Consider the following 55,714-nt stretch of genomic DNA (forward strand, 5'->3'; position numbering starts at 1 on the left):
GGCGATGCCATCACCCTGCGTGTGCAAGGCATGGGCAGCACGGGTTTGCGCTTCATTTAAAGGAGAATCACATGCCGATTGCGCAGCTGTACATCGTTGAAGGGCGAGATGCGGAAAAGAAGGAGCGATTGATCGTTGAGGTTACCGAAGCGATTCACCGGGCGATTGACGCACCAACCGAATCCATTCGCGTGATCATTACCGAAATGCCAAAACAGCACTTCGGCATCGCAGGTCAAAGTGCGCTCAAGTGGGGACGATGACGTAACTGGAATATTGGTGGGGCACCGTGGAAGCCCCGCATCGTCCGTGCCTCGGCAGCGGTCCTGCCAACTATGAACTGCCGAATATCGATGCAGCAATGAGGGTAGCGCCCTGACAAAGTTGATGTGAGACTCGATTTCATATCCGTGAAGAGTGTGAAACCAACCGATTTTGTCCCGGGTAACGGATTGCCGCTACCGGTACTTAATGCGCTCCTCGATGTTCTCGGGACGCATGGCGGGAGGTAGAACAGAAATGGGTTTGGTCTTCGATAAAGACAACGATCGAGTTGGTCGATGTTGCGATGAAGGCCCGCAACGTCAAGCATGAGCATGATCGCGGAAGGAAATATCCTGCAGTCAAAAAATAACATAAGGAGACGGAGATGAAATCGAAATTTTTCATAGCTGGAGGACTTGCATTATGCGCAAGCTCTTGTTTAGCGGAAAGCAGCATCACTCTATATGGTGTCCTGGACACCGGGGTCGAGTATATATCGCACGCAGGAATCGGAAATAACAGACTAGTCCGTATGGCTGGAATTACGGGAGAATTACCTTCCAGGTGGGGGATTCACGGATCCGAGGACCTGGGGGGATCCATGAAGGCTGTGTTTACGCTTGAAAATGGTTTTAACGTACGAGATGGTTCAGTTAATCAGGGTGGGCGCTTTTTTGGACGACAGGCGTTTGTAGGACTGGACACCCGGTATGGTGTATTGACCTTTGGTCGGCAGTACACCATGTCCTATTGGGCCCTCGTTGATTCGGTCGTAACAGCGGTAAATATTTATGGCGTGCCGTCATTTGATAACTATCTACCAAACGTCCGCAGCGATAACACAATTTCATATCGCGCGACCTTCAAGGGACTGATGGTTGGGGCAACATATTCTTTAGGGGGGCGCGATGCCGCGGGAACCGGTAACGCCCCCGGTTCTGGCACTTGCGCGGGGACCGGGGCCGGCAATGTAGCTTGTCGTCAATGGTCGGCAATCCTTAAGTATGATGCCCCGCTATTCGGTGTTTCGATCGCATATGATGAACAGCGAGGCGGTACAGGAGCAAGCGCGAGCTTTTTCAACGGGAGGGCGCCTATACCTCTCTCGGACAGCGGCGATAAAGATGCGCGCGCTTATGCGAACGGTTATATCAATGTCTTAGCCAATGCGAAAGTTTCGTTTGGGTGGATTGGGCGAAGGGTCGACACAGTCCTGGCGACGCTACCGAACGTACACTCCAACATTTTTTATGTGGGCGCTGCATACACATTCACGCCGGCATTTACATTAGACGGGCAATTTGTAAGAACGGTGGATCGTACCCAAGATACAAGAGGGTCGATGGGCGTAGTGCGAGGAACATATTTGCTATCAAAACGCACGGCTGTCTATGCGCAGGTCGCTTACCTCATGAATAGTACGAACGCACAATATACAGTGAGTGTGGGCGGACCGGGCGCGACACCAAATGCCGGAGTAAATCAATTTGGGGCAATGCTTGGAATTAGAACGACATTCTAAGGAAATTCTAAGGAAACACTGATCGATGAGTTCGCTGGCGGCGCTTCCGACGAGACTGCTTTCAATTGTCGGAATGGCGAACGAATTTTTTCGCGATCGGAGTGACTTTTGCTCGAAAACGAGGTTCACTCTGTGCGTTTTTCATACACATAACGGATTCCCCCATGTATCGAGCGCAGCCGATTCTTCGCGATCACCAGGTTTGCCAAGGCGAACAGGCTGAACAGTTGTGCCGTGTTCTTGGCGAGCCCCTTATAGCGGACCTTGCGATGGTGGAACAGGTTCTTGACGATATGAAACGGATGCTCGACCCGGGCGCGAATCTGCGCCTTGGTTCGCTCCACAGCGATCACCAGAACCTTGAGTTTTGAACGATGGGAGAACTGGCGCGTGGCTGGCGGTCGCAGAATGCGCCGTCAGCCACGCGGAGGGAGTTGCAATCATCGTCCGTGGAGTAGCCTTATCCGGGAAACCACCGAGTTTATAAATCTCGAGATTGTGTAAATATATTGAACATAGGCTGCGGAGTAAGCGATGTCGGTAATTGGATGCAGCGTGGAACTGTGTTTCTTCGTGGTGCCTTCGTCATCCATTGACGATAGGTCTGGACTCTTGGGCTGGAGATTTTTGTGACAAAAGTGAGTGATTCAGTCCGACTCATTAGCATTGCTAAACTTGAGGCAAACAGTGTGGTGCGCGTCGATGTTGATGGTCGACCCGCGGTGGCAGTGTTCAGGCTGGAAAACGATTTCTATGTGACAGACGATCTATGTACACATGGAAATGCTTCGCTCTCCGACGGAGAGATCGTCGATGGTGAAGTCGAATGCCCATTTCATGGCGGTAGCTTCGACATCCGAACCGGCGCGGCTTGCAAGTATCCGTGTACGTCGGCGCTTACCGTATATCCCGCCCAAGTCGAGGAAGGATGGGTATGCGCAGCACTGCACCACGGTTCGCGCATAACGGACTAGATCAAACAATCGAATGGCGGATAGGAGAAGTGCGATATGAACGATCGTCTTGAGGCGGACGCAGGCACGGGAGTTGGACGGGAAATCGGCGAGTTTATCCGTCACGAGGTCGGGGGCGTGCGCCGTGTAGATAGGCGGATTTTTACAGATCCTGAGTTGTTTGAGCTTGAGATGAAACAAATCTGGGAGAAGGTCTGGGTGTACGCGGGGCATGAAAGCCAGTTGCCAAAGCCCAAAGACTTTATGACGACCTGGATCGGGCGCACCCCAATTATTGTGAACCGCAACAAGTCTGGCGCGCTCAACGCGTTCGTGAACGTTTGCACGCATCGGGGTGCCACACTTTGCCGCACAACTAAAGGCAGCACGAGCAATTTTGTATGTCCGTTCCACGGATGGGCTTTCGATGGCGACGGAAACCTCCTTGCTCCGATGAATGAAGACGGCGCTGGCTATCCACCCGGGTTCGATAAGGCCAATCTCGGGCTTCGCCGGGTAAGACTGGAGAGCTATCGTGGCTTTCTCTTTGCGACGCTTAACGATTCCGCGGAGCCGATCAGGGAATATCTCGCTGAAAGCAAGGCATTTATCGACCTTATAGTTGATCAATCGCCGAAGGGTCTTGAGGTTCTCAAGGGGCGCTCGACCTACACCTACGACGGTAACTGGAAAATGCAGGCCGAAAATGGGGTTGATGGCTACCACGTGGCAGCCGTGCACGCCAATTATGTGCAAGTCATGCGGCATCGCGCGGAGTCGTTGACGCACGGTGAGAAGAACAAGGCGATGAATGTAGGCGATCTACCCAACGCACGAGGCGGGTATTACGACCTCGGCCACGGGCATACGGTTCTCTGGTCCGACTGGACGAACCCGCAGGACCGCCCTATTTACTCACGTCGCGAAGAGCTGACGGCGCGCCTCGGTCCGGAAAAGTCAGATTGGGCAGTTGGACGGTTGCGTAACCTGTTGATCTATCCGAACGTCTTGCTAATGGATCAGACCAGTACTCAAATTCGCGTATTTCGCCCTCTTTCGGTCAATAAAACTGAGGTGACGATTTTTTGTTTTGCACCCATTGGAGAAGCTCCGGCAGACCGTGCCAAGCGCATTCGCCAATACGAGGACTTTTTCAACGCGAGCGGGATGGCAACGCCTGACGACTTGACCGAGTTTGGTGAAAGCCAGAAAGGATGCACGGCAAACAGCGTGATCCGGTGGAGCGAGATGTCGCGTGGGGCAAGCCACGAGATTTCTGGTGCGGACGAAGGAGCGAGAGCACTTGGAATTGCTCCGCTTAGTAGCGGCGCTCGTATAGAAGATGAAGGAATTTTTGTGGCTCAGCATCAGCGGTGGTTGGATCTTATGAGTGCCAATTCAAAAGGGGAAGTGTGATGCGCGGCACGGAACAAGTGGAAAGCATCACGACGCTGTTGTTACTCGAAGCAAGATATGTTGATCTGCAAATGTGGGACGATTGGCTTTCTCTCTTCGATGAGAATGTTGAGTATTGGATTCCTGCATGGGAGTCCGAACACGAGTGCACTATCGATCCGCAGAATGAGCTGTCCCTCATGTACTACAACGGGCGTGCCGGACTGGAAGATCGCGTGTTCCGGATTCGAACGGGTCGCTCTGCCGCATCAATTCCACTACCCCGGACCTGTCACCTAGTGACAAACGTCATTGTGTCCCCGAATGCCGATGGCACGTGTAGCGCAAGCGCCAACTGGGTGACTCATCTGTTCCGCAACGGGGAGGCGACGCATTTTTTCGGTCGATACGAATATCTGCTGGTGCCCAATGAGGGTGGCTGGCGGATCCGGAAGAAGAAGATCATGGTACTTAACGACTTGATCCCCACCGTACTCGATATCTACAGCGTGTAAGAGTTTTTAGAAAGTGTTCGATCAGACGTGTGGAGATGCCGCAGAAACACTTCGCATCTCCTCGGCATGGTTTTTCTAATACCACATCTAGGCTTGCTCAATGAATACTCTTGCCCGAGAAGCTGTATGGTTGGTGTAGAAGAAAGCGCGTGTGACGATGAAGCAAAGCTAGTGGAATGCGGGACCGGTACATATATGTAGCGAAATTGGCGTTGCTTCCGTCGCGTCCGTTGACAAAGCGTTTGGTGTCGTTCGAAGCGTCTATGCTGTGTGGGTCCCATATCGTTTGACAGAACGCCGGCATGACCCGGGAAGCTGCTGCGCCGATCAAGCGCGGCTCGCTCTCCGGCCAGGCATAGGCGCAGCATGCATCTCCAGTAGCGCTCGCGCGTGAAGAGGCACAATGGGGCGCAGTCGCTTGACTTGCGTGTGTTGCGGCAGTGTTCGCCGGCTACCCCGAGGTAGCGGACTGCCGCCTGCGACAAAGTCGACCGCGATCTTGACTAGCCGTTTGGCCGCGTCAAAGTCGACACGGTGCACGTACCACGTGCCCAAGCGGCTTCGTCGAAGGGTTGATTCGTTATCGCTGCGCCCTGCGTGACTGGTATAGCATTCTACGCAGCAAGCCAGGCAAGATTGTAGATTCACCGCGCGTAAAGGGTTCGTTGCGCCGGGCTCGCGTCCGTCCTTGACCCACCAATCCACGCGGAATTCAAAAGAGGCTTTCAAAGATTATGATGACTGGTCAGGGTTCTCAGGTAGGTCAACCATCAAGGCGCGGCCGATCACGTTTTGCTGGAAAGACAGTCGTCGTAACAGGTGCGGCGCAGGGCATCGGCCGCGCGGTGGCTCTGGCAATGGCGGACGAGGGAGCTCAGGTTGCGCTCGTTGACCGCTCAAACATCGTTATGGAGGTTCGCGAGGTAATTGTCGGAAGAGGTCTCCAAGCGACAGCAATACAAGCGGACGTGGAGAAACATTCTGAATGCCAACGTATCATGAAGGACACAGCGCAAGCCTTGGGGCGCATTGATGTTCTGGTGAATAACGTTGGCGGGACAATTTGGGTGCAGCCGTATGAGCACTATAAAGAAGAACAGATCATTGCAGAAATAAACCGTTCCCTGTATCCGACACTTTGGTGCTGCCATGCCGCATTGCCATATATGTTGGCACAGGGCTCGGGCAGCATAGTGAATGTGTCGTCGACGGCGACGCGCGGTATCCACAGAGTACCGTACTCTGCGGCCAAGGGTGGGGTTAACGCGCTCACAGTGTGCTTGGCGTTCGAATATGCTGAAAAGGGAATTCGAGTTAACGCCGTCGCTCCCGGCGGCACCGATGTGGGTACCAGACGCATTCCACGAAACGACGTCCCGCCTTCTACCCACGAACAAGATTGGTACCAGGCGATCGTGGACCAGTCAGTTGCCTCGAGTTTTATGAGGCGGTATGGCACGCCCGAGGAGCAGGCAGCGGCTATTCTTTTCCTTGCTTCGGACGAAGCTTCTTATATTACGGGGACGGTTTTACCCGTTGCCGGCGGCGATCTTGGTTAGCGCTGGTCGGTGTTATTGACCCAGCCAGGACCTTGACCATTTTTATTTATTATCTGCGCTGAAGTTTCGCGATCGATATTGGCCGCCATTTTACTGAGACTTCCATAATTTACGTCATCACCAGAGCGTAGCCTGCATCCAGCACGCCGCGATGATCGAGGGTCGCTTTTGAGCGCTCTTGAGTTTGTTGCGTGCGGTGGCGTGCAATTCGCTCAGACCGTTGGGACAGTAGTTGGCCAGTGCTTGTCGCTTGAGCCACGCCCTCAGATATTCGACGGGATTGAGGTCGGGGCATACGGGGAAGAAAAGCCAATCTGAACAGAAGATGAGTTCTTTATCACTCACGACACATGCACTTACGCTAATGCGTCATTTGCTGACGGCAGATTCATGGAGAAATTGAATGACCATTCAAGGGGCGGTAGCGTCTGACATCCGAACTGGCGAGGCTCGCAAGTACCATGCACTACGACGGTGAGATGTACCCGGTTATAGTTCGGTTCATGTCGATACGGCTGGGACATGCCGCGCTTAACGAAGGTTTCAGACCCCGATGCATTCGAGTTCACGCCCTCGGGTCGTAAATTGCTCTTGACCCGGCAACCTACGAAACGACCCAACGTCGACAGGCACCGGGGCAGGCCTTTTATTCTTCGGAGAGGGATATGGAACCTGTCGAGTCGGAAGACATCAAGGCCTTCATCGACGCCCGAAAGGTGTCGGCGTATCAATGGCTCGTGCTGGTCCTGTGCTTCTGGATCGTTATGATGGATGGCCTCGATACAGCTGTGATGGGCTTCGTCGCACCCGTGATCATGCACGACTGGAGCGTGGGCCGCGCGGCGTTCGGCACGGTGATGAGCGCGGCGATGGTCGGCCTCGCGATCGGCGCGCTCGCGGCCGGGCCGGCAGCGGACCGTTTCGGCCGCAAGTTGGTGGTAATCGGTTCGGTGTTCTGTTTCGGCGTATTCACCGTATTCGGCTCGCTCGCCGATACTCCGACGCAGCTCGTCGTGCTACGTTTTCTGACGGGGCTTGGCCTCGGCGCGGCGATGCCGAATTCGACGACGCTGCTGTCCGAGTACGTTCCGTCGCGAAGCCGATCGCTGCTGCTCACGATAGCGGTCACCGGCTTCAATTTCGGCTCGGGAGCAGGCGGCTTCGTCGCGGCGTCGCTAATTCCGCGTTTCGGCTGGCACTCGGTTTTCCTGTTCTGCGGCATCCTACCCATCGCCAGCGTGCCTCTGCTCCTATGGCTGTTGCCGGAATCGGCGCAGCACATGCTCGTGCGTAAGACGCCGAGCGAGCGGATCGCGATCACCCTCGGGCGAGTGTGCCGCCACACGTTCGATGCGGGCGCGCAATTCACGTCGCCCGAGCCTGCGGTGACGGCCCGCGTCTCCGTGCGGATGCTCTTCGTTGACGGCTACGCGTTCAGCACAGTCATGCTGTGGGTCACATACTTCATGGGCCTTCTCATTGTCTATCTTCTGACGGGCTGGCTGCCGACGCTCATCAAGGACGCGGGCATGCCGGTCGAACGCGCAGCGGCGATCACGGGGATGTTCCAGCTCGGCGGGACGATGGGCGCGGTCGTCGTCGGCTTCGCGATGGATCGGTTGGACCGGAACGCGGTGATTGGCGCGGCGTATCTGCTCGGCGGAGTGTTCATCTTCGCGCTCGGCACGATCACGCTCGAGGCGTCGCTGCTGCCAATTTTCGTCGCTAGCGCGGGATTCTGCATTAGTGGCGCGCAAACGGGTCTTAACGCGCTCGCGCCGAGCTGTTATCCGACGCGAGCACGGGCGACCGGGGTGAGTTGGATGCTGGGCATCGGGCGGCTCGGTGGCATCCTGGGCTCGCTGTTCGGCGGTGCGCTGCTCTCGCTCGGCTTCTCGGTCGCCACGGTATTCTCGGTGCTCGCCGTGCCGGCCGTGATCGCTGCTCTCGCGATAGTCACGAACCGCATAGCGGTGCGCTACATCACCGCGTCCGTTACTGGCAACACCTGATCGACTGCGATGCAATGCTGATCCGCCGGCCGCGTTAGCCGGCTCCGTTGCCAGCGCGGTCGAGCTGGCCACTTCACAGAGGCCATGTGCAGATGGGCAATAATATTTCGCAATGCGTGGGATTACGAAGCGACGTTCGTCGCACTGTTGCGCTCGATCGTCGTGTGGATCGTGGTGCACGTAGGGATCGTTGCGGTCTCACCGGCGCCGCCGCATTACGACGGGACGACCGCGATCGGCGGGTTCACATTTGCACTTTTTGGTCACGCTGCCGCTCATTCACCGTGAGGCGGTTGACGGCGCGATTCAGACCTATCAGAAGGCCGCAGTAAAAGTGGCATTAATGGCTTATCTCTAAGTTAAAGACCGCTAGAAGGAGACCCGAAGCATGGAGAAGCGCAATAAGTTCCGACATACCTTCCCTTGCGCCACTGCGGCCGGCGCGACGCCGGCATTCGCCCAAAGCAGCGTCACGCTCTACGGGGACCGTCGACAACGGGATCGGCTACCAGAGCAGCCGAACCTCGCTCGGCTCAACGACGGGCGGCAAGTCCGCAGTGAAGATGAAGGCCAGCGTCTGGGCGGGCAGCCGCTTCGGGCTGAGGGGCAACGAAGATCTCGGTGGCAGCACGAAGGCGATTTTCCAGCTCGAGTCGGGCCTCAACTCGGCTACGGGTGCTGCCCATTACAGCGGCGCGCTGTTCGGTCGCAGGCGTGGGCTGGCGTGACGAATCCGGCGTACGGCACGTTGACGACCGGACGACAATACACGTCATACTACCAGACGCTGTCGCCGTACAGCCCAACGACGTGGCTCACTGGCTTTGGCTTCTATGGGCCGCACCCTGGCAACATCGACGGGCTCAACCTCGGCAATCGGGGCAACAACACGATCGAATACACGTCGCCGGCGATCAGAGGCTTAACGGTGAGCGGCTCGTACTCGCTCGGCGGCGTCGCAGGCAGCGTGACCGGAGGCGCGACATTGGCGGCGGTCATTCAATACGCGGCGGGGCCGCTCGGCTTCGCGGTCGCGTTCTCGCAGATCAACAACTCGAAGGCAGCGGGCGGCACGTGGGCCTCCAGCTCGACAACCTCCAACAACGGCGCGCAGATCGGCGTGTCGGCGCTGACGAATGGCTACCAGACGGCGCGCGCGCAGCAGCGCTTCGCGGCCGGTTTACAGCTACGCGCGCGCGACGCGGGCCGCCGAGACCAGCGACAGCGCACAGTATCCTCAGTTCAACCTTTCGCAGTACTACGCGTTGTCGAAGCGCACCGGACTCTGCGCGCTCGAGGCGTATCAGCGCGAGGGGCAAGACCGTCGGCGCCGTTTCAACACGACGCCGTCTTGGTCGGGCTGCCTGTTCGTGTTCGGGATGGGGATTATTCACCGGTTTTAACGCCGCGCGCCGAGCCTTGCCGAGCGACGGAGGGGTCCTCAGGGCGACGTGGCCATAAGCGCGCTGCTCGCGTGCTCGGCCCTCATATCGCTTCGACTCGAAGTCGATGAGAGGGGAAAGAGTGAGTCCCCAAGTGGCGGCCGGCTCGGCTGGACAAGAGACGGAGGATCGGCGTACGCCGGCCCGATCCTCGCGCTAAAGACAGCAGCGCGGATGTCGATTCATTACGATGCGGCGCGTGATCCGCCCGGTGTCGATCCTAAGGAGGAAGTTAGATGCAAGTTCTTACAAGACGACGATTTTGCCAAGTCGTCGGCTCACTAGCGGCTGAGCCTGTGCTGGCTTCAGGAAAGTTTCCTGGGTGCGAGGCGGCGACGGAGTCGTCCATAACCGTTTTGCAACTGCTGGTCGAGGCATCGATCGTGTCGTTTGCCGAACGGCGGATTTTCGAGCACGCGGCCAGGCGCTCGGCGGCTGGCCTGTCATGGGTGACGCTGGATGACCCGATGCGCCTGGGAGATACCTTCGCGCATCTCGATGGGGTGCGGCAGCAGGCAGCGGTGCACGGAATGGCTGTGGCAGTGATTGCGCGTCCGGCCATGGCGTTCGCGCTGCGTACGCATATCGAGCCGCAATGGCGGGTGCTGCTGTCGGCGCACATACGTGCTTCCGATGGCGCAAGTTTGCATCGTTTCGTCGGTACCAGGGAAGCGGTAAATGAACTGCGGGACGGTGCTGCGAAATGGAAAGGCGTAATCGGTTTCGCTTCTGGTTTGCTGGGTGTTGTCGCTCTTTCCCAAGGCGCTTCGGGCAACACGGAAAAAATTGAGGCCGATACGCATAGCAGAGACTGGCAAGCTTCAGACCTTGACGCATGGCTCGCCGCTAGCCCGAGGAGCGTCTGATGCAAAAAGTTCTACCGAGCGGCTTTTTGCCCGAAAAGTTCGCCGCTGTCCTCGCGGATTTGCGGAAGGCGGTCGGAAAAGAATACGTATTCAGTGACCCGCAATGGGATCTGCCGGCCTATAACGACGCCTATCTGACCACGCCTGCCGAATTGCATCAGCCGTCGGCTGCTGTGGCGCCGGCCAATATCGAGGAAGTCCTCAAAGTGCTTGCCGTGGCGAGCCGGTATGGGGCGCCGCTGTGGACCATCGGCACCGGCAAGAATTTTGCGTATGGTGGCCCGGCGCCACGCAAGGCCGGCTTCGTCGTCCTCGACATGAAGCGGATGAAGCGTATTCTCGAAGTCAATGAGAAACACGGTTACGCGGTGGTTGAGCCCGGCGTCAGTTACATCGATCTCTATCGACACCTGAAGAAAATCGGCTCCAGGCTGTGGATCGATTGCGCAGCGCCCGCCTGGGGCGGCGTCATGCCCAACACGCTTGAACACGGCGTCGGCTACACGCCCTATGGCGACCACTTGATGATGCAGTGCGGCATGGAGGTGGTTCTGGCTGACGGCACCGTCGTGAATACGGGCATGGGGGCTTTGCCCAACAGCCAAACTGCCCACCTGTACAAATACGGTTTCGGCCCCAGTATGGACGGCTTGTTTACCCAGTCCAATTATGGCGTAGTGACCAAGATGGGTGTTTGGCTGATGCCCGAGCCTCGAGGCTATCGGCCCTACATGTTTACGTTCGAGCGCGAGGAGGATCTGGAAGCGGTCACGGAAGCCTTGCGTCCGCTCAAGGTCAATATGCTGATTCCCGCCGTGGCGGTGACGGCTGGGCTGATTTGGGATGCAGCCGTGCAGGTGCGCCGCAGCGACTATTACACAGGTAGGGGTCCCTTGCCGCCGAGCGCGCGCCAAAAGATGAAGCGGGATCTACGTATTGGGGAATGGAATTTCTATGGCGCCCTCTACGGTCCGGAACCAATCATGGACAACACTTGGGAAGTTATTCGCGACATTTTCATGGGAATACCAGGCGCCAAGGTTTACCTGGATGCGGATCGCAAGGGCGAGGCGGCGTGGGAGTACCGCAAGAAGCTTGGCATGGGCGTGCCCAACATGACCGAATACAACCTGATGAACTGGATTCCCAATGGCGCTCACATTGATTTCTCCCCCATCTCGCCGGTTACCGGGCCCGATGCCATGCGGCAATATGCTCTGATTCGCGACCGCTGCGATGCCGCCGGATTCGATTATTGCGGCGAATTCGCCGTTGGCTGGCGCGACATGCATCATATCTTCTGCCTGACCTTCGAGCGTGATAACGAGGACTCGAAGGCGCGGGCAAACAAACTTTTTGGCGAACTGGTCCGGGCGGCGTCAGAGGCCGGTTATGGCGAATATCGCACGCACATCGATTTCATGGACCAGATTGCCGCTACATACAACTGGAACGACCGATCGCTCTGGCGGCAGCACGAAAAGTTGAAGGACGCCCTCGATCCGCAAGGCATTCTATCGCCCGGCAAGATGGGGATATGGCCGAAAACCATGCGCAAGGAGGTCAAGGCATGAAGCGCGTGTCATCGGTTTTGCTGAACAATATGCTCGCGGCGCTGCTGCTGGGCGGCATGGGCCTGGGCGCAGCTCAGGCCGCGGGGCCTTTCGACGCCGACATCATGGCGAAGGGGCAGGCGGTTTACACGCATTACTGCGCCGTGTGCCACGCCCTTGGGGTGGAAAATCCCGGCACGTTCGCACTGGCCAAGTATTACGGCATGGATAAGGCGGCGCTGATCCAGCGCGACAATCTCACTGTCGATTTCGTCAAGTACCTCGTACGCAATGGACGCGGCTTGATGCCAGCCTTCCGTCCCGCCGAGATCAGTAACCAGGAGCTTGATGCGCTGTCGCGTTATCTCGCAGCGGGACCGCATATCGGCTTGCCGGCAAAAATCAAAAATTGATGGAGACAAAAATGGCAATTGTCAAGACGCAACTCTGGATCGATGGCCAGTTCCGTGACGCTAAGAGCGGCGCTACTTTCCAGGACCTGAACCCGGAAAACGATCTGCCTTACGCCGAAGCGAGCCGCGGCGCCCCAGAGGATGTAGAGTTAGCCATTCAGGCCGCGCACGCGGCGTTTGCAAGTTATCGCGAAACCGCACCGGCGCAGCGCGAAAACTGGCTGATCAAGGCCGCCGAATTGCTGGAGCAGCGCGCGGAGGACTTCATCGAGGTGTTGATTGACGAGATCGGTTCGCCGCTCATCAAGGCGCAATTCGAGCTCAAGTACGCGCTGGCCCATTTGCGCGCCGCCGCCGGCATTCCCCGGCGCATCAGCGGACTGACGCTGCCTTCGGATACGCCGGGGCGGTTGTCACTGGCCGTGCGCGAGCCGCTGGGCGTATTTGCCTGCATCACCCCGTTCAATGTGCCCCTGATCAAGGCCATGAAGCAATGCACCGGGCCGTTGGCCACTGGCAACACTGTCGTGTTGCTAGCATCCGAACATGCGCCGGTGCTTGCCGTGCGGGTCGCCGAGCTGTTCCGCGACGCGGGCCTTCCTGCCGGCAGTTTCAACGTCATCAGCGGTTTCGGCGAAGAGATCGGTGACTGCCTCGTGGCGCATCCCTTGAATCGGGGCCTCAACTTTACCGGCTCCACGCGGGTGGGGCGCCATCTTTCCGAACTGTGTGGCCGACACTTCAAGCGCTCCCTGCTCGAGCTGGGTGGCAAAAGCCCCCTTGTTGTCCTCAAGGATGCCGATCTCAACGCCGCCGTACAGGGCGCAGTAATGGGGATGTTCCTCTACCAGGGGCAGGTATGCATGGGCTCCAGCCGGATTCTGGTCGAGAGCGCCGTGCATGACGAGTTCCTTGGGCGTTTCACGGAGGCTGCCGAGGCCATCGGCCATGGTGACCTGCGCGATCCCGGCACCTGGATCGGACCCATTATCTCGGTGCGCCAGCGTGAGCGCATCCAGCGCCACATCGACAATGCCGTGACGCAAGGTGCCCTGGTCGTGACCGGCAACAAATGGGCAGGTAACCGATGTCTGCCGACGATACTCACGGGCGTCAAGCCGGAGATGGAGTGTTACTACGAGGAGACCTTCGGCCCGGTAACATCCGTTTATCCCGTGCAGTCGCCCGAAGCGGCGCTGAGTCTTGCCAATGACACCGTTTACGGTCTCTCGGCGGCCATTTACACCCAGAATCTGACCGAGGCGATTCGTCTGGCTAGCGGCATTCGCTCGGGCATGGTGCATATCAACGCCCCGTCGTTGTACGACGAGCCGCATGTGCCTTTTGGCGGCGTCGGCGAATCGGGAATGGGGCGTGAAGGTACGGTGACGGACATCGATCACTGTACCGAATGGAAGTGGGTGACGATTCAAACGCCCGGAGCCAGCCATGGTCACTGACAAAGGCGTGGCGCTGTCCGCCATGGCGCACCAGGTTGCGAAGCGGGTGCGGTGCCTGCGCGACTTTCTCGATCTGTTGTCCGAGCATGGGCAGTGCGTGCATTGGCCGGATGCCGTGCTGCCCGAGCCCGATATCCGTCATATCGCCGTGGCCGCTGGCAACGATCCCGGCGGCGGTCCTGCGATCCTTTTCGATCGGATTCGCGGTTATCCGGGCAAGCGCCTTGCGGTCAATGTTCACGGCAGCTTCGCCAATCTGGCGATCTTGATGGGGCAACCCAAGACTGCCACCGTGCGCGAACTGTTTTTCGATCTGATCAAGCGCTGGGGATCTGATCAACCGCTGCTCGAATGGGTGGCAACGGATCAGGCGCCGATATTCGAGAACGTCCGGGAAAAAGACTTCAACCTCTACGAACTATTGCCGCTGCATCGTATCAACGCCAGCGATGGGGGTTTCTACATTGGCAAGGCGTGCGTGGTGAGCCGCGACCCGCTTGATCCGGACGAGTTCGGCAAGCAGAATGTTGGAATCTACCGCATCCAGCCCATGGGGGGCGACACTTTTACCCTGCTATCGATCCCCTCGCACGACATGGGGCGGCAGATCATGGCTGCCGAGCAGAACGGCAAGCCGTTGCATATTTCCGTTATGCTGGGCAACCATCCAGCGATGGTGCTGTTCGCCGCGACGCCGGTCGGTTACGAGGAATCCGAGTACGCCTACGCTTCGCAGATGATGGGAGCGCCGCTACGCCTTACAAAAGCCGCCAACGGCACTGATATCCTGGCCGATAGCGAGATCCTGATCGAGGCGGAATTGTTGCTCAACCATCGCGAGACCGAGGGGCCGTTCGGCGAGTTTCCGGGCAGCTACAGCGGGGTGCGCAAAGTCCCGCTGTTCCGCATTACGCGCATCGCGCACCGTACCGACCCGATTTTCGAAAGCATTTATATCGGCAAGGGATGGACCGAACACGACACCTTGATCGGCCTCAATACCTCGGCGCCCGTCTACGCACAACTCAAGAAGGATTTCCCGGAGGTCGAAGCGGTTAATGCCATGTATCAGCACGGCATGACGGCGGTGATCTCGGTGCGCAACCGTTATGGCGGTTTCGCCAAGTCGGTGGCAATGCGCGCGCTGGGGACACCGCACGGGCTGATGTATCTCAAGAACATCATCCTGGTCGATGAAACGGTGGACCCGTTCAATCTGAACGATGTGATGTGGGCGCTTTCGACGCGGACCCGCGCCGCAGATATTATCGTGCTGCCCAATATGGCCATGGTGCCGATCGATCCGTCTGCCGAAGTGCCGGGCAGGGGCCACCATCTCATCATCGACGCGACCAGTTTCGTCGCCCCGGATAATCTGGGTGCCGATCCGCACCTGGTGGAACGTCCGCGTAGTGCGGAAATCGATGCGCTGGCGCAGCGCCTGCGTGAATTGCAGCAAGGAGGTGTCGCATGAATGCGATCCAGGAAAACAATCCCCCTTGCCCGCGCTGTGAGTCGCAGGCAGCGGCCCTGATGCATCATGGGATCGACAATGGCGAGAGGGTATGGTCGATCTGGCACTGCACCCAGTGTGCCTTTACCTGGCGGGACAGCGAACCGCCCGCGTCCATCGATCTCCGAAAGCGCGCTGCGTGGTCGCAACTGAAGGGCGTTGATCTGACGCAGTTGCGCCAGGTGATTTTGCCGTCCGACACGCCGAGATAAGCGGTCGATGAGCTAGCCATGATTAAAGTTGCCAAGCAATAACGAGGGAAGTGATGAAGAATTTTTCGGAACTGCTGCAAAAATCTGGGATCGCGCTCGATCCTGTCCGTACCGCTGCAATGGCCTTGCGCGGCGCGGTTGGCATGGTGACGCCAAAGTTCGCCGTGCGCCCGGCAACGGTTGAGCAGGTGCAGACGATCCAGAAGGCGGCAAAGGCCGATGGCGTGACGCTCTGGGTTACGCCGAATCACAGCGGTAATGGCTTGCAGGCGCCGGCAGCCGGTTCCGAGCGGTCGGTGCTGGTCGATCTGTCGCGCATGAACCGTATTCTCAAGGTAGATACGGATTCGGCGTATGTGCTGGTGGAGCCAGGCGTGAGTTATGGCGAGTTGCGCCGATGGCTCAAGGACAAGGGTTTCTCCATATGGGTCGACGCGGGGCGGGATGACGATGCGTCGATAATGGGCGGCATCCTGGATCGGGCCTTCGGTTATACGGCCTATGGCGACCATGCGATGATGCAGTGCGGCCTGGAATTGGTGATGCGCGATGGCACCCTAGTGCGTACAGGGATGGGGGCGTTTGGCACGGACGATGGACGTGCCTGGCAACTGTTCAAGTATGGATTCGGGCCTTACACCGATGGCTTGTATCAACAAGGCGACTGGGCCGTGCCCACCAAGGTCGGTTTCTGGATTTCACCCCAGCCCCCGGCATATCGGCCTTTTGCCTTGCGCATGGATGATGAAAAGGCCTTCGTCGCGGCGACCGAGGCGGCGCGCGATTTGCGCATCAATATGGTAGTGCCCAATAACATGGTCCTGATCGACAAGGCGAGCGACGAAGCGCTGTATGGGCCGGGGGCATCGCCCTGGAACCTGTATGGTGCCGTGTATGGACTGCCCAAGAATTTGGATTTTTTGTGGACGATGCTGCACGGCTTGGCCGGGAAGCTCGGCGGGCGTCTCGAAGACCTCGGTCAGGTTTCTAGCGGCCCGGGTGGCGCGCATGCGGCCCTGATGCGCGGCGAGGCGAGCGCCGCGTGGTGCGCGTTTCACGAACGTCACCAGGGGCGTTACCTGCGGCTGGTGTTTGCCCTGCCGATCGAAGGCGACAAGGCGCTGCGTTTTGTCGCACGCAGCCGCGAGTTGGCTAGGGAAAGCGGCTGCGATCTCGTGATCGAGCAAGGCACTTCGTGGCGTGCCCTGCTGGCCGAGGTCCTGCTCGTCGCCCCCGACGGCGACAATAAGAAGCAGCGGGATTGTGCCGAGCGGCTGATCCAGGCTTGGGCGCTGGAAGGCATCGGCGTGGTTCGAGCCGATCCCGCGCTGCGGGCAGCTGCGCTAGGAACCTATGCTGACGCCGGCTTTGTCAAGCTGCGTGGCAACGTCGCGGCAGCGCTCACCGACGGCGTGGCCGCATGATGACACGGGTGCGGAGGAGCCTTCCATGAGTACAAGCGCGAGGCGGCTCATCGTCGGCGTGACTGGCGCATCGGGTTCGGTGATCGCGTTGCGGCTGCTGCAGTTGCTGCAGCAAGCGGATGACTGGGAGGTTCACCTGGTCCTCTCGCCCGCCGCGATCCTTAACGCGCAGATTGAGTTGAATCTGGGACGGGAGGCATTTGAGCCTCTGGCCCACCGAGTCTATGCGCACAAGGATATCAGCGCGTCCATCGCGTCGGGGTCGTTTCGCACCGAAGGGATGGTGATTGTCCCTTGCTCGATGAACACCCTTTCGGCCGTGGCGCACGGCGCCAGCAGCAACCTGATCGCGCGGGCGGCGGACGTAGTTCTCAAAGAGCGGCGCAAGCTGGTCCTGGTGGCGCGCGAGGCGCCCTTGAATCTGATTCAGCTACGCAACATGACCGCCGCCACCGAGGCTGGCGCGGTCGTCTTTCCGCCGGTGCCGTCGTTTTATCTTGGCGAGATCAGTTTTCAGCAGATGGTGACGCAGATCGCCGGACGCGTGCTGGATCAATTCGGGATCGACAACCCCGATGTATTTCGCTGGAACGGCATCAAGAGTCGGGCTTAAACAAATCGGGGAGCCTTGCTGAATGGGGGTAGCTGCCGAAACCGGTGGTGTGAGAATTGCAGGGTGCGTGCATATTGAGTCGCCCCTTCAGAACTGCAAGAGCTAGCCCCAACGAGTGATGGGAAGAAGTTCGGAGATTATTTAACTCCCAGAAACAATATCGATCTGATTTTCTTTCTGGTGACCTTACCCCGCCGAGTACACCATTCGTAATTTAGTTAGCGCGATTCCTGGTGTTGGGCTGCTGACGTCCACCGCAGCCGTCGCAACGATGGGTGATGCAAAGGCATTCAGGTCCGGTCGCGAGTTTGCCGCGTGTATCGGGATTGTGCCAGAGCAGAGAGGCACGGGCGGCAAGGTGAACCTGCTCGGCATATCGAAGCGTGGCGATACATACTTGCGCGCGCTCCTGATTCACGGTGCACGCAGTGTCTTGTCGAATTCAAAGAACCCCGGCGAGTGGGTCGAGCAGATGATGAAGCGACGGCCGAAGAACGTCGTGATCGTTGCGCTTGATGACACCGCATTACGCCTGAACTCGCGAGGCGAGCGGTATTTCAGGGCTTTGTGCGGGTGGCGCTCATTGTAGTGTTCAAACGCGATTGCCAGACGCGAGAGCGCTGTTGGTGCGTCAGGCTTGTCCATATAGGCGACGTAATCGTGCTTCATGGTCTTCACGAACGATTCGGCCATGCCATTGCTCTGCGGCGAACGGACCGGCGTGGTCAGCGGCTCAAGACCCAGTTCGCGAGCGAAGCTGCGCGTGCGGTGGTCGATGTAGGCCGAGCCGTTGCTGTTTGTAGTTTTCCTCGACAACACGGGAGGCAAGGACGGGATGACAAAGACGTCCAGCAGTTTGCAGGACCTGGAGCGGCCCCACGTATCTGAGGACACGAGGACTCTCTTAAAATAAGGGATAGTCTTGTGCCTATCAGTAAGCCTAGTCATTACGTGGAAAGCATCGAAATTCTGACCGAGCCGGAGCGCCGTCGTCGGCGCACGGCGCAAGAAAAAATCGCCATCGTGCAGGAAACATTGGAGCCGGGAGCGTCGGTGTCGGCCGTTGCACGTCGGCACGGCGTCAATGCCAACCAGGTGTTCGGCTGGCGCAAGCAATACCAGGAAGGCAGTCTGGCGGCGGTGAAGGCAGGTGAAACCGTTGTGCCGGCATCTGAGCTGGCCGCCGCCATCAAGGAAATCAAGGAGCTGCAACGGCTACTCGGGAAGAAGACGCTGGAGGTCGAAATCCTGAAAGAAGCCGTGGAATGGGGCCGTTCAAAAAACCTGATTGCGCGCTCGCCCTTGCTGCCGGGGGACGACCGATGAAGACGGTCTGCGAAGTTCTCGGCGTGGCGCGCTCTGCCGTGGCGGTGAAGCGAGCTCGCTCGTCCGACTGGCGCGATGGTCGCCGTGCCCGTGTGACCAACGATGCCGGGCTGGTCGAGGAGATTCAGGCCCATGTGGCGCACCTTCCTACCTACGGCTACCGGCGTGTCTGGGCGCTGCTGCGCCGCAGTCGGGAGCAGAGCGGTGCGCCGTCCCACGGCTTCCCTGTTTTGACCATTGCGTTGAGGATGGTCAGCAGCTTGCGCATGCAGGCGACGAGCGCGACCTTCTTCGGTTTGCCCGCGGCGACGAGACGCTCATAGAACACCTTGAGGACAGGATTGAAGCGAACCGCCACCAGCGCAGCCATGTACAGCACCCGCCGCACGCTGCCCCGACCGTCGAAGATCGTGCGTTTTCCTCGCATGCGCCCCGAGTCGCGATTGATCGGCGCAACGCCGATCAGCGCGCTGATCTCGCGGCGCGTCAGCTGGCCCAGTTCCGGCACCTCAGCAATCAGCGTGGAAATGGTTGTCTTGCCGACGCCCTTTGCGCTGTCGAGCAGGCTCGACAGATCGGCAAAGTGCGCCTGAACGTGCCCGGCTATGTCGCTGTCGATACGCTCGAGTTCGGTGGTCAGGGCTTCGATGATGGTGTCAATGCTCTTCCTGGTTGCAGCCGGCGCCCCCTGAGCCAACCGGTTGCCTTCGGCGCCTTGCATGGCGACCAGTTGACGACGGCGGGTGACCAGGGCCGCCAAGGCCTGCTGTTCTGCGCTCGGCAGCGGTTTGACGAACCTGTCACGCTCCGGACTGCGTTCAATGACTTCGCCGAGCTGGGCGAGGATACGTGCATCGATGCGGTCGGTCTTCGCCAGTTGCCCCATGGCTCGCGCAAAATCCCGCGCCTGTCGGGGATTGATGATCGCCACCGCGTAACCCGCAGTCTGCAATACAGCGGCAGCGGCTGTTTCAAGACCGCCAGTGGCTTCCATCACGACCAGCGTGACCTGGTGTGTCGCCAGGTGCGTCAGCAGGGCATCGAAGCCTTTGGAATCGTTAGTCAGACTCAGTGGTGGCGACTTCAGGCCTATCGCTATGTCCAGCGTGGCTTTCGCCACATCAATGCCAATCGTGACTGGTGCGGAGGTCGAATCTGGCAAGCTCGTCATTTCCCTTCCTTGCTTATGCGAATTAGGTTCAAACAACTGTTCGGGCTTTCGACGAGCGGCTCGGCTCGTGCGCCATTTGCTACGGGACGGGCTTGTAAGCCCCAAGGGCGAACAGGCTGCACGAGCTTTGCCAAACCAACGTCAACAACAAAAATCAACGACAGGCTGTGGATTTGTGGACGATGCGCCTGCGGCACACCCGCAAGCTTACCGTGGACAAGGCTGCGCGTTGCCCACCGCGCTCACCTTCGCCCACAAGCTCCACAGCCTCCGACCATGATGAATAAAAATCATGAACTTCAAGATACAAACGGGCGAAAACCGGTCTCTTGGCCCGCTGGCAAGGGGCCGGGAGCATCGAGCGGCATCCAGTATGAACGAAAACGACCAGAAGACGCTTCGGTCATGATCAGTTTGCTTCGAACTCTGGCAAAGTCCCACAGACAGTTGAAGGTTGGGACGGCGGGTGCGGCATAGATTAGGCAACCTTGCGATCATGGTCAATGTTCGATTTCGAGGGCGAACGCTTCAGGGCGGCGGCGAGCACCCAGAGCTCGCTCACGCCGAGGATTTTCCGGAAGTGCTTCTCGGCTTCCAGGAACCCCGCTGCTGCCCAGCGCACCGCCATGTCGGCATCGCGATAGCGCTTCACACGCCCCGCGACACGACGCACCGCGCCGTTGGGGTTCTCGATGAGGTTGGTCGTCGACAGCCCGCGCATGAGCGCCGGCGTCAGGCCCAGCTCGTTCACCGTGAACGTTTCCTCCAGCCCTTCGAGCAGCGCCGCCGAGGCATCCGGGAGCTCGGCCTTGAGCCACGCTGCGTGCGTCTCGAGCTTGGCCATGCCGTCCTTGGCCGGCAGCTTGTAGGCCGCTTTCATGATCGCTGCGGTTTGCGAGATGCATTCTTTGGGCAGGCGATCGAGGACATTGCGCATTGCGCGTGGACACGCCCGTGACCATGATGTCGTGCACGCGCTCGGCGAGCCGCGGATTCTGGTTCAATTGCACGTAGGCGGGGATCGGCACTTCGCCGCCGCCTCGCCGCCGCAGGCGTGGCCGCTCGACGTTCAATTTGCGCTCGTCCATCACGATCTGGCCGCGTTGCGAGCCGTGCCAACGGACTTCGCCTCTCGTACGCAGCCGTCGATTCATCGTCGGTACGAGCCGTTGGGGCGGGCGAAAAACTGGGCCGAACCCCACGGATCGCGCGCGACCGGGTTCCAAACATCACATCCTCGTAGATGCCAACGGGGTGCCGGTCAGCGTGACCCTGACGGGCGCAAACCGCAACGACGTCACTCAACTGCTGCCGCTGGTTGACGCGATTGCGCCGATTCGCGGCACGCGCGGTCGACCGCTTCGCACGCCCAAAGTCATCTACGCTGATCGCGGCTACGACTGGGAGTCGCACTGAATCGCATTCGATCCCTGATAAAGAATTGCTTAAGTTTGCAGAAGAAAATCGTGAATTCCCAATATGCGATGCGTTGCTTACAGTGCAACCCAAGCGCTTCACACCTTTGGCAGCGCGTTCGTCACTTTCGAGGATACGTCATGAACGATTTCAGCAAGGCGGCCGTTGACGCGGCACGCAATCCGCGCGATCCCCGCTCACGCTATGCGGCGGGGGTGATGAAATATCGTGAAATGGGTTACTGGCAACCGGACTACGTGCCGAAGGACACCGACGTGATCGCGCTGTTCCGCATCACGCCGCAAGCCGGGGTCGAGCCGGAAGAAGCCGCGGCCGCGGTGGCCGGCGAATCGTCGACCGCGACCTGGACCGTGGTGTGGACCGACCGGCTGACCGCGTGCGACATGTACCGCGCGAAGGCCTACCGGGTCGAGCCGGTGCCGTCGTCGCGGGCCGACGAGCCGCAGTACTTCGCATATATCGCGTATGAGCTCGACCTGTTCGAGGAAGGCTCGGTCGCGAACCTCACGGCGTCGATCATCGGCAACGTGTTCGGCTTCAAGCCGGTGAAGGCGCTGCGTCTCGAAGACATGCGCATACCTGTTGCTTACCTGAAGACGTTCCAAGGGCCGCCGACGGGTATCGTGGTCGAACGCGAACGGCTCGACAAATACGGGCGTCCGCTGCTCGGCGCGACGGTCAAGCCCAAGCTCGGCTTGTCGGGCAAGAACTACGGACGGGTCGTGTATGAAGGGCTCAAGGGTGGACTCGACTTCCTCAAGGACGACGAGAACATCAACTCGCAAGCTTTCATGCACTGGCGCGACCGGTTCCTGTTCGCGATGGAAGCGGTCAATCGCGCGCAAGCCGAGACAGGCGAGGTCAAGGGGCACTACCTGAACGTGACCGCCGGCACGATGGAGGAGATGTACAAGCGCGCCGAATTCGCGAAGGAGCTCGGTTCGTGCATCGTGATGATCGACCTCGTGATCGGCTGGACCGCGATTCAGTCGATGGCGCGCTGGGCTCGCGACAACGACATGATCCTGCACCTGCATCGCGCCGGTCACAGCACGTACACGCGGCAGCGCAACCACGGCATTTCGTTCCGCGTGATCGCGAAATGGCTGCGCATGGCCGGTGTCGACCACGCTCACGCGGGGACGGCTGTCGGCAAGCTCGAAGGCGATCCGCTGTCGGTGCAGGGCTACTACAACGTGTGCCGCGAATCGCACAACGCAGTCGACCTGTCGCGCGGGATCTTCTTCGAACAGCCGTGGGCCGGCTTGCGCAAGGTGATGCCGGTTGCGTCGGGCGGTATCCACGCAGGGCAGATGCACCAGCTGCTCGACCTGTTCGGCGACGACGCGATCTTGCAGTTCGGCGGCGGCACGATCGGCCATCCGGGCGGCATCCAGGCGGGCGCGATCGCGAACCGCGTGGCGCTCGAAGCGATGGTGAAGGCGCGCAATGAAGGGCTCGACATCGTCAACGAAGGGCCGGACATTCTCGAAGCCGCCGCGCGCTGGTGCACGCCGCTCAAGCAGGCGCTCGACACGTGGAAGGACGTGACCTTCAACTACGAGTCGACCGACACGCCGGACTTCGCCACCACGCCGACGGCGGCGTAAGCGCGGGGCGTTTCGGTTCCAGCGAGCAGTCGCTTCACATCCCCGATGCCAGCGGACGCAGTGGGCCGCACTGCTGCGGATGCTGTTGCATCGGTTGTCCGACGCTTAGGTCGTTTTCAAGCATTACATGAACCAATGAGGTCTGCCATGCGAATCACACAAGGGACGTTTTCCTTCCTGCCGGATCTGACCGACGAAGAAATCGGCTTGCAGATCGACTACGCGCTGCGCCAGGGCTGGGCGTGTTCGATCGAATTCACCGATGACCCCCACCCGCGCAACACGTATTGGGAGATGTGGGGCCTGCCGATGTTCGACCTGCACGATGCGGCAGGCGTGCTGCAAGAGGTGAAGGCATGCCGCGCGGCACGTCCGAATCACTACATCAAGGTCAATGCATTCGATTCGACGCGCGGTTTCGAGACGATGCGTCTGTCGTTCATTGTCAACCGGCCCGCCGACGAACCGGGCTTCCGCCTCAATCGCGAGGAAGGATGGGGCCGCACGCAGCGCTACAGCTTGACGAGCTACGCGGGCGACCGGCCGGCAGGGGAGCGCTACGGCGCGACCCGTTGAGCGGCACTTTTGCGATGCGAATCACGACAAGGGGATCACGATGACCGTCGATGCCACACTGGACAGGCTGTCCGCCACGCAAACCGATGCACCGGAGGCGCCGGGCGAGCCGTCGCGCGTCGATCTCGCGGCGCTCTATCGTGACTCGGGCATCGGCGACGTGCTGGCGGAACTCGATCGCGACCTGGTCGGTCTCGTGCCCGTGAAGACGCGCATTCGCGAAATCGCTGCGCACTTGCTGGTCGAGCGTGCGCGCGAGTCGCTCGGCCTCGCGAGCGGCGCGCCGACGCTGCACATGTGCTTTTCAGGCAATCCGGGCACCGGCAAGACCACTGTCGCGCTCCGGATGGCCGAGGTGCTGCACCGGCTCGGCTACATTCGCCGCAATCACCTGGTGTCGGTCACGCGCGACGATCTCGTCGGCCAGTACATCGGCCACACCGCGCCGAAGACGCGCGATGTGCTCAAGCGGGCGATGGGCGGGGTGCTGTTCATCGACGAAGCGTACTACCTGTATCGCCCGGAGAACGAGCGCGACTACGGACAGGAAGCGATCGAGATCCTGCTGCAGACGATGGAGAACCAGCGCGACGATCTCGTCGTGATCCTCGCGGGTTATGAGTCGCGCATGGAAACCTTCTTCCAGAGCAATCCGGGCTTCCGGTCCCGGATTGCGCACCACATCACGTTTCCGGACTACAACGAAGCGGAACTGCTCGAGATCGCCGAGCGCATGCTCGCAACGATGCACTACCGTTTTGATGCCGACTCGCGGCTCGCTTTCTCGGACTACCTCGCGCGCCGTATCCGGTTGCCGAACTTCGCGAACGCGCGTTCGGTGCGCAACGCGCTCGACCGCGCGCGGCTGCGTCAGGCGAACCGCCTCTTCGAGACCGCGCTGCAAGGGCGCGCGCCGACCGACACGGCCGCGCTGACGCTCCTTACCGCGGCCGACATTCGCGCGAGCCGCGTGTTCGACGAGCGCGCTCCCGAGCTTGATTTCCCGCGTGCCGGCCACGACACGTCGCCACCGGACCGAATTCAAAACACCTAGTAGGAGAGTGCCATGCAAGACGGACGTACGACTCTTTCGAAGTACCTGATCGACACGCTCGATCGCCAGCCTTCGCCCGTCGCGGCTACCGGACTCTCGGCGCTGCTCATCGACGTCGCCGCCGCGATCAAGACGATTTCGGCAACGCTCACCAAAGGCGCGCTCAGCGGCAACTACGGTTCGGCGCAAAGCGTCAACACGCACGGCGAGGAACAAAAGAAACTCGACGTCGCGACGAACGAGATCTTCGTCCAGCATTGCGAGTGGGACGGCTTGCTGGCCGCGATGGTCTCGGAGGAAATGGACACCGTCTATACGATTCCGTCGACCTACCCGCGCGGCGAATACCTGCTCGCCTTCGATCCGCTCGACGGCTCGTCGAACATCGACATCAACGGCGTGGTCGGCTCGATCTTCTCGGTGCTGCGCCGCACCGGCGATCAGGAGGCGCCGGTGAGCGAAGCCGACTTCCTGCGCCCGGGCCATGAGCAGGTCGCAGCGGGCTACGCGATCTACGGACCGTCGACGATGCTCGTCCTGTCGGTCGGCAACGGCACGCACGGGTTCACGCTGGAGCGCGACGTCGGCAACTTCGTGCTCACGCATTCGGATATCCGGATCCCGGAGGACACTGGCGAGTTCGCGATCAATGCGTCGAACGAACGCTTCTGGGAGCCGCCGGTGCGCCGTTATGTGCAGGAATGCAAGGACGGCCGCAGCGGCTGCCGCGAGCGCGACTTCAACATGCGCTGGATCGCGTCGATGGTCGCCGAGGTGCATCGCATCCTGATGCGCGGCGGCGTGTTCCTGTATCCGCGCGACTTCCGGACGCCGCAGATGGAAGGCCGCCTGCGGCTCCTGTACGAAGCGAACCCGATGAGCTTTCTGGTCGAGCAGGCGGGCGGCGTCGCGATCACCGGGCGCGAGCGCATCTTCGATGTCGCTCCGCGCGCGCTGCACCAGCGCGCGCCGGTGATTCTCGGCTCGAAAAACGAAGTGGAACGCATCCAACGCTATCACAGCGAATACGACCGCGGCGAGGACAAGCCGTACACGTCGCCGCTGTTCAACAAACGCTCGCTATTTCTGCCGGAAGCGTCGACCTGATGAATCCGCGAATCACAGAACCCTTATAAATACCCGGAGACAAGCGCATGTCAGTCAAACACCCGATTATCGCGGTGACCGGTTCGAGCGGTGCCGGCACCACGACCGTCATGAAGAGCTTCACGCATATTTTCAGGCGTGAGGGCATCAACGCGCAGATCATCGAGGGCGATGCGTTTCATCGCTACGACCGCAAGGGAATGCGCGAGGCAATGAAGCAGCGCGAGCGCGACGGCGTGCTCAATTTCAGCCACTTCGGGCCGGAGGCGAACCTGCTCGAAGAGCTGGAGGAGCTTTTCGCCACCTATGGCAGGAGCGGCACCGGCCGGTTTCGCCGCTATATCCACGACGAAGCCGAGGCCGCGCTCTACGAGCAGGAAGCCGGCACGTTCACGCCGTGGGAAGACATCGCGGCCGGCACCGACCTGATGTTCTACGAAGGGCTACACGGCGCGGCGGTGACCGACAAGGTCAACATCGCCCAGCATGTGGACCTGCTCGTCGGCGTCGCGCCGATCATCAACCTCGAATGGATTCAGAAGCTGCACCGCGACAAGACGATGCGCGGTTACTCGCAGGAAGCGGTGGTCGATACGATCCTGAGACGGATGCCCGACTACGTGAACTACATCTGTCCGCAGTTCTCGCGCACGCACGTCAACTTCCAGCGCGTGCCGACCGTGGATACGTCGAACCCGTTCATCGCCCGCGAGATTCCGCAGGCCGACGAGAGCTTTGTCGTGATCCGCTTCGCGCGGCCCAAGGGCATCGATTTCCCGTATTTGCTGACGATGCTGCACGATTCGTTCATGTCGCGCCCGAACGTGATCGTGGTGCCGGGCGGCAAGATGGGCCTTGCGATGCAGCTCATCTTCACGCCGATGATTCTTCAATTGATGGACCGGCGTGCACGGGCTTGATGTGCGTCGACCGCGTTTCGCTCACCTTGTAGATGGAGGCATCCGATGAATGCCGTCGTAGAACCTTCCGCAACGCCCGCCACGCGGCTGATGGCCAACGCGCTGCGCATGCTCGCGATCGATGCGGTCCAGCAGGCAAACTCCGGCCATCCCGGCATGCCGCTGGGGATGGCCGAGATCGCCGTCGCGCTGTGGGGCCGGCACCTGAAACACAACCCGCGCAATCCGCACTGGCCGGACCGCGACCGCTTCGTCTTGTCGAACGGCCACGGTTCGATGCTGCTGTACGGGTTGCTGCATCTGACCGGCTATGACCTGCCGATCGACGAATTGAAGCGCTTCCGGCAGTTGCACAGCAAGACGCCGGGGCACCCCGAGGTCGGCGTGACGCCCGGCGTCGAGACGACGACGGGGCCGCTCGGGCAGGGTCTCACGAACGCCGTCGGCATGGCGCTCGCGGAAGCGCTGCTCGCGCGGGAGTTCAACCGGCCCGGACATACGATCGTCGATCACCACACGTACGTGTTCGTCGGCGACGGATGCCTGATGGAGGGGATCTCGCACGAGGCGGCGTCGCTTGCGGGAACGTTGAAGCTCAACAAGCTGATCGTGCTGTACGACGACAACGGCATTTCGATCGACGGCCACGTCACGCAGTGGTTTGCCGACGATACGCCCGCGCGTTTCGCCGCATACGGCTGGAACGTCGTGCGCGACGTGGACGGGCACGATGTCGATGCGGTCGATCGCGCGTTGAGCGACGCACGGGCCGCGAGCCGGCCGACGCTGATCTGTTGCAAGACCGTGATCGGCCAGGGTTCGCCGTCGAAGGCGGGCACCCACGACGTGCACGGCGCGCCGCTAGGCGCGGACGAAATCGCCGCGACGCGCCGCGCGCTCGACTGGCCGCATCCGCCCTTTGAAATTCCCGCGGCCGTGCGTGAGTTGTGGGACGCCAGCGCGCGCGGCGCCGCCGCCGAAGCGGCGTGGACCGAGCGCTTCGAAGCGTACCGCAAGCACTTTCCGAACGAGGCCGCCGAGTTCGAGCGCAGGATGCGCGGCGCATTGCCCGCGCACTGGCGCGACGCGGTGCGTTCGATGGTGCGCGACGCGAACCGCAACGCCCAGTCGATCGCCACGCGCAAGGCGTCGCAGCAGGCGATCGAAGCACTGGCGCAAGCGTTGCCCGAGCTGCTCGGCGGTTCGGCCGACCTGACGGGCTCGAACCTCACCGACTGGAAAGCCGCCGTCTCGGTACATGCCGACGATGCGGGCCTCAAAGGCGGCAACTACCTGCACTACGGCGTGCGCGAATTCGGGATGAGCGCGGTGCTCAACGGGATCGCGCTGCATCGCGGCTACATCCCGTTCGGCGGCACGTTCCTGACGTTCTCCGACTACTCGCGCAATGCGCTGCGGATGGCCGCGCTGATGAAGACGCGTTCGATCTTCGTCTTCACGCACGATTCGATCGGCCTCGGCGAAGACGGGCCGACGCACCAGTCGGTCGAACATGCGGCGAGCCTCAGGCTGATTCCCGGCCTCGATGTCTGGCGGCCCTGCGACACGGTGGAGACTGCGCAGGCGTGGGCGTGCGCGGTCGAACGCGACGGCCCGTCGTGCCTGTTGCTGAGTCGCCAGAACCTGCCGTTCGTCACGCGCAGCGACGTGCAGATCGACGCGATCGCGCGGGGCGGCTACGTGCTGCGCGACTGGCCGGATGCAACGGCCATGAAACGCGTCGTCCTGATCGCGACGGGCTCGGAGGTCGCGCTCGCGCTCGACGCCGTCGCGCCGCTCGCAGAGGCCGGCGTGGCCGCGCGCGTCGTATCGATGCCGTCCACCACCGTGTTCGACCGGCAGTCGCGCGCATGGCGCGACGCGACGCTGCCGCCGGGCGTGCCGCGCGTCGCCGTCGAAGCGGGCGTGACTTCGTTCTGGCGGCAATACGTCGGGCTCGAAGGCGGTGTGGTCGGGGTCGACACGTTCGGCGAATCGGCGCCCGCCGCCGCGCTGTTCGCGCATTTCAACGTCACCGTGCAAGCCGTCGTGGACGAAGCTCGCCGCGTCGCGCGCGGTGCGCAATGACAGTTTCCGATTGATCTCGAGGAGTTTGTGATGGCCTTCATCGCACTGCGTCAACTGCTGGATCATGCGGCGGAGCACGGCTACGGCGTGCCCGCTTTCAACGTCAACAACATGGAGCAGGTTCACGCGATCATGCAAGCCGCCGAAGCGACGCGCAGCCCGGTGATCCTGCAAGCGTCGGCGGGGGCGCGCAAGTATGCGGGCGAGCCGTACCTGCGCCATCTGGTGCTCGCCGCGCTCGAAGCGCATCCGGATATTCCGCTCGTGCTGCACCAGGATCACGGCGCGAGCCCTGCGGTGTGCCAGCAGGCGATCCGTTCCGGGTTCACGTCGGTGATGATGGACGGCTCGCTGATGCCCGATCAGAAAACGCCCGCGCCATACGAGTACAACGTCGACGTCAGCAGCCGCGTGGTCGAGGCCGCGCATGCGGTAGGCGTGTCGGTCGAAGGGGAATTGGGCTGTCTCGGCTCGCTTGAAACCGGGCAGGCCGGTGAAGAGGACGGCGTGGGCGCCGAGGGCACGCTGTCGCGCGAAGACCTGCTCACCGATCCCGTGCAGGCACAGGAATTTGTCGAAGCCACGGGCGTCGATGCGCTGGCGATCGCGATCGGCACGTCGCACGGCGCGTACAAGTTCAGCCGCCAGCCGACCGGCGACATTCTCGCGATCGACCGCATCGTCGAGATTCACGAGCGGATTCCGAACACGCATCTGGTGATGCACGGCTCGTCGTCGGTGCCGCAGGAGTGGCTCGCGGTGATTCGCGAATACGGCGGCGAGATTCCGTCGACGTACGGCGTGCCGATCGAGGAGATCCAGCGCGGCATCAAGCACGGCGTGCGCAAGGTCAACATCGATACCGACATCCGGCTCGCGATGACCGGCGCGATGCGCAAGTCGTTTGCCACCGCGCGCTCGGAGTTCGATCCGCGCAAGGCGCTCAAGGCCGCGACGGAGGCGGCGCAGAGCGTGTGCGTCGAGCGCTTCGAGGCGTTCGGCTGCGCGGGGCAGGCGGACCGGATCAAGCCGCTGCCGCTCGACGCGATGGCGCGCCGCTATCACTGACGATATCGACCGGAGACGACGATGCGCGAATTCCTGATTGCGCCTTCGCTGCTGTCGGCGGATTTCGCGCGCCTCGGCGACGAAATCGGCGAAGTGGTGGACGCGGGTGCGGACTGGATCCATCTCGACGTGATGGACAACCACTATGTACCGAACCTGACGGTCGGGCCACTCGTGTGCGAGGCGATCCGGCCGCATACGAAGGTTCCGCTCGACGTGCACCTGATGGTGACGCCAGTCGACGCGCTCGTCACGGCATTCGCCGAGGCGGGCGCGGACCTGATCAGCTTTCATCCGGAGGCTTCGCTGCACGTGCATCGGACGATCGCCCTCATCAAGGCGAGCGGCGTGCGTGCGGGGCTCGCGCTCAATCCGGCCACGCCGCTCTCCGTGCTCGATCACGTGCTCGAGATGCTGGATTTCGTGCTGGTGATGTCGGTCAATCCCGGTTTCGGCGGGCAGGCGTTCATTCCGGGCACGCTCGAGAAACTGCGGGCATTGCGCGAGAAGGTCGACGCGACGGTGCAGCGTACCGGGCGGCCGGTGCTGATCGAAGTCGACGGCGGCGTGAAGGCGTCGAACATCGCGGACATCGCACGGGCGGGCGCCGATGTGTTCGTCGCCGGCTCAGCGGTATTCGGCGCTGACGACTACGCCGCGGCGATCGGCCAGATGCGCGACGAGCTGGATGCCGTGAACAATCGTCCCTCGGCGGGCAGTTCAAATTCCCTTACTTATGGGCACGTAAATTCCCCCACCCCGTGAAGCAGGACAAGATCGTTATTTAGCTCTCTTTGTTTTTCGCGCAAGGGTTTGTTTCGGCGCCCTCCTTGAGACGATAGCTAAGTCCGTCAAACGCGAGCAGGTGGCAGTGGTGCATGAGCCGGTCGAGGATCGTGGCGCTCATCGTGTTATCGCCGAGATAGATGCCCCAGTCCTGCACGACCCGGTTGGACGTGACGACAACCACGCTGCGGTGCAGCTGTAGCGTTGATGGATGAGCGTTTGCAGCAACGCGCCCGCATCGTCGGGGATCGTGCGCGAGAGGAACAGGTTGTCGAGCACGAGCAGATCGCACTCAAGGGTGGCCCGTAGCCTCGTTTCGCGCTAGGCCGGTGGGCTCAGTGCGTAGCGGTTAAAGAAGTCACTGGTCTCGATGTATTGCACCTTTTGGCCGTGCCAGACGGCCTGAAATGCTACTGTCTTCGCCACGTGCTCTTGCCTGTGCCAGTTTTGCCAATGATCAGCGCATTCTCGCCGGTGGCCACGAACTTCAGGGTATGCAGCTGGGGAAACAGGCTTGCCGCGGCAGCTTCGTTCGAGCAAATGGCGGCGCTTGCGGCCAACTGGCAATTGCCGTTTCCGTATTTGTACGACGAGACTTGTACGACGAGACGCAGCAGGTCGCGCGCGCGTACGGCGCGGTCTGCACGCCCGAGTTATTCGGCTTCGATGCGGATTTGCGCCTGCGGTATCGCGGGCGGCTGGATGCGTCGCGCAAGGAGGCGATTCCCGACGCGCGCCGCGAGCTGTTCGAAGCGATGCAGCAGATTGCGCAAACCGGAACCGGGCCCGAGGCGCAGTATCCGGCGCTCGGGTGCTCGATCAAGTGGAAGGACGCGGCGTGAGATTGCCGGGCACGGCCCGGCATCGCGCTCAACGCTTTTTCATCGTCGTGCCGGGCCCGCACCACGCGTTCTGATCCTCTTCCGGCCGGTCCGCCGCGCAGCCCCGATCGAGCGGCTGGTCCTGGTCGAAGCGCTTGCCGAGCTGCCACGCGATCTGCGCGCGGGCGAGCTGTACACCGATGTAGAACGCGTGACCGCCGTCGGTATCGAGCTTCAGGCGGGGATATAGCTCGAACGGATCGCTTGCCGTCCAGTGGCCGTCGCGGTTGTACACGTGAACGCCGTCGGCGGCGGCCTGCACGCGGAAATTCGGATCGCGCACGGCCTGCGCAAAGTCGTCGATCTCATCGGCGCTGTACGGAAACGGACGTCTTGCATGGACCGCCGCGAGACCGCTCGAAATGCCTTTCGGCAACTCCTGCGCTTCGCGCGCCGCATCCATCACGCGGCGCGCCACGTCGGCTTCGCGCACGGCGCGCCGCGCGTGCGGGCTCACCGACGTCATGTTCGCCGCGCTCACGCGCAATTCGGTCACGATGCCGATCTGCCCCATATCAGCAATTGCTGGGATGTGCATTTCAGAAATTTCTGATCTGAGCGACCTGCGCCCCTTTCCTGGTTCGCGAATTTTATGACAGCACCCCAGAGATTTTTCGATGTGCGATTGCACAATGAGCTTGACCTCGTTCGCCGGCACCTCCGTAGATACCCTGTGTTGTATCGATTCTGTGTGACGGTTGTGCGTCCTTCGGTTTGTGCCTGGCAGAAGGCGGCGCCCAAACGCAGGAAGCATCTGGCCGTTTAACGCAGGATGCTTGGAACGAATTACGACAGATGACGATCCCGCAGCAGCTCACCTGTAAATGCATTGCTGCAAAGCAGCAATAATGGCTCATTGCTGCCGATGGCACGGGGCTTGCATTGAGATATGAAAACACAGAATCGTGAAAACACAGAATCGGAGACACAGGCGATGCACAAGCAAGCAGCCCTTGAGGCGGAACCCGGGTTCGATCCGAACCTCAGGTTTGTCAGCGTTACCGCCATCAACACACAGGGATTCGTCCAGTTCGAATTTTCAGTCGGCACCCCCGAGCTCTGTGTCGAGCTCATGCTGCCCGTTGCTGCGTTCGAAGAATTTTGCCTCGCGCAGAAGGTGACGCGATTGGATGCCTTCGGCGAGATTGTGCGGCATTGATTTGCTTGTGAGCAGCGCCGAGCAGCCTGATGAAGCGCGCCTAGTCTGATCGCATCCCATCCCGGTTCACAACCACAGGAGCAGTTAATGACCATCGAATTGAAGACGCGGGAAATCAAACCACTGCGTCACACCTACACGCACGTGGCTCAATACATCGGAGCCGATAAAGCCGCTTCGCGCTATCAGGAAGGCACTGTAGGTGCTCAACCGGCAGCGAATTTTCATTACCGGCCCACGTGGGATCCCGAGCATGAACTGTTCGACACGTCGCGCACCGCGATCCAAATGAAGGACTGGTATGCGCTGAAAGACCCGCGTCAGTTCTACTACGCGTCGTGGACGATGACCCGAGCGCGGCAGCAAGACGCGATGGAATCCAACTTCGAGTTTGTCGAGTCGCGCGGCATGATCGATCTCGTTTCCGATGAGGTTCGACAACAGGCGCTTTCCGTTCTCGTGCCTTTGCGCCACGCGGCCTGGGGCGCGAACATGAACAACTCCCAGATCTGTGCCCTGGGTTACGGCACGACCTTCACTGCGCCGGCTATGTTCCACGCAATGGACAATCTGGGTGTAGCGCAGTATCTCACACGACTGGCGCTGGTAATGTCCGGACCCGATCTTCTTGACGAAGCCAAGCAAGCCTGGATGACGAGTCCCGATTGGCAACCGTTGCGTCGTTATGTGGAAAACACTCTGGTGCTGCAAGATCCGGTGGAACTGTTCGTCGCCCAGAATCTGGCGCTCGACGGTCTTCTTTATCCCATGATCTACGGCGCTTTCGTCGACGATTACATCACACTCAACGGTGGTAGCGCAGTGGCAATGCTAACCACTTTCATGCCCGAGTGGCATGACGAATCCAGTCGCTGGGTCGATGCGGTAGTGAAGACCATGGCGGCCGAATCGGAGGATAACAAAGCGCTGCTCATTCACTGGTTGCGTACCTGGGAAGATCAGGCGGCGTCAGCGTTGTTGCCTGTCGCTGAAATGGCTTTGGCGGAAAACGGCCACGACGCCTTGGAAGAAGTAAGGCAGCGACTTCGTGCCCGCGTTGCGAAGGCCGGGATTGTTCTGTAACCGCTAATTTATATTCCTGACCGTCATAGAGGAATGTTCATGTCTAACGTATTTATCGCGTTTCAGGCTAACGAGGAGTCTCGACCGGTGGTGGAGGCGATTCTCGCTGATAACCCTAATGCGGTCGCCACAGAATCGCCTGGCATGGTGAAGATCGATGCGCCCGGGCATCTCACAATAAACCGTCAAAGCATCGAAGACCGGATCGGCATGAAGTTCGATCTCCAGCAAATCCACATCAACCTGATCACCTTGTCCGGATATATCGACGAGGATGACGAACAGTTCACGCTGAGCTGGAAACACTGAACACGGCAAAGAGGAAATTGAAATGGACACTTCTGTGCAGAAGAAGAAACTCGGTTTAAAGGATCGCTACGCAGCGATGACCCGCGGACTTGGCTGGCAGACGAGCTACCAGCCGATGGACAAGGTGTTCCCGTACGACAAGTACGAAGGCATCAAGATCCACGATTGGGATAAATGGGAAGACCCCTTCCGCCTGACCATGGACGCCTACTGGAAATATCAGGGCGAGAAGGAAAAAAAGCTTTACGCCGTCATCGACGCTTTCGCGCAGAACAACGGGCAGTTGAGCATTTCCGACGCGCGCTATGTCAACGCACTCAAGGTGTTTATCCAGGGTGTGACACCGCTGGAGTATATGGCACACCGAGGTTTTGCCCACGTTGGTCGGCATTTTACGGGTGAAGGGGCGCGTGTTGCTTGCCAGATGCAGTCCATCGACGAGCTGCGTCACTTCCAGACCGAAATGCATGCTCTCTCGCACTACAACAAGTATTTTAACGGCCTGCACAACTCCATCCATTGGTACGACCGGGTCTGGTATTTGTCGGTGCCCAAGTCATTTTTTGAAGACGCGGCCACCGGTGGACCGTTCGAGTTTCTTACTGCGGTGAGCTTTTCGTTCGAATATGTGTTGACCAACCTGCTGTTTGTCCCCTTCATGTCGGGTGCTGCTTACAACGGGGACATGTCGACGGTCACCTTCGGTTTTTCGGCGCAAAGTGACGAATCGCGCCACATGACACTCGGCATCGAATGCATCAAGTTCATGCTGGAACAGGATCCGGACAACGTGCCCATCGTGCAGCGCTGGATCGACAAGTGGTTCTGGCGCGGCTATCGGCTGTTGAGCATCGTGGCCATGATGCAGGACTACATGCTGCCTAACCGGGTGATGAGCTGGCGCGAGAGCTGGGAGATGTACGTCGAGCAGAACGGCGGCGCGCTGTTCAAGGATCTTGCGCGTTACGGCATCCGTAAGCCCAAGGGCTGGGACCAGGCTTGCGAAGGCAAGGACCACATCAGCCATCAGACCTTCGCCGTGTTCTATAACTATAACGCCGCGGCCCCCATCCACACCTGGGTTCCCACAGAAGAAGAAATGGGGTGGCTGTCGGAGAAGTACCCCGAGACGTTCGACAAGTATTACCGTCCGCGTTGGGACTACTGGCGCGAGCAGGCCGCCAAGGGCAACCGTTTCTACAACAAGACGCTGCCGATGCTCTGCACTACCTGCCAGATTCCGATGATATTCACCGAGCCTGGCGACGCAACCAAGATCTGCTATCGCGAGTCGGACTACCTCGGCGACAAGTATCACTTCTGCAGCGACCACTGCAAGGAGATTTTTGACAACGAACCCGAGAAGTTCGTGCAGTCATGGCTTCCGCCGCAGCAAGTGTATCAAGGAAACTGTTTCAAGCCGGATGCCGATCCGACCAAGGAAGGTTTCGATCCCTTGATGGCCTTGCTCGACTACTACAACCTGAATGTAGGCCGGGACAACTTCGATTTCGAGGGGTCGGAAGACCAAAAGAACTTTGCTGCCTGGCGTGGAGAGGTCTTGCAAGGAGAAGCCAAATGAGCGTTGTTGCCCTCAAACCCTACAAGTTCCCGGCACGAGACGCGCGCGAAAACTTTCCGGCGCCGTTGCTGTTTATCGGCTGGGAAGACCATCTGTTGTTTGCGGCACCAGTTGCCTTGCCCCTGCCGTCGGACACGTTGTTCGGTGCGCTGTGCACCCAGGTGTTGCCCGGCACTTATGGCTATCACCCCGATTTCTCAAAAATCGACTGGAGCCAGGTGCAGTGGTTTAAGTCCGGCCAGCCGTGGCATCCCGACCCGGCGAAGTCGCTGGCTGAAAACGGTCTGACGCACAAAGACGTGATCCGCTTTCGCACGCCTGGCTTGAACGGTCTGAGCGGTTCCTGCAATTGAGATTGCGTCATGGCAGCGCAATCACACCGCAGCCGAAGTTACAGGCCGCGGTGTGATTGGCCTCCGGCGATTTGAACAATGACCTATCAACTCAACATTCAGCCCCTGGGTGCCACCATTGAGGTGGAGGAAGGGCAAACTATACTCGACGCGGCCTTGCGCCAAGGCATTTACATTCCGCACGCGTGTGGTCACGGGCTATGTGGAACCTGCAAGGTGCAGGTGTGTGACGGAGAAGTCGATCTCGGCGATGCGAATCCCTTCGCGCTGATGGACTTCGAGCGCGAGGAGCGCAAGGCGTTGGCCTGCTGTGCCACCTTGCTCGATGATACGACCATCGAGGCCGACATCGAGGAAGACCCGGACGCCGAAGTCATCCCGGTCGAGGATTTCAATGCCGAGGTGACACGCATCGAGCAACTCACACCGACGATCAAAGCCGTCTTCCTGAGACTCGATCAACCGATTCATTTTCAGGCGGGTCAGTACGTGCAACTTGAAATTCCCGAGTTGCGCCAGACACGGGCGTTTTCCATTGCCAATTCACCTGCGGACGTCGCAGCAACGGGGGAGATCGAGCTCAATATTCGCCGGGTTCCGGGAGGACAGGGCACGGGTTACATCCATGAACAACTGGCGGTGGGGAACATTCTGCACGTGACGGGTCCCTATGGCCGGTTTTTCGTGCGCAGGTCAGCCGACCAACCCATGGTTTTCATGGCAGGTGGTTCAGGCCTGTCGAGCCCTCGGTCGATGATTATCGACTTGTTGCAAAGCGGATGGAGCAGGCCTATCACTCTGGTCTATGGCCAGCGCAATGAGGCAGAACTGTATTACGACGAGGAGTTCCGCGAGCTCAGCCAGCGGTATTCGAACTTCAGCTACGTGCCGGCACTATCGGAAAAAGCAGAAGGTGCGACGCATCCCTTGGCGCAGGGTTTCGTTCACGAGGTCGCCAAGGCTCATTTCCAGAACAACTTTTCCGGCCACCAAGCCTATTTGTGCGGGCCGCCGGCGATGATCGACGCCTGCGTCACGACCCTGATCCAGGGCCGGTTGTTCGAACGCGACATCTATTTTGAGAAGTTCATTTCCGCAGCCGATGCCCAACAAGTACGCAGTCCGCTTTTCAAGAGGGTGTGATCGTGACTACTCAGGACGGGAAGGTCTACGTGACCGTCAAGCAGACCGGCGAGCGTTTCAGCTGCGCTCTCGGTGAGTCTCTGCTTGCCGGCATGGCACGCCTTGGGCGTCGCGGCATACCAGTTGGTTGCCTTAGCGGCGGGTGCGGGGTGTGTAAGGTCGCGGTGTGCAGAGGCAGCGTGCGCAAAACTGGAGCAATGAGCCGTGCGCACATTTCCGAGGCGGAAGAAGCGCAAGGTGTGGTGCTGGCGTGCCGGGTGGCGCCCACTGATGATGTAGAACTGGAGGTGGTCGGCAAGATGCAAAAGCCCTTTTTCAAAGGGTTGAGCTTTCAGGTAGCCCAAGATTCAACGAAATAAGCCGAAGGAGATAGACCATGGGTGTGATGCGAATCGGCCATGCCAGTCTGAAAGTGATGGACATGGCGTTGGCAATCAAGCACTACGAAAACGTCCTGGGAATGAAAAGGACGATGGAGGACGAACATGGAAACGTGTACCTCAAGTGCTGGGACGAATGGGACAAGTACTCCGTTATTCTGACGCCGTCCGATCAAGCAGGGCTCAACCATGTCGCCTACAAGGTTGAGCACGATGCCGACCTGGACGCGCTGCAAAAGCGTATCGAAGCCTATGGCTTCAAGACACAAATGCTCCCCGAAGGTACCCTTCCTTCGACCGGTCGTATGCTGCAGTTCAACCTGCCGAGCGGACATGAGATGCGTCTGTTTGCGACGAAGGAATATGTGGGCACCGGAGTCGGAACGACCAATCCTGACCCGTGGCCCGATGACGTCAAGGGGGCAGGCGCCCATTGGCTGGATCACTGCCTATTGATGTGTGAACTCAATCCGGAGACGGGCGTGAATCGGGTGGCGGAAAATACCCGGTTCATGAAGGAATGCCTGGGCTTTTATCTGGCTGAGCAAGTTATGGTAGGTCCGGATAGTAGCATTCAGGCTGCAACGTGGATGTTCCGCACGTCCACGCCGCACGACATCGCTTTCGTAGGTGGGCCTCGCAATGGTTTGCACCACATTGCCTTCTTCCTCGACTCGTGGCATGACGTACTGAAATCGGCTGACGTCATGGCCAAGAACAAGGTCAAGATCGACGTGGCGCCGACGCGCCATGGGATTACCCGCGGGGAGACGATCTATTTCTTCGATCCAAGTGGGAATCGCAACGAGACCTTTGCCGGCCTGGGCTACCTCGCTCAACCTGATCGGCCTGTGACGACCTGGACGGAAGAGCATCTCGGCAGCGGCATCTTCTATCACACCGGTGAGTTGGTCCAGTCATTCACCGAGGTTTACACCTGACTGCCACGCAGGAGATAGCACATGACTCAGGCTGACTCACTTCATAGCGTCGAGGCGCGGCTGATCAACTGGCCTGCGGCTAACCGCGTCGTCGAGGCAGCTGCGCTGCACGCGCAGCGCCTCGGCGTATGCGTGAACATCGCGGTGGTCGATGTGGCGGGGAATCTTGCCGCGTTTCTGCGCATGCCTGGAGCGCCGTTGCACTCCATCGAGATCGCCATCGACAAGGCATACACGGCAGCCAGTTTCGGCTTACCGACCAGTCGGTGGAGTGAGGCCTTGCTGAGTCATTCCGAAGCGGTCCGCCAAGGCATCGTGCGAAGGCCCCGCTTCATCGCCTTCGGCGGTGGTTTGCCGATTGTTGAAAGTGGCCATCGCATCGGGGGTATTGGCGTGTCTGGCGGTACCGAAGAGCAGGACGAGCACTGTGCGCAAGCCGGATTGAGCCTGCTAGGTCTAACTCAAACCTGAATCTTTCCGGAAAGTCGACTGCCGCCGCGACCACATTTGCCTAACAAGGAAGTTTACTGAAACATCATGCTGATTACCGATCCCCAAGCGACCGCGAGCACTGGAAACCAGTCCGTCGCTCGTGCTAAAGAAATCCACAACTTCATCAACGGCGAATATGTGCCGGGTCAGCGTTGGTTCGAGAAGCGCTCGCCGTTGAACAACGCGGTCATTGCCAAGGTGGCCGAAGCCGGCCGTGCCGAAGTCGACGCGGCGGTGGCTGCGGCGCAGGCCGCGCTCAAGGGAGCATGGGGGCGCATGAGCTTGGCCCAGCGCGTGGAAGTGCTGTACGCGGTGGCCGACGGCATCAACCGTCGTTTTGACGACTTCCTTGCCGCTGAGGTAGAGGACACGGGCAAGCCTATGAGCCTGGCGCGGCATGTGGACATTCCGCGTGGGGCGGCCAATTTCAAGATCTTCGCCGATGTGGTGAAGAACGTGCCCACTGAGTTTTTTGAAATGCCTACACCGGATGGTGTCGGGGCGATCAACTACGCCATGCGTCGACCGGTCGGGGTGGTCGGGGTGATCTGTCCATGGAACCTGCCGCTGCTGCTGATGACCTGGAAAGTCGGCCCAGCGCTGGCCTGTGGCAACACCGTTGTGGTCAAGCCCTCCGAAGAGACGCCGCAGACCGCTGCATTGCTGGGCGAAGTGATGAACGCGGCGGGCGTGCCGCCAGGGGTCTACAACGTCGTGCACGGCTTCGGCCCCAGCTCCACCGGCGAATTCCTCACCACCCACCGCGGCATCAACGCCATCACCTTCACCGGTGAAACCCGCACGGGTGCGGCCATCATGAAGGCCGCGGCTGACGGTGCGCGCCCCGTGAGTCTGGAGATGGGCGGCAAGAACGCTGCCATCGTGTTTGCCGATTGCGACTTCGACGCCGCCATTGAAGGCACGCTGCGCTCGTGCTTCGCCAACTGTGGCCAGGTCTGCCTGGGTACGGAGCGGGTATATGTCGAGCGCCCTATCTTTGATCGTTTTGTCTCCGCGCTCAAAAAAGGCGCTGAAGGCATGCAGCTCGGCCGCCCGGAAGATCCGGCCACCGGCATGGGCCCGCTGATTTCGCAAGAGCATCGTGACAAGGTGCTGTCGTATTACAAGAAGGCGGTTGAAGCGGGCGCGACGGTGGTGGCGGGCGGCGGTGTACCCGATATGCCGGACGCGCTCAAAGGCGGCGCGTGGGTACAGCCCACCATCTGGACGGGCTTGGGCGACGACTCGGTGATTGCCCGCGAGGAGATCTTCGGCCCTTGCGCGCTGGTCATGCCATTCGACAGCGAAGAAGAGGTGATCCGCCGTGCCAACGATAACGACTACGGCCTGGCCACGGCGATCTGGACCACCAATCTGTCGCGTGCGCACCGCGTGGCGGGGGCCATCGAGGTCGGCATTGCGTGGGTGAACTCCTGGTTCCTGCGCGATTTGCGCACGCCGTTCGGCGGGGCCAAGCAGTCGGGTATCGGGCGCGAGGGCGGAGTCCACTCGCTGGAGTTCTACACGGAACTCAAAAACGTTTGCATCAAATTGTGATCATGGACAAAACTCAAATCACCGAGCTTGGCGACGCCCTGTATCAGGCACTGACCACGCGAACCGTGCTCGATCCGCTGACCGAGCGCCACCCCGATATGACGATCGAGGACGCCTATCACATCCAGCAGCGCATGATCGAGCGTCGTGTGCAGGCTGGTGAAACCATCATCGGCAAGAAGATCGGCGTGACGTCGGCGGCCGTGATGAACATGCTTGGCGTGTATCAGCCGGATTTCGGCTACATGCTCGACGGCATGATCTACAACGAAGGGCAGTCGATCGAGATCGGCACGCTGATTCAGCCCAAGGCCGAAGGCGAGATCGCGTTCATCCTCAAGAAAGACCTGATGGGGCCGGGGGTGACCAACGTGGACGTGCTGGCGGCGACCGAATGCGTGATGCCGTGCTTTGAAATTGTCGATTCGCGCATCCGCGACTGGAAGATCAAGATTCAGGACACCGTGGCGGACAACGCCTCCTGTGGCGTATTCGTGCTGGGTGATCACGCGGTCGATCCACGCAAGCTCGACCTGACGCTGTGCGGCATGGTGATGGAGCGTAATGGCGAGATTATCGCCACGGGCTGCGGCGCGGCGGCACTGGGCTCACCGGTCAACGCCGTGGCCTGGCTGGCCAACACGCTGGGGCGTCTGGGCATTGCACTCAAGGCGGGCGAGGTGATCTTGTCCGGCGCGCTGGCGGCGATGTTCCCGGCCAAGGCGGGCGACAGTTTCCGCGTCAGTATTGGCGGTCTGGGCGGTTGTTCGGTCCGGTTTCACTGAACGCGCCCGGCCAGGCACCACGCCCGGCCGTTGTCGGATGCCGTGCGTAAAAGTCATTTTTATAGGAAGGACAAGGTCATGAAAAAGATCAAATGTGCGCTGATCGGACCAGGCAATATCGGCACCGATCTGCTGGCCAAGCTCAAGCGCAGCTCGGTGCTGGAGCCGGTGTGGATGGTGGGCATCGACCCGGAATCGGAAGGGCTGAATCGAGCCCGTGAGCTCGGCATCAAAACCACGGCGGAAGGTGTCGACGGGCTGCTGCCGCATGTGCTGGCCGATGGTGTGCAGATCGCGTTTGATGCCACCAGTGCATATGTTCACGCGGAAAACGCGCGCAAGCTTAACGCGCTGGGCGTGATGATGATCGATCTGACGCCGGCGGCAATTGGCCCGTACTGCGTACCGCCGGTCAATTTGAAAGGGCACCTGGGCAAACGCGAGATGAATGTAAACATGGTCACCTGTGGCGGGCAGGCCACCATTCCGATGGTCGCTGCGGTCTCGCGCGTGCAGCCGGTGGCATACGCAGAAATCGTCGCGACCGTATCGAGCCGATCGGTGGGGCCCGGCACGCGCAAAAACATTGACGAATTCACGCGGACCACGGCCGGCGCGGTGGAAAAGGTGGGGGGCGCGAGGAAGGGCAAAGCCATCATCATCATCAACCCGGCGGAGCCTCCGCTGATGATGCGCGACACGATTCATTGCCTGACCGAAAGTGAGCCGGATCACGAGAAGATTACCGAGTCGATTCACGCGATGATCAGGGAAGTCCAGAAGTACGTGCCCGGTTACCGGCTGGTCAACGGCCCGGTGTTTGACGGCAAGCGTGTGACGGTCTTCATGGAGGTGGCGGGCCTGGGGGACTATCTGCCCACGTACGCCGGCAACCTGGACATCATGACCGCTGCCGCGGCCCGGACCGCCGAGATGTTTGCCGAAGAGATGATTGCCGGCAATCTCACGCTCGAACCGGTTGTCGCTTGAGCCGTCAAGGAGAACAGAGATGAACCTGCAAGGAAAAAAAATCACCGTCCACGACATGACGTTGCGTGACGGCATGCATCCGAAGCGCCATTTGATGACGCTGGAGCAAATGAAAAGCATCGCCTGCGGCCTGGACGCAGCCGGGATCCCCCTGATTGAAGTCACGCACGGCGATGGCCTGGGCGGCTCGTCGGTCAACTATGGCTTTCCGGCCCACAGCGATGAAGAATATCTGGGGGCCGTGATCCCGCTCATGAAGCAGGCCAAGGTCTCGGCTTTACTGTTGCCGGGCATCGGCACCGTCGATCATCTGAAGATGGCCAAGGAGCTTGGCGTGCACACCATCCGGGTGGCTACGCACTGCACCGAGGCTGACGTGTCAGAGCAGCACATTGCCCTGGCGCGCAAGCTTGAGATGGACACGGTGGGCTTCCTGATGATGGCGCATATGAACAGTCCTGAAGGGCTGGTCGGGCAGGCAAAGCTGATGGAGTCGTACGGCGCCAACTGTGTCTACATTACCGATTCGGCTGGCTACATGCTGCCCGATGATGTCAGGGCCCGCCTTGGCGCGGTGCGTGAGGCGCTCAAGCCGGAGACGGAACTGGGCTTTCACGGCCACCACAATCTGGCGATGGGGATCGCCAACTCCATTGCGGCCGTTGAGTGTGGCGCCACCCGCATCGACGCCGCCGCGGCTGGTCTCGGTGCGGGTGCGGGCAACACGCCGATGGAGGTGCTGGTCGCCGTATGCGACCGAATGGGGATTCAGACCGGAGTGGATGTGTGGGCCATTCAGGACGTGGCCGAAGACCTGGTCGTGCCGATCATGGACTTCCCCATCCGGATCGACCGCGACTCGCTCACCCTGGGTTACGCCGGGGTCTACGGGTCGTTCCTGCTGTTTGCCAAGCGCGCCGAGCAAAAGTATGGCGTACCGGCGCGCGAGATCCTGGTCGAGCTTGGGCGCCGGGGCATGGTCGGTGGCCAGGAAGACATGATTGAAGACACGGCCATCACGCTGGCCAAAGCGCGTGCGTCAAAGGCGCAGAAGGTGGCGGCATGAAACTGGATCGCACCACCATTGCGCGCCTTGCAGAGCACCTCGAGAACTGCGAGCTCCACGCGCAAGACACGCTCAAGATCACCGATGAGCATCCCGAGATGGATTGGGATGACGCTTACGCGATCCAGGACGAGATTCGCCGCCGCAAGCTGGCCCGCGGCGGGAAGATCGTTGGGCTCAAAGCGGGGCTGACCTCGCACGCCAAAATGAAGCAGATGGGGGTTGAGAGCCCTGTCTTCGGCTTCATGGCCGACTATTACGCGATCCCCGATGGCGGCACGTGCAAGACCGAGGCGCTGATCCATCCCAAGGTCGAGCCGGAAATCGCCTTTGTTACCAAAGCGCCGTTGAAAGGCCCGGGCTGTCATATTGGAGCGGTGCTGGCGGCGACTGACTTCGTGATGCCGGGCATCGAAGTCATTGACTCGCGCTACCGCGATTTCAAGTTCGATCTCAAAAGTGTGGTAGCGGACAACACGTCGGCCGCACGCTTTGTGGTGGGTGGGCGCGCACTGCCAGTGTCTGAGGTGGATCTGCGCACCGTCGGCATCGTGCTGGAGAAAAACGGTGAGCCGGTTGCGTTCGGGGCGGGCGCCGCGGTGCTGGGCCACCCGGCCGCGGCGATTGCGATGCTGGCCAATCATCTGGGCGCGCGTGGCGAGGAGATTCCGGCGGGCAGTTTGATTCTGTCAGGGGGGATCACGGAGGCCATTGCCGTGCGAGCGGGGGATGCCATCGCCCTGCGGGTGCAGGGGATGGGCGGCACCGGTTTGCGCTTCGTTTAAAGGAGATAGCCATGCCGATTGCGCAGCTGTACATCATCGAAGGCCGCGATGCGGAAAAGAAGGAGCGGCTGATCGCCGAGGTCACCGAGGCGATCCATCGCGCGATTGATGCGCCGGTGGAGTCCATCCGCGTGCTCATTACCGAAATGCCGAAAGAACACTTTGGAATCGCGGGTCAAAGCGCCAGGAAGCGAGGGCGTTAGGACGTTATGTGTGTGGTGTGTTGAGGGCCAGTTGGCCTTAGAAATTATGGAGACTGAAAATGGCTTTGTTAAATCGGATGGACTGGTACGACCTTGCCAGGACGACTAACTGGTCGCCGAAGTACGTCACGGAGAGCGAGCTTTTTCCGCCCGAGCTCAGTGGAGATCACGGCATTCCCATGGAAAAGTGGGAGACCTACGACGAACCATACAAGCAGACTTACCCGGAGTATGTCAAAGTCCAACGCGAGAAGGACGCTGGCGCGTACTCCGTGAAGGCCGCGCTCGAGCGCAGCCAGATCTATGAAAGATCTGATCCGGGTTGGCTTACGGTGATGAAGCAGCATTATGGTGCCATTGCCCTCGCCGAATATTCCGCCTCGAGCGCCGAAGCGCGGATGATGCGCTTCTCCAAGGCACCGGGCATGCGCAATATGGCGACCCTGGGAAGTATGGACGAAATTCGTCACGGTCAGATCCAGCTCTACTTTCCTCATGAGCACGTCTCGAAAGACCGTCAGTTCGACTGGGCTGCCAAGGCCTTCCATACCAACGAATGGGCAGCGATTGCCGCACGTCATTTCTTCGATGACATCATGATGACGCGCGACGCGATCAGCGTCGCCATCATGCTGACCTTCAGCTTTGAAACCGGCTTCACCAACATGCAGTTTCTTGGGCTGGCGGCAGACGCTGCGGAGGCCGGGGATCACACATTCGCCAGTCTGATCTCGAGTGTGCAGACCGACGAGTCGCGCCATGCACAGATCGGCGGTCCAACGCTCCAGATTCTGATCGAGAACGGCAAGAAAGCCGAGGCCCAGAAAAAGGTTGACATCGCTTTTTGGCGCGCGTGGAGGCTGTTTTCGGTGCTGACTGGGCCGGTGATGGACTACTACACCCCGCTCGAGCATCGCAAGCAGTCGTTCAAGGAGTTTATGCAGGAATGGATTGTTGCGCAGTTTGAACGCGCACTGAGCGATCTGGGGCTCGACAAGCCTTGGTATTGGGACACGTTCCTGCAGCAGCTCGATCAGCAGCATCATGGCATGCATTTGGGCGTCTGGTATTGGCGTCCTACCGTCTGGTGGAACCCGGCAGCCGGCGTCACGCCCGCAGAACGGGATTGGCTGGAAGAAAAATACCCTGGCTGGAACGACACCTGGGGCCAGTGCTGGGATGTGATCATCGACAATCTGGTCGACGGGAACATCGCGCAAACGTACCCGGAGACGTTGCCGATCGTGTGCAACATGTGCAACCTGCCGATCAATTACACGCCGGGCAACGGGTGGGCCGTGCAGGATTATCCGCTCGAATACAACGGCAGGCTGTATCACTTCGGCTCGGAGCCGGATCGGTGGTGCTTTGAGCAGGAGCCGGAGCGTTATGCGGGCCATATGACTTTGGTGGACCGTTTCCTGGCTGGCTTGGTGCAGCCGATGGATCTGGGGGGCGCATTGGCTTACATGGGTCTGGCACCCGGCGAAATCGGTGATGACGCCCACGGCTACTCATGGGTGGACATTTACAAGAAGATGCGCATGAAGAAGGCAAGTTGAGCACTGCTGCCTGAAGAGCCGGTGGTATGACCACCGGCTCAACCACCAACCAAACAGAGGACTCCAAAATGGCTTTGTTTCCCTTGAGCTCCAATTTCGAAGGCGACTTCGTGCTTCAACTGGTGGCGGTCGATACCGAGAACACCATGGACGAAGTGGCGACCGCTGCTGCGCATCACTCCGTTGGACGGCGTGTGAAAGCGCGTCCCGGGCATATCCTGCGGGTGCGCCGGCAAGGTAGCAAGGAATGTTTGCCCCGAACGATGAAAGTGGCTGATTCGGGCCTCAAGCCGACCGAGTGTGTTGAGGTCATCTGGGAACCCGCCCAGCAATAACCAGGCATTCGGCAGTTGATGTGCTGGGGCCCCTTCATCAATAGAAAGGAAGTTCATGACATTTAAGAAAGTGTGCTCTCTGGACGATCTTTGGGAGGGCGAAATGGAGTCGTTCGAGGTCGATGGGCAGGAAATTCTGATGGTTTGGCCGCAGGGCGGCGACCTGAAGGCGTTCCAAGGTATTTGCCCACACCAGGACATTCCGCTCATTGAAGGCAAATTCGACGGCAAGACGGTGATCTGCAGGGCGCATCTTTGGCAGTTCGATGCCTGCTCTGGAAAAGGTATCAACCCGTCGGACTGTGCGCTGGCCGAGTACCCAATCAAGATCGAAGGCGATGCGGTATTTGTGGAAACCGAGGGTGTGAAGCCGCTGTTCGCACATACGTGAGCAGCATTCGGTCCGCCAATTCGAAAGCAAGGAGAAAGCTGTGACTAAAAACGATATTGCATCGGCCCACCTTAACAACAGGGTGGGTCCGGTCATGCGTGCTGGGGAGCTCGCTGAGGCAGTAGTTGAGGCAGCGCGAGAGGACAACCCTGGCAAGGAAATTCGCGTGGACGACAAGCGCGCCTATTTGCGCATCGACACCGACGGGGAGTTAATCCTGCGCCGCGAAACGATCGAGCGGGCGCTGGGCCGACCGTTCAAAATGCCTGACCTCGAGGTTGAATTGAGTTCGTTTGCCGGGCGTATTGAAACTATGCCCGATCAGGTCCGCTTCTACTTTGAGAAGCAAGTCTGAGTAGCGGTACCGGACAACATCCGCCCCACCAAGTAAAGATTCGAGGAGACAAGCATGTCTGAAGTTCAAGTTCTCAAGCCGCTCAAGACCTGGAGTCATCTCGCGACGCGGCGCCGCAAACCGAGCGAATACGAGATCGTTTCCACCAATTTGCACTACAACAAGAGGGATCCGAATGCTCCCTACGAGCTCGATCCGGATATGTGGATGAGCCGCTGGTTCAAGCAGCACACCCTCAATAGTCCGCTCAAGCACGACGATTGGAACGCGTTCCGCGATCCGGACGAAGTCATCTATCGCACGTACAACCTGATGCAGGACGGCCAGGAGACGTATGTCTTCGGGTTGTTCGACCAGTTCAATTCCCGTGAACATGATAAGTCGCTGGATCCCCGCTGGGCTGGTAAGCTGGCCCGGCTATATACCCCGGCCCGCTACCTGTTCCACACGCTGCAAATGGCCTCCGCTTACGTCGGCCAGATGGCTCCAGCGAGCACTATCACCAACTGCAACTATTTTCAGATGGCCGATTCTTTCCGCTGGTTGAGCCATACGGCCTATCGTACGAAAGAGTTGTCGCTAGCATTCCAGGACAAGGGCTTTGGTAGCGACGAGCGTAAATATTGGGAAGACGACGTCGCCTGGCAAGGCTTCCGTGAGCTTATGGAAAAGGTTCTCGTAACATGGGACTGGGCCGAAGCGTTTGTGGCGCTCAACCTGGTCGCCAAGCCGGCGGTGGAGGAATCGGTGCTGCGCAAGCTGGGCGAGTCCGGACGCCATAACGGAGATACTTTGCTAGGCCTGTTGACGGACGCCCAACTCATCGACGCGGCACGTCACAGGCGTTGGGCCACGGCGTTGGTCAAGATGGCGCTCGAAAAGCCAGGTAACGCCGAAGTTATCAAGAATTGGATTGCCAAGTGGGAATCGCTCGGCGATGCGGCTATCGATGCCTATTGCAGCACGCTTGCCGATGTACCAGACGCCTCGGAGTCGGCCAAGTCGGCGACTCGAGAGTTTCGTCGATCCCTGGGTCTGTAAGGAAAGACTTCCAGCCGATGCTGTCTCAGGGGACCATCAAGAGCGCCTGGATCACGCGCTCTTGGTGATCTTGACAGCGTAATCACAGGGATTTCATGTATGTCTGAACATCAAATACTCATAGAGGGTGAGAAAACTGCCTTTGTCCAGGCGGGGGAAGACACTGTCCTGCGGGCAGCTTTGCGCGCCGGAATAGGATTTCCCTATGAGTGCAACTCGGGCGGGTGTGGCAGCTGCAAGTTTGATCTGCTGGACGGAGAGGTCGAGAATCTTTGGCCAGACGCGCCAGGGCTGACCGAACGCGATCGGCGTAAAGGTCGTCTGTTAGCGTGCCAATGCAGAGCCAAGGGGAATATACAGATAAAGGTGCGCGTCGAGGCGGACCATCAATCTCAAGTGAGGCCGAAGCGACTGCTGGCCAAGTTTGTAGAATCGCATGAAGTCACCCACGACATTCGCGAATTTCGCTTTGTGACGGATGGCCCGGCCACCTTCTTGGCGGGACAGTATGCGATGCTTTCGGTCCCTGGTGTGACCGCGCCGCGGGCCTACTCCATGTCTAACACCGGCAATGATCGAGGCGAGTGGCATTTCCAGATCCGGCGCGTGCCGCAAGGTAAAGCGACAGAGCAGTTGTTCCATCACCTTCGTGCGGGCGATCAACTGGAGATCGATGGACCTTACGGCCTTGCTTTCTTGAGAACGGAGGCCCCACGCGACATTGTTTGCGTAGCGGGCGGGTCGGGTCTTGCACCGATGGTGTCCATTGCACGTGGCGCGTCGCAGTCCGGCATGCTAAAAACACGCCATCTCCATTTTTTCTATGGTGGGAGAACGCCGTCAGACATTTGCGGAGAATCATTCCTGCGCATGTTACGTGGCTACGACGAACGCATTCATTTTTACCCGGTCGTGTCTTTGCCGGGTGAGGCCTCCGGATCTCAGTGGAGCGGTGAAACGGGATTTGTTCATGACGTGGTTCGGCGTGTGTTCGGGGATACGCTGTCAAATTTTGAGTTTTATTTCGCCGGTCCTCCACCTATGACTCAGGCTCTTCAGGAGATGTTGATGATCGGCTACTGTGTTCCTTTCGAACAGCTTCATTTCGATCGTTTCTTTTAATGAAGTGTCCACACGACTTGCGATTAATGTCGATGCAAGTCTATTAATCAGAGGAGAGTAATCGATGAAACTGTACTACAGTCCTGGCGCTTGTTCGCTTTCACCGCACATCGTATTGCGTGAAATGGGCTTGACATTCGAGCTCGAAAAAGTCGATCTGCAAAGCAAAAAGACCGAGAGCGGTTCTGACTTTCGCAGCGTCAACCCCAATGGTTATGTGCCGCTGCTGGCTCTCGACGATGGGCAGGTGCTCACGGAAGGTCCGGCGATCGTACAGTACTTGGCCGATCGGGCTCCCGAAGCGCGGCTGGCGCCTGAAGCCGGGACGATGGAGCGCTATCGTTTGGTGGAATGGCTAAACTTTATTTCGACCGAGCTTCACAAGGCTTTTGCGCCGCTTTTCAATCCTAAAACGCCGGAAGAATGGAAAGCCATCGTAAATGATTTGATCGCGGCGCGTCTGGCTTATGTTGAAAAAAAGCTCGATGGTCAGGCCTATCTGATGGGAGATAACTTCACGGTTGCTGATGCTTATCTGTTCACCGTGCTGTCTTGGGGAAAGTGGGTCGGCGTAGATATCGGACGCTGGCCGACTTTGCAGAGCTATACGAATCGAATTTCTTCTCGCCCGACCGTGCAGGCCGCGCTCAGAGCCGAGGGCCTGATCTAACGAAGACCGGTTCTTGTTGCCCCAACTTTTTCGGAGTTGGGGTTCAAGATTTTCCTTTAAGTATGAAGAGGGGTTGAGACATCAGGATACGGGAAGGTGAAAGCACAACTTATGCTAACTAATCTATAAGGACTACAAAATGAAAGCCGCAGTCTATTACGGTCCGCAGGATATTCGCTGTACGGATATTCCAGACCCCGTCATTCGCGCCGACCACGAAATGCTAGTCAAAGTAACGGCCACATCGATATGTGGCTCCGATTTGCACCTTTACCGGGGCGCGCTTGATGGAATCATGGAAAAAGGCAAGTCCCAAACAGGTCATGAGTTGATCGGCGAAGTCGTGGAGGTCGGTAAGAGCGTCGGGCGCTTCAAGCAGGGGGATCGCGTCAGTATGGGGTACTCAGTCTCATGCGGCCACTGCTACATGTGCGAGGTTGGGCAGACCGCACATTGTGAGACTACCAAAAACGCAGTCTATGGATTCGGCATACCTTTCGGCAGCATCAATGGAACTCATGCGGAGGCCCTGATCGTCCCTCACGCGGATGGTCACGCGATGAATGTGCCGAAGGGAATTCCCGATGAAGCGGCGGTTACGCTTTCCTGCAACCTGCCGTCGGCAATCATCGCCAACCGCCTGGCCGATATCCAGGTCGGGGAGAATGTTGCACTGGTGGGCTGCGGGCCGACGGGAATGATGACTCTCGATATCGCGCTGCACAGAGGGCCGGGGCGCGTGGTTGTACTCGATAAGGTTGCCCATCGTCTTGACGTGGTGCGCAAAAAGGGGGGCGTGGCGATTGATGCGAACCAGGAAGACTGGAAAGAAAAAGCACTGGCAGAAACCGGCGGACGTGGCTTTGACAAAGTGATCGAGGTGGTCGGTTATCCCGAAACCCTACAGATGTGCCTCGATCTGGTTCGCCCCGGCGGAACGGTTGCCGCGATCGGCGTTTTCTGCGACTCAACTTTCAATCTGAATTTGGCCGATGTGTTTCTGCGCAATATCAGCTTGCACATGAATGGCTTCGCTAACGCCCAGCCTTACATGTGGGAGGCATTGCGGCTGATGGAGCGTGGTGTGATCAATCCGCAAGAGTACTTTTCACACGCGTTCGAACTTGCTGATGTGGACAAGGCATTCTCGGTCTTTCATCAGAAATCGGACAGCGCAATGAAGGTACTGATCCGGCCATAAACCTGCTTCGACGTAAAGCGAGGGTGAGCGCGCGAACGCTCATACCATTATTAGAAAAAATCTGGTAAGGAGACGAAATTGAAGATCAATCAGAGTTGTGTCGCTGTGCGGGTGATCGTGGGTTTTTCGGTCGCGTTATTTGCGATGGGCACTGCGAAGGCTACTGACGTGTTCAATCTGGAGGGCTATGGCCCCGTGTCCCGCGCCATGGGGGGCACAGGCGTGGCGTACGACATTGGCGCGGCGGCCATGATGGAGAACCCGGCGACGCTGGGCTTGATGGAGCAGGGGGCCTATCTAGATTTCGGGCTGGATGTCATCAACACCGATATCAACATACGAAACGCCGCCACCGGTGAATCAGGGTTCGTCAGTAAAAAGTGTGGGTTGTCGGCGGCTCGGGCAAATTGCCAAGTGCATGATATAGCGCGATTTCCGTCGTTCGAAACGTCCGGAAGCCGTACGCTTTTCTCATGGTGACTTTGGCCTTGTTGTTCAAACCCTCGACGATTCCGCTGGAGAACTGCTTGCGCGCATGAAAGTAGTTGAGAATCAGTTCTCGATGGGCGCGCACGGTGCGTGCGAACTTCTTCATTGGTTCGATGCGTGAGCGCATGACCCGGGTGCACCACTGATCGAGGAACTTGCCTGCCCAGACAGGCGAGATGTAATCCCAGATCTGCTGGAACTCCTCCTTGAGAAGATAGGCGCGGACACTGCGCAGGTTGTAGTGCAGCAGATCGCGCAGGCGCAGTCGCTGATTGTCAGTAAGGTTCTCTGGCCGCTTGAGCAAACACCAGCGGGACTTCTTGAGGACTGGCTCATAGCCGTCGCGGGTCATGCGGCGAGCTTCCTCGGCGCGAACCTCGTCGATCGCCTTGTTCATTTTGGCAACGATGTGGAAGCGGTCGAGGATGTTCAGCGCGTTGGGGCAATGTAGTGCGATCATCTCGATGTAGGGCCGCCACATGTCCGAGCAGACGAACTCGACCTGCTCGCACAACCGTTTGCCGATCATGACGAAGAACTTTGCGAAGCTTTCCTTCGTGCGCTCCTGGCCAACCCAAAGCAGGCGCACGCAGCTGGCCTCGATCTGATAGACCAGCGTGAGATAATTGTGCCCTCGGCCATACTGGATTTCATCGACGCCCAAAGCGCGGATGGTGCCGAGTTCGCGATGGGCCAGCCCCCAGTCGACCACCCACTCCACCGCCTGGGCAACCTTCTCCCAACTGGTGCGAAAGCTTTGCGCTGTCTCTTTCCAGGAGAGCTTGCGTGCCCACTGCGCGAGAAACAGCATGTAGGCCTTGGTCAGCGTGTGCTTGCCGATGGCCCACGGCACCGTCTCGACCTTCACGCCGCACTCACGGCAGTCGACGCGGCGCATGGCGTACAGCAAAATCACCGCGAAGCCCCAGATCGGAATAAATTCGAAACTACGCGATGCGAGCGTGTCATAGCCGCTGCCAGGCCGGTTGCAACACGAACAGATCGGCTTCGAACCCTTGCGTGGCCGCACGTCGATCTCGATGGTTTTGGACTGCTCGCACAGTCGGGCACTTTCATAGACGAAGCCGGGAAAATGATGGCAGGCATTGAGCAGGCGGGTCAGCAACATGGTTAGCAAGCGCGCGGGAATCAGTAAAGACGCTATTGTTACCTCAGATCCGCACGCACTGGAGCGCTACGTCCCGGACTTGCAGAACTGGCCTGCCTCATGGCGCTTCGAGGACGAGGACATCCCATTCGGACAGGCGCTCGTGAAGGTCTTCACACCTTTCCTGCAACACCTGCTGACCCACGGCTATGCCCGCAAAACGTTGCACCGCCACCGCGATCACCTTTGGATGCTTGGTGGCCATCTCATCGAAGTCCGTCACGTCGATCCGGACTTAGCCGCCATGGATGCCCGCACACTGCTTCTCAATGAGATCCACGAGTTCGGTGGCCCGCTTTCGAGGCACCTCTCCGAGCACGAGCAGAACGCCTTTGACGCTACCTGCAAGAAACTCTATCGCTTCCTCTGTCCCTCATGAATCGCATCAAACCACCCACAGATTCCGCCGACGAGCCTGAATCAGTTTCTTCTGGCAATCACGGCAACAACAACGGCCCCTACTTCGCGCCCGAAGCCGCATTCGTGTATCGGGCCGGGAAGTATGCATTCGGCGTGGGTGCCTTCGCGGGAGGGGGACTCGGCACGCAGTACGGCGGCAGCAGCTTTCTGTCGCGCACGACCACCAACGGCATCAACACCGGCTTCGACAATTTTTCGCGTCTCCTGGTGTTGCGCATTCCGTTTGCCATGTCTTACGACGTCACGGACAAGCTGACGGTCGGCGGCTCGCTCGACGCAGTCTGGACCTCGCTGAATCTCGGCATGCTGCTGGATGCCTCGCAGATCGGTACGCTCGCGGCCCAGCACCGCGCGTCGGGCACGCTGCTGCCCGCGCTCGCCAGCGTGCCAGGCCTGTCGGGCGGGTATATCAACTTCGCGCATAACGGAATCGTGGGCGGAGGCGCCGATGCCTGGGGGATCGGCGGCAAGCTGGGCCTCACGTATCGCCTCACGCCGGACACCGTGTTTGGCCTGGCCTACAACTTCAAGACGCACGTTGGCGATCTGGGCGGCCATGCAACGTTGTCGGCAGTGAGTTCCGTTGCCGGAAACATCCCGCTCGACGGTCAGATCACGGTCCACAGCTTCGAAATGCCCGCGCAGTTCACGGCAGGTATTAGCCACCGGTTCAACGATCACTGGAGCGTTTCGGCCGACTATCAGCGCGTGTTTCTCGCGAGCGTGTTCAAGGACATCAACGTGAGCTTCGTACAGTCGGGCACGGGGGCGAACCTGAACCTGTCGCTGCCGCAGAACTACCGTGACATCAACGTGTTTGGCGTGGGGGCGGAGTACCGCTACAACGCGAGCCTCGCGTTCCGTGCGGGCTTCCATTATGCGCAGGAAGCCATACCCAACAATATGCTGTTGGCCGTCATTCCCGCCATCCCGACCACGACCCTGACCGGCGGCGTCTCTTATGCGTTCAGCCAAAACAGCAAGATCGACCTTGGCATATCATTCGCATTGCAGAAGACCTTGACGAACACGAGTCAGCCCAACACCTCCGTGCCGATAAAGGTGACCCACTCGCAGATCAACGCGGCGGTGGCCTGGCAAAAACGGTTTTGATGCAGAGGCGGGCGCGGGTGGGGTTGACCCTGTAGGTCAGGACTGTCAGACACCGTTAAGGCAAACATTGTGATTATTGACGTACCACGTTCATCGGCGAAATTTAAGCCCACAAGAGGTCGCGTGAGTCGGGAACAGCAATTTTTGTGTTCACGAAGCCGGACATTGAAGTCATGAATTACCAAAGACGTTTTTAGTGTCCTGAATTTGACGCTCGTAGAAGGGAAACGGAAGTGGACGCTCGTGCAATGAGATCTACGCGAAAATCCGCTAGCCGTTCAGGAAGTGGTACTTCCCCCAAAGGGCGCGGTCTTGCGTAAGCCGCATTGAGCAGATGATTGCTCCGAGTCATCAGAGGTCGACAAACTATGCTTGACGAGTCAAATATACTGACGCTCCGGGATGCAAAGCTCCTGCAGGCGTGGACGAACGCCTGGTTTGAGGCGGCCGTCGAACTAGGTTTTATCCGGTGGCCCTATGTACCCGACAAAGAAGTCGTCAAGCGTTTGCATGGCTACTTCAATGCAGGGTTGATGCCAATGGAAGCCGCCCAAGCATGCTTTGCGCCGAAGCATTGAGAAAGATCGACGATGGTTCAACCAAGAAAAATCATACGAAGTTGTTAAGGAAAATTAAGTTGTTTCTCGTTGCCAGATACTGGATATATGGAGTTGCAAATGTCGGATTCTTTAGAAATTGCGAATACGGTCACCGCATATGGTATAAAAACCAATTATCACGATCGTGGTCAGGGAGTGCCTGTTCTTTTGATTCATGGATCGGGCCCTGGAGTAACCGCATGGGCGAACTGGCGCCTCACAATCCCTGAACTCGCGAAGCAGTTTCGCGTCATCGCACCGGACATGGTGGGCTTTGGATATACCGAGCGGCCGGAGGGTATCCAGTATGACATGGATACCTGGGTCGGGCATGCGCTCGGGTTGCTGGATGCGCTTGGCATTGACAAGGCTCACGTGGTGGGCAACTCTTTCGGAGGGGCGCTGGCCTTGGCGCTGGCCATCCGGGCGCCCGAAAGAGTGCGCCGATTGGTCCTCATGGGCAGCGTGGGTATCTCCTTCCCGATAACGGAGGGGTTGGACAAGGTTTGGGGCTACGTTCCGTCAATCGACAACATGCGAGAGTTGCTCGATGTTTTTGCGTTCGACCGCAATCTCGTGAATGACGGCCTCGCTCGCCTGCGTTATGAGGCAAGCATCCGGCCGAACTTTCAGGAAGCGTTTTCAAGTATGTTTCCGGCACCGCGCCAGCGTTGGGTGGA

Annotated in this window: 53 protein-coding genes and 12 pseudogenes (2 of these 65 only partly in view); 57 read left to right on the forward strand and 8 right to left on the reverse strand. The window is 59.5% G+C overall.

Annotated elements, in window-relative coordinates; all coding sequences use genetic code 11:
• The 3 genes from dmpH (CJU94_RS37885) to CJU94_RS37895 form a co-directional block, all read left to right on the forward strand.
• A protein-coding gene (gene dmpH / locus CJU94_RS37885) for a 2-oxo-3-hexenedioate decarboxylase (RefSeq protein WP_095423685.1) crosses the window boundary here: on the forward strand, window positions 1–60 show its 3' end. The gene continues 729 nt to the left of window position 1, outside the view; only the last 60 of its 789 coding nucleotides appear in the window; its start codon lies off the left edge, out of view; the stop codon is at window positions 58–60.
• Between the two features lie 11 nt (window positions 61–71).
• Window positions 72–263, forward strand: a complete 192-nt coding sequence (locus tag CJU94_RS37890) for a 2-hydroxymuconate tautomerase (RefSeq protein ID WP_095423686.1) — start codon at window positions 72–74, stop codon at window positions 261–263.
• 386 nt (window positions 264–649) lie between these two features.
• Entirely contained in the window at window positions 650–1,786 is a 1,137-nt protein-coding gene (locus CJU94_RS37895) for a porin (protein WP_095423687.1), read from the forward strand.
• A gap of 141 nt (window positions 1,787–1,927) precedes the next feature.
• Here the strand turns inward: CJU94_RS37895 and CJU94_RS37900 are convergent.
• A pseudogene (locus CJU94_RS37900) lies at window positions 1,928–2,151 on the reverse strand (transposase); the annotation flags it as partial.
• 273 nt (window positions 2,152–2,424) lie between these two features.
• Here CJU94_RS37900 and CJU94_RS37905 point away from each other — a divergent pair.
• The 4 genes from CJU94_RS37905 to CJU94_RS37920 all read left to right on the forward strand — a co-directional run bounded on the left by CJU94_RS37905 (window position 2,425) and on the right by CJU94_RS37920 (window position 6,208).
• Window positions 2,425–2,760 carry a non-heme iron oxygenase ferredoxin subunit gene (locus CJU94_RS37905; RefSeq protein WP_095423803.1) on the forward strand — a complete coding sequence of 112 codons (336 nt, stop codon included), beginning with the start codon at window positions 2,425–2,427 and terminating at the stop codon, window positions 2,758–2,760.
• Between the two features lie 36 nt (window positions 2,761–2,796).
• Window positions 2,797–4,155 (forward strand): SRPBCC family protein, encoded by a 1,359-nt coding sequence (locus CJU94_RS37910; RefSeq protein WP_095423688.1) that lies wholly within the window; start codon window positions 2,797–2,799, stop codon window positions 4,153–4,155.
• Window positions 4,155–4,649 carry an aromatic-ring-hydroxylating dioxygenase subunit beta gene (locus CJU94_RS37915; protein ID WP_095423689.1) on the forward strand — a complete coding sequence of 165 codons (495 nt, stop codon included), beginning with the start codon at window positions 4,155–4,157 and terminating at the stop codon, window positions 4,647–4,649. Before CJU94_RS37910 ends, CJU94_RS37915 begins: the two co-directional genes overlap by 1 nt.
• Before the next feature lie 737 nt (window positions 4,650–5,386).
• On the forward strand, window positions 5,387–6,208 hold the full coding sequence (locus tag CJU94_RS37920) for a 1,6-dihydroxycyclohexa-2,4-diene-1-carboxylate dehydrogenase (protein WP_095423804.1): 822 nt from the start codon (window positions 5,387–5,389) through the stop codon (window positions 6,206–6,208).
• Window positions 6,209–6,325: 117 nt separating this feature from the next.
• On the opposite strand, the pseudogene CJU94_RS41180 reads toward CJU94_RS37920, so the two are convergent.
• A pseudogene (locus tag CJU94_RS41180) lies at window positions 6,326–6,508 on the reverse strand (IS630-like element ISCARN39 family transposase); the annotation flags it as partial.
• Between the two features lie 365 nt (window positions 6,509–6,873).
• On the opposite strand from CJU94_RS41180, the gene CJU94_RS37925 reads away from it, so the two are divergent.
• From CJU94_RS37925 to CJU94_RS37980, 11 genes and pseudogenes are all read left to right on the forward strand, one after another.
• Window positions 6,874–8,220, forward strand: a complete 1,347-nt coding sequence (locus CJU94_RS37925) for an MFS transporter (protein ID WP_095423690.1) — start codon at window positions 6,874–6,876, stop codon at window positions 8,218–8,220.
• A 388-nt stretch (window positions 8,221–8,608) separates the two neighbouring features.
• Window positions 8,609–9,623, forward strand: a pseudogene (locus tag CJU94_RS37935) (porin).
• Between the two features lie 275 nt (window positions 9,624–9,898).
• The gene (locus CJU94_RS37940; protein ID WP_157763898.1) at window positions 9,899–10,528 is read left to right on the forward strand and encodes a hypothetical protein; all 630 of its coding nucleotides are present in this window, start codon (window positions 9,899–9,901) and stop codon (window positions 10,526–10,528) included.
• A complete protein-coding gene (locus CJU94_RS37945; protein ID WP_095423693.1) occupies window positions 10,528–12,102 on the forward strand; it encodes an FAD-binding oxidoreductase in 1,575 nt (524 codons plus the stop codon). Before CJU94_RS37940 ends, CJU94_RS37945 begins: the two co-directional genes overlap by 1 nt.
• The gene (locus CJU94_RS37950) at window positions 12,099–12,494 is read left to right on the forward strand and encodes a c-type cytochrome (RefSeq protein WP_208457579.1); all 396 of its coding nucleotides are present in this window, start codon (window positions 12,099–12,101) and stop codon (window positions 12,492–12,494) included. The genes CJU94_RS37945 and CJU94_RS37950 overlap by 4 nt, the downstream gene beginning before the upstream one ends.
• An 11-nt stretch (window positions 12,495–12,505) precedes the next feature.
• Window positions 12,506–13,954 carry an aldehyde dehydrogenase family protein gene (locus CJU94_RS37955; RefSeq protein WP_095423694.1) on the forward strand — a complete coding sequence of 483 codons (1,449 nt, stop codon included), beginning with the start codon at window positions 12,506–12,508 and terminating at the stop codon, window positions 13,952–13,954.
• Entirely contained in the window at window positions 13,944–15,428 is a 1,485-nt protein-coding gene (locus tag CJU94_RS37960; protein WP_095423695.1) for a non-oxidative hydroxyarylic acid decarboxylases subunit C, read from the forward strand. The genes CJU94_RS37955 and CJU94_RS37960 overlap by 11 nt, the downstream gene beginning before the upstream one ends.
• Entirely contained in the window at window positions 15,425–15,679 is a 255-nt protein-coding gene (locus tag CJU94_RS37965; RefSeq protein ID WP_176000397.1) for a non-oxidative hydroxyarylic acid decarboxylases subunit D, read from the forward strand. The genes CJU94_RS37960 and CJU94_RS37965 overlap by 4 nt, the downstream gene beginning before the upstream one ends.
• A gap of 53 nt (window positions 15,680–15,732) precedes the next feature.
• On the forward strand, window positions 15,733–17,103 hold the full coding sequence (locus CJU94_RS37970) for an FAD-binding oxidoreductase (RefSeq protein WP_095423696.1): 1,371 nt from the start codon (window positions 15,733–15,735) through the stop codon (window positions 17,101–17,103).
• 25 nt (window positions 17,104–17,128) lie between these two features.
• Window positions 17,129–17,716 (forward strand): UbiX family flavin prenyltransferase, encoded by a 588-nt coding sequence (locus CJU94_RS37975; protein ID WP_095423697.1) that lies wholly within the window; start codon window positions 17,129–17,131, stop codon window positions 17,714–17,716.
• A 217-nt stretch (window positions 17,717–17,933) separates the two neighbouring features.
• Window positions 17,934–18,305, forward strand: a pseudogene (locus CJU94_RS37980) (transposase); the annotation flags it as partial.
• On the opposite strand, the pseudogene CJU94_RS37985 reads toward CJU94_RS37980, so the two are convergent.
• Window positions 18,227–18,511: pseudogene (locus CJU94_RS37985) on the reverse strand (integrase core domain-containing protein); the annotation flags it as partial. The pseudogenes CJU94_RS37980 and CJU94_RS37985 sit on opposite strands and share 79 nt — an antisense overlap.
• Before the next feature lie 129 nt (window positions 18,512–18,640).
• Here CJU94_RS37985 and CJU94_RS37990 point away from each other — a divergent pair.
• Window positions 18,641–19,248: pseudogene (locus CJU94_RS37990) on the forward strand (IS3-like element ISButh1 family transposase); the annotation flags it as partial.
• Here the strand turns inward: CJU94_RS37990 and CJU94_RS37995 are convergent.
• On the reverse strand, window positions 19,200–20,213 hold the full coding sequence (locus CJU94_RS37995; protein ID WP_095423698.1) for an IS110 family RNA-guided transposase: 1,014 nt from the start codon (window positions 20,211–20,213) through the stop codon (window positions 19,200–19,202). The pseudogene CJU94_RS37990 and the gene CJU94_RS37995 overlap by 49 nt on opposite strands.
• Before the next feature lie 478 nt (window positions 20,214–20,691).
• A pseudogene (locus CJU94_RS38000) lies at window positions 20,692–21,352 on the reverse strand (IS256 family transposase); the annotation flags it as partial.
• Here CJU94_RS38000 and CJU94_RS38005 point away from each other — a divergent pair.
• From CJU94_RS38005 to rpe, 9 genes and pseudogenes are all read left to right on the forward strand, one after another.
• Window positions 21,343–21,626, forward strand: a pseudogene (locus CJU94_RS38005) (transposase); the annotation flags it as partial. The pseudogenes CJU94_RS38000 and CJU94_RS38005 overlap by 10 nt on opposite strands.
• Before the next feature lie 143 nt (window positions 21,627–21,769).
• Window positions 21,770–23,260 (forward strand): ribulose-bisphosphate carboxylase large subunit, encoded by a 1,491-nt coding sequence (locus tag CJU94_RS38010; protein ID WP_095423699.1) that lies wholly within the window; start codon window positions 21,770–21,772, stop codon window positions 23,258–23,260.
• 147 nt (window positions 23,261–23,407) lie between these two features.
• Window positions 23,408–23,836: a ribulose bisphosphate carboxylase small subunit gene (locus CJU94_RS38015; RefSeq protein WP_095423700.1), complete on the forward strand. Its 429-nt coding sequence runs from the start codon at window positions 23,408–23,410 to the stop codon at window positions 23,834–23,836.
• 40 nt (window positions 23,837–23,876) lie between these two features.
• Window positions 23,877–24,890, forward strand: a complete 1,014-nt coding sequence (gene cbbX / locus CJU94_RS38020) for a CbbX protein (RefSeq protein ID WP_244142344.1) — start codon at window positions 23,877–23,879, stop codon at window positions 24,888–24,890.
• A gap of 12 nt (window positions 24,891–24,902) precedes the next feature.
• A complete protein-coding gene (locus CJU94_RS38025) occupies window positions 24,903–25,997 on the forward strand; it encodes a class 1 fructose-bisphosphatase (protein WP_095423701.1) in 1,095 nt (364 codons plus the stop codon).
• A 47-nt stretch (window positions 25,998–26,044) separates the two neighbouring features.
• On the forward strand, window positions 26,045–26,917 hold the full coding sequence (locus CJU94_RS38030) for a phosphoribulokinase (RefSeq protein ID WP_095423702.1): 873 nt from the start codon (window positions 26,045–26,047) through the stop codon (window positions 26,915–26,917).
• Window positions 26,918–26,962: 45 nt separating this feature from the next.
• A complete protein-coding gene (gene tkt, locus CJU94_RS38035) occupies window positions 26,963–29,005 on the forward strand; it encodes a transketolase (protein ID WP_095423703.1) in 2,043 nt (680 codons plus the stop codon).
• Window positions 29,006–29,035: 30 nt separating this feature from the next.
• Complete coding sequence (fba, locus tag CJU94_RS38040) at window positions 29,036–30,073, forward strand: class II fructose-bisphosphate aldolase (protein ID WP_095423704.1); 1,038 nt, start codon at window positions 29,036–29,038, stop codon at window positions 30,071–30,073.
• 21 nt (window positions 30,074–30,094) lie between these two features.
• Window positions 30,095–30,838 (forward strand): ribulose-phosphate 3-epimerase, encoded by a 744-nt coding sequence (gene rpe, locus CJU94_RS38045; protein WP_095423705.1) that lies wholly within the window; start codon window positions 30,095–30,097, stop codon window positions 30,836–30,838.
• Window positions 30,839–30,857: 19 nt separating this feature from the next.
• On the opposite strand, the pseudogene CJU94_RS38050 reads toward rpe, so the two are convergent.
• Window positions 30,858–31,388, reverse strand: a pseudogene (locus tag CJU94_RS38050) (ATP-binding protein); the annotation flags it as partial.
• On the opposite strand from CJU94_RS38050, the pseudogene CJU94_RS38055 reads away from it, so the two are divergent.
• A pseudogene (locus CJU94_RS38055) lies at window positions 31,388–31,701 on the forward strand (thioredoxin domain-containing protein); the annotation flags it as partial. The pseudogenes CJU94_RS38050 and CJU94_RS38055 sit on opposite strands and share 1 nt — an antisense overlap.
• Window positions 31,702–31,729: 28 nt before the next feature.
• Here CJU94_RS38055 and CJU94_RS38060 read toward each other — a convergent pair.
• Window positions 31,730–32,245: pseudogene (locus tag CJU94_RS38060) on the reverse strand (DUF6513 domain-containing protein); the annotation flags it as partial.
• A 384-nt stretch (window positions 32,246–32,629) separates the two neighbouring features.
• Here CJU94_RS38060 and CJU94_RS38065 point away from each other — a divergent pair.
• The 24 genes and pseudogenes from CJU94_RS38065 to CJU94_RS38180 all read left to right on the forward strand — a co-directional run.
• Window positions 32,630–32,899 (forward strand): phenol hydroxylase subunit, encoded by a 270-nt coding sequence (locus CJU94_RS38065; protein ID WP_244221173.1) that lies wholly within the window; start codon window positions 32,630–32,632, stop codon window positions 32,897–32,899.
• A gap of 87 nt (window positions 32,900–32,986) precedes the next feature.
• Window positions 32,987–33,982 (forward strand): aromatic/alkene monooxygenase hydroxylase subunit beta, encoded by a 996-nt coding sequence (locus CJU94_RS38070; RefSeq protein WP_095423706.1) that lies wholly within the window; start codon window positions 32,987–32,989, stop codon window positions 33,980–33,982.
• 39 nt (window positions 33,983–34,021) lie between these two features.
• Window positions 34,022–34,291 carry an MmoB/DmpM family protein gene (locus CJU94_RS38075; RefSeq protein ID WP_094068166.1) on the forward strand — a complete coding sequence of 90 codons (270 nt, stop codon included), beginning with the start codon at window positions 34,022–34,024 and terminating at the stop codon, window positions 34,289–34,291.
• Window positions 34,292–34,313: 22 nt separating this feature from the next.
• A complete protein-coding gene (locus CJU94_RS38080; protein WP_094068167.1) occupies window positions 34,314–35,873 on the forward strand; it encodes an aromatic/alkene/methane monooxygenase hydroxylase/oxygenase subunit alpha in 1,560 nt (519 codons plus the stop codon).
• Window positions 35,870–36,226 carry a phenol hydroxylase subunit P4 gene (locus tag CJU94_RS38085; RefSeq protein WP_011516093.1) on the forward strand — a complete coding sequence of 119 codons (357 nt, stop codon included), beginning with the start codon at window positions 35,870–35,872 and terminating at the stop codon, window positions 36,224–36,226. Before CJU94_RS38080 ends, CJU94_RS38085 begins: the two co-directional genes overlap by 4 nt.
• 78 nt (window positions 36,227–36,304) lie before the next feature.
• Complete coding sequence (locus tag CJU94_RS38090) at window positions 36,305–37,369, forward strand: NADH:ubiquinone reductase (Na(+)-transporting) subunit F (RefSeq protein WP_035486329.1); 1,065 nt, start codon at window positions 36,305–36,307, stop codon at window positions 37,367–37,369.
• Window positions 37,370–37,371: 2 nt separating this feature from the next.
• Window positions 37,372–37,728 (forward strand): 2Fe-2S iron-sulfur cluster-binding protein, encoded by a 357-nt coding sequence (locus tag CJU94_RS38095; protein ID WP_011516091.1) that lies wholly within the window; start codon window positions 37,372–37,374, stop codon window positions 37,726–37,728.
• Window positions 37,729–37,745: 17 nt separating this feature from the next.
• Complete coding sequence (locus CJU94_RS38100; protein WP_021159336.1) at window positions 37,746–38,690, forward strand: catechol 2,3-dioxygenase; 945 nt, start codon at window positions 37,746–37,748, stop codon at window positions 38,688–38,690.
• 21 nt (window positions 38,691–38,711) lie between these two features.
• Window positions 38,712–39,161 carry a GlcG/HbpS family heme-binding protein gene (locus CJU94_RS38105; RefSeq protein ID WP_011516089.1) on the forward strand — a complete coding sequence of 150 codons (450 nt, stop codon included), beginning with the start codon at window positions 38,712–38,714 and terminating at the stop codon, window positions 39,159–39,161.
• A 66-nt stretch (window positions 39,162–39,227) separates the two neighbouring features.
• Window positions 39,228–40,739 carry a 2-hydroxymuconic semialdehyde dehydrogenase gene (locus tag CJU94_RS38110; protein ID WP_021159335.1) on the forward strand — a complete coding sequence of 504 codons (1,512 nt, stop codon included), beginning with the start codon at window positions 39,228–39,230 and terminating at the stop codon, window positions 40,737–40,739.
• Window positions 40,740–40,741: 2 nt separating this feature from the next.
• Window positions 40,742–41,524, forward strand: coding sequence for a 2-oxopent-4-enoate hydratase (gene dmpE, locus CJU94_RS38115; protein ID WP_042974940.1), 783 nt, complete (start codon window positions 40,742–40,744; stop codon window positions 41,522–41,524).
• Between the two features lie 78 nt (window positions 41,525–41,602).
• Entirely contained in the window at window positions 41,603–42,514 is a 912-nt protein-coding gene (locus CJU94_RS38120) for an acetaldehyde dehydrogenase (acetylating) (RefSeq protein WP_035486339.1), read from the forward strand.
• A 19-nt stretch (window positions 42,515–42,533) separates the two neighbouring features.
• Window positions 42,534–43,580, forward strand: a complete 1,047-nt coding sequence (gene dmpG / locus CJU94_RS38125; protein WP_095423707.1) for a 4-hydroxy-2-oxovalerate aldolase — start codon at window positions 42,534–42,536, stop codon at window positions 43,578–43,580.
• On the forward strand, window positions 43,577–44,365 hold the full coding sequence (dmpH, locus tag CJU94_RS38130; RefSeq protein ID WP_095423708.1) for a 2-oxo-3-hexenedioate decarboxylase: 789 nt from the start codon (window positions 43,577–43,579) through the stop codon (window positions 44,363–44,365). The genes dmpG and dmpH (CJU94_RS38130) overlap by 4 nt, the downstream gene beginning before the upstream one ends.
• 11 nt (window positions 44,366–44,376) lie before the next feature.
• Complete coding sequence (locus CJU94_RS38135) at window positions 44,377–44,568, forward strand: 2-hydroxymuconate tautomerase (RefSeq protein ID WP_011516083.1); 192 nt, start codon at window positions 44,377–44,379, stop codon at window positions 44,566–44,568.
• Window positions 44,569–44,627: 59 nt separating this feature from the next.
• The gene (locus tag CJU94_RS38140) at window positions 44,628–46,130 is read left to right on the forward strand and encodes an aromatic/alkene/methane monooxygenase hydroxylase/oxygenase subunit alpha (protein ID WP_035480067.1); all 1,503 of its coding nucleotides are present in this window, start codon (window positions 44,628–44,630) and stop codon (window positions 46,128–46,130) included.
• Window positions 46,131–46,198: 68 nt separating this feature from the next.
• On the forward strand, window positions 46,199–46,465 hold the full coding sequence (locus CJU94_RS38145) for a toluene-4-monooxygenase system B family protein (RefSeq protein WP_021159329.1): 267 nt from the start codon (window positions 46,199–46,201) through the stop codon (window positions 46,463–46,465).
• Window positions 46,466–46,520: 55 nt separating this feature from the next.
• The gene (locus CJU94_RS38150; RefSeq protein ID WP_011516080.1) at window positions 46,521–46,856 is read left to right on the forward strand and encodes a monooxygenase system ferredoxin subunit; all 336 of its coding nucleotides are present in this window, start codon (window positions 46,521–46,523) and stop codon (window positions 46,854–46,856) included.
• Between the two features lie 40 nt (window positions 46,857–46,896).
• The gene (locus tag CJU94_RS38155; RefSeq protein WP_035480072.1) at window positions 46,897–47,211 is read left to right on the forward strand and encodes an MmoB/DmpM family protein; all 315 of its coding nucleotides are present in this window, start codon (window positions 46,897–46,899) and stop codon (window positions 47,209–47,211) included.
• A gap of 54 nt (window positions 47,212–47,265) precedes the next feature.
• On the forward strand, window positions 47,266–48,252 hold the full coding sequence (locus CJU94_RS38160) for an aromatic/alkene monooxygenase hydroxylase subunit beta (RefSeq protein WP_035480075.1): 987 nt from the start codon (window positions 47,266–47,268) through the stop codon (window positions 48,250–48,252).
• Window positions 48,253–48,351: 99 nt separating this feature from the next.
• Entirely contained in the window at window positions 48,352–49,374 is a 1,023-nt protein-coding gene (locus tag CJU94_RS38165; RefSeq protein WP_035480076.1) for a 2Fe-2S iron-sulfur cluster-binding protein, read from the forward strand.
• A 64-nt stretch (window positions 49,375–49,438) separates the two neighbouring features.
• The gene (gstA, locus tag CJU94_RS38170; RefSeq protein WP_023872375.1) at window positions 49,439–50,044 is read left to right on the forward strand and encodes a glutathione transferase GstA; all 606 of its coding nucleotides are present in this window, start codon (window positions 49,439–49,441) and stop codon (window positions 50,042–50,044) included.
• Window positions 50,045–50,183: 139 nt separating this feature from the next.
• Window positions 50,184–51,245, forward strand: a complete 1,062-nt coding sequence (locus CJU94_RS38175) for an alcohol dehydrogenase (protein WP_023594111.1) — start codon at window positions 50,184–50,186, stop codon at window positions 51,243–51,245.
• 144 nt (window positions 51,246–51,389) lie between these two features.
• Window positions 51,390–51,608, forward strand: a pseudogene (locus CJU94_RS38180) (aromatic hydrocarbon degradation protein); the annotation flags it as partial.
• A 7-nt stretch (window positions 51,609–51,615) separates the two neighbouring features.
• Here the strand turns inward: CJU94_RS38180 and CJU94_RS38185 are convergent.
• Window positions 51,616–52,863, reverse strand: coding sequence for an ISL3 family transposase (locus tag CJU94_RS38185; protein WP_095417046.1), 1,248 nt, complete (start codon window positions 52,861–52,863; stop codon window positions 51,616–51,618).
• Between CJU94_RS38185 and CJU94_RS38190 the strand changes: the two genes are divergently transcribed.
• From CJU94_RS38190 to CJU94_RS38205, 4 genes are all read left to right on the forward strand, one after another.
• The gene (locus CJU94_RS38190; protein WP_095417045.1) at window positions 52,862–53,281 is read left to right on the forward strand and encodes a hypothetical protein; all 420 of its coding nucleotides are present in this window, start codon (window positions 52,862–52,864) and stop codon (window positions 53,279–53,281) included. The genes CJU94_RS38185 and CJU94_RS38190 overlap by 2 nt on opposite strands.
• Complete coding sequence (locus CJU94_RS38195; RefSeq protein ID WP_244221174.1) at window positions 53,278–54,435, forward strand: OmpP1/FadL family transporter; 1,158 nt, start codon at window positions 53,278–53,280, stop codon at window positions 54,433–54,435. Before CJU94_RS38190 ends, CJU94_RS38195 begins: the two co-directional genes overlap by 4 nt.
• A 368-nt stretch (window positions 54,436–54,803) precedes the next feature.
• Window positions 54,804–55,013, forward strand: a complete 210-nt coding sequence (locus tag CJU94_RS38200) for a hypothetical protein (RefSeq protein ID WP_025647960.1) — start codon at window positions 54,804–54,806, stop codon at window positions 55,011–55,013.
• Window positions 55,014–55,112: 99 nt separating this feature from the next.
• Window positions 55,113–55,714, forward strand: the 5' portion of a protein-coding gene (locus CJU94_RS38205; RefSeq protein ID WP_025647959.1) for an alpha/beta fold hydrolase. Its footprint extends 229 nt past the window's final position; 602 of the gene's 831 nt are visible here — the first part of the coding sequence; the start codon lies at window positions 55,113–55,115; its stop codon lies off the right edge, out of view.

This window comes from Paraburkholderia aromaticivorans (genome assembly GCF_002278075.1).
GTDB lineage: Bacteria > Pseudomonadota > Gammaproteobacteria > Burkholderiales > Burkholderiaceae > Paraburkholderia > Paraburkholderia aromaticivorans.

What these genes read in the sequence shown, in the direction of transcription:
- CJU94_RS38185 (WP_095417046.1), bottom strand. Translation starts at nt 52,863, where the DNA reads ATGTTGCTGACCCGCCTGCTCAATGCCTGCCATCATTTTCCCGGCTTC.
- CJU94_RS38145 (WP_021159329.1), top strand. Translation starts at nt 46,199, where the DNA reads ATGGCTTTGTTTCCCTTGAGCTCCAATTTCGAAGGCGACTTCGTGCTT.
- CJU94_RS37950 (WP_208457579.1), top strand. Translation starts at nt 12,099, where the DNA reads ATGAAGCGCGTGTCATCGGTTTTGCTGAACAATATGCTCGCGGCGCTG.
- CJU94_RS37920 (WP_095423804.1), top strand. Translation starts at nt 5,387, where the DNA reads ATGACTGGTCAGGGTTCTCAGGTAGGTCAACCATCAAGGCGCGGCCGA.
- CJU94_RS38090 (WP_035486329.1), top strand. Translation starts at nt 36,305, where the DNA reads ATGACCTATCAACTCAACATTCAGCCCCTGGGTGCCACCATTGAGGTG.
- CJU94_RS37925 (WP_095423690.1), top strand. Translation starts at nt 6,874, where the DNA reads ATGGAACCTGTCGAGTCGGAAGACATCAAGGCCTTCATCGACGCCCGA.
- CJU94_RS38165 (WP_035480076.1), top strand. Translation starts at nt 48,352, where the DNA reads ATGTCTGAACATCAAATACTCATAGAGGGTGAGAAAACTGCCTTTGTC.
- CJU94_RS37970 (WP_095423696.1), top strand. Translation starts at nt 15,733, where the DNA reads ATGAAGAATTTTTCGGAACTGCTGCAAAAATCTGGGATCGCGCTCGAT.
- CJU94_RS38030 (WP_095423702.1), top strand. Translation starts at nt 26,045, where the DNA reads ATGTCAGTCAAACACCCGATTATCGCGGTGACCGGTTCGAGCGGTGCC.
- CJU94_RS37915 (WP_095423689.1), top strand. Translation starts at nt 4,155, where the DNA reads ATGCGCGGCACGGAACAAGTGGAAAGCATCACGACGCTGTTGTTACTC.
- CJU94_RS37910 (WP_095423688.1), top strand. Translation starts at nt 2,797, where the DNA reads ATGAACGATCGTCTTGAGGCGGACGCAGGCACGGGAGTTGGACGGGAA.
- CJU94_RS38100 (WP_021159336.1), top strand. Translation starts at nt 37,746, where the DNA reads ATGGGTGTGATGCGAATCGGCCATGCCAGTCTGAAAGTGATGGACATG.
- CJU94_RS38150 (WP_011516080.1), top strand. Translation starts at nt 46,521, where the DNA reads ATGACATTTAAGAAAGTGTGCTCTCTGGACGATCTTTGGGAGGGCGAA.
- CJU94_RS38065 (WP_244221173.1), top strand. Translation starts at nt 32,630, where the DNA reads ATGAAAACACAGAATCGTGAAAACACAGAATCGGAGACACAGGCGATG.
- fba (WP_095423704.1), top strand. Translation starts at nt 29,036, where the DNA reads ATGGCCTTCATCGCACTGCGTCAACTGCTGGATCATGCGGCGGAGCAC.
- CJU94_RS37960 (WP_095423695.1), top strand. Translation starts at nt 13,944, where the DNA reads ATGGTCACTGACAAAGGCGTGGCGCTGTCCGCCATGGCGCACCAGGTT.
- dmpE (WP_042974940.1), top strand. Translation starts at nt 40,742, where the DNA reads ATGGACAAAACTCAAATCACCGAGCTTGGCGACGCCCTGTATCAGGCA.
- CJU94_RS38025 (WP_095423701.1), top strand. Translation starts at nt 24,903, where the DNA reads ATGCAAGACGGACGTACGACTCTTTCGAAGTACCTGATCGACACGCTC.
- cbbX (WP_244142344.1), top strand. Translation starts at nt 23,877, where the DNA reads ATGACCGTCGATGCCACACTGGACAGGCTGTCCGCCACGCAAACCGAT.
- tkt (WP_095423703.1), top strand. Translation starts at nt 26,963, where the DNA reads ATGAATGCCGTCGTAGAACCTTCCGCAACGCCCGCCACGCGGCTGATG.
- CJU94_RS37955 (WP_095423694.1), top strand. Translation starts at nt 12,506, where the DNA reads ATGGCAATTGTCAAGACGCAACTCTGGATCGATGGCCAGTTCCGTGAC.
- CJU94_RS37975 (WP_095423697.1), top strand. Translation starts at nt 17,129, where the DNA reads ATGAGTACAAGCGCGAGGCGGCTCATCGTCGGCGTGACTGGCGCATCG.
- CJU94_RS37995 (WP_095423698.1), bottom strand. Translation starts at nt 20,213, where the DNA reads ATGACGAGCTTGCCAGATTCGACCTCCGCACCAGTCACGATTGGCATT.
- CJU94_RS38190 (WP_095417045.1), top strand. Translation starts at nt 52,862, where the DNA reads ATGGTTAGCAAGCGCGCGGGAATCAGTAAAGACGCTATTGTTACCTCA.
- CJU94_RS38120 (WP_035486339.1), top strand. Translation starts at nt 41,603, where the DNA reads ATGAAAAAGATCAAATGTGCGCTGATCGGACCAGGCAATATCGGCACC.
- CJU94_RS38140 (WP_035480067.1), top strand. Translation starts at nt 44,628, where the DNA reads ATGGCTTTGTTAAATCGGATGGACTGGTACGACCTTGCCAGGACGACT.
- CJU94_RS38195 (WP_244221174.1), top strand. Translation starts at nt 53,278, where the DNA reads ATGAATCGCATCAAACCACCCACAGATTCCGCCGACGAGCCTGAATCA.
- CJU94_RS37965 (WP_176000397.1), top strand. Translation starts at nt 15,425, where the DNA reads ATGAATGCGATCCAGGAAAACAATCCCCCTTGCCCGCGCTGTGAGTCG.
- CJU94_RS38200 (WP_025647960.1), top strand. Translation starts at nt 54,804, where the DNA reads ATGCTTGACGAGTCAAATATACTGACGCTCCGGGATGCAAAGCTCCTG.
- CJU94_RS38175 (WP_023594111.1), top strand. Translation starts at nt 50,184, where the DNA reads ATGAAAGCCGCAGTCTATTACGGTCCGCAGGATATTCGCTGTACGGAT.
- CJU94_RS37945 (WP_095423693.1), top strand. Translation starts at nt 10,528, where the DNA reads ATGCAAAAAGTTCTACCGAGCGGCTTTTTGCCCGAAAAGTTCGCCGCT.
- CJU94_RS37940 (WP_157763898.1), top strand. Translation starts at nt 9,899, where the DNA reads ATGCAAGTTCTTACAAGACGACGATTTTGCCAAGTCGTCGGCTCACTA.
- CJU94_RS37895 (WP_095423687.1), top strand. Translation starts at nt 650, where the DNA reads ATGAAATCGAAATTTTTCATAGCTGGAGGACTTGCATTATGCGCAAGC.
- dmpG (WP_095423707.1), top strand. Translation starts at nt 42,534, where the DNA reads ATGAACCTGCAAGGAAAAAAAATCACCGTCCACGACATGACGTTGCGT.
- CJU94_RS38080 (WP_094068167.1), top strand. Translation starts at nt 34,314, where the DNA reads ATGGACACTTCTGTGCAGAAGAAGAAACTCGGTTTAAAGGATCGCTAC.
- CJU94_RS38010 (WP_095423699.1), top strand. Translation starts at nt 21,770, where the DNA reads ATGAACGATTTCAGCAAGGCGGCCGTTGACGCGGCACGCAATCCGCGC.
- dmpH (WP_095423708.1), top strand. Translation starts at nt 43,577, where the DNA reads ATGAAACTGGATCGCACCACCATTGCGCGCCTTGCAGAGCACCTCGAG.
- CJU94_RS38015 (WP_095423700.1), top strand. Translation starts at nt 23,408, where the DNA reads ATGCGAATCACACAAGGGACGTTTTCCTTCCTGCCGGATCTGACCGAC.
- CJU94_RS38075 (WP_094068166.1), top strand. Translation starts at nt 34,022, where the DNA reads ATGTCTAACGTATTTATCGCGTTTCAGGCTAACGAGGAGTCTCGACCG.
- gstA (WP_023872375.1), top strand. Translation starts at nt 49,439, where the DNA reads ATGAAACTGTACTACAGTCCTGGCGCTTGTTCGCTTTCACCGCACATC.
- CJU94_RS38105 (WP_011516089.1), top strand. Translation starts at nt 38,712, where the DNA reads ATGACTCAGGCTGACTCACTTCATAGCGTCGAGGCGCGGCTGATCAAC.
- CJU94_RS37890 (WP_095423686.1), top strand. Translation starts at nt 72, where the DNA reads ATGCCGATTGCGCAGCTGTACATCGTTGAAGGGCGAGATGCGGAAAAG.
- CJU94_RS38085 (WP_011516093.1), top strand. Translation starts at nt 35,870, where the DNA reads ATGAGCGTTGTTGCCCTCAAACCCTACAAGTTCCCGGCACGAGACGCG.
- CJU94_RS38160 (WP_035480075.1), top strand. Translation starts at nt 47,266, where the DNA reads ATGTCTGAAGTTCAAGTTCTCAAGCCGCTCAAGACCTGGAGTCATCTC.
- CJU94_RS38135 (WP_011516083.1), top strand. Translation starts at nt 44,377, where the DNA reads ATGCCGATTGCGCAGCTGTACATCATCGAAGGCCGCGATGCGGAAAAG.
- CJU94_RS38070 (WP_095423706.1), top strand. Translation starts at nt 32,987, where the DNA reads ATGACCATCGAATTGAAGACGCGGGAAATCAAACCACTGCGTCACACC.
- rpe (WP_095423705.1), top strand. Translation starts at nt 30,095, where the DNA reads ATGCGCGAATTCCTGATTGCGCCTTCGCTGCTGTCGGCGGATTTCGCG.
- CJU94_RS38110 (WP_021159335.1), top strand. Translation starts at nt 39,228, where the DNA reads ATGCTGATTACCGATCCCCAAGCGACCGCGAGCACTGGAAACCAGTCC.